Raw genomic sequence first — 57671 nt, 5'->3', positions numbered from 1 at the left:
ACCGCCACGACCTTGAGGGCCAGGCCCAGTTCGCTGGCGATGCGCCGCACTTCACGGGCCGCCGACACCGGGTTGGCCGCGCCCATATTGGTGATCACCCGCAAGCGCCGGCGACCTTCATGCTCGCCGACAAAGGGCAGCACCCGGCGCATGCGTTCACTCAGCAGCGGGTCATACCCGCCCTGCGGATCGCTGATGCGCGCCTGTTGCGCCAAGGCGATGGTGCGTTCGGCCAGGCATTCGAAGACCAGATAATCCAGGTCACCCTGTTCGGCCAGTTCCACGGCAGGTTCGATACGGTCGCCGGAGTAGCCGGCGCCGGAACCGATGCGCAAGGTTTTCATCTCAAAACACTCCCAAGAGCAACGCCGTCAGGGTCATCAACACCGACGCGGCGAACAGAAACGGAATGGTGAAGCGCTGGTGATCGGCCAGTTCGATCTTGCACAGGCCCACCAACAGGAAGGTCGCGGGGGTCAGCGGGCTGACCGGGAAACCAGTGGTGTGTACGCCGAGCAATGAGGCCTGGGCCACTTGCAGGGGGTCTACGCCCAGGGCCTTGCCGACTTCGGCGATCACCGGCATCACGCCGAAATAGTAGGAATCGGGGTCAAACAACATGCTCAGCGGCATGGAAATAAAGCCCACCACCGCCGGGATCAACTTGCCATGGCCGGCCGGAATCTGCGCCACCGCCACTTCGGCAATCGCCTTGAGCATGCCGGTGCCTTGCATGATGCCGGTGAAAACCCCGGCGGCGAGCAGGATACTGGCCATGGTCAGCGCCGTTTTTGCATGGGCGTCGATGCGTGCACGCTGGGCGTCGACATTCGGGTAGTTGATGCACAGCGCGACCACGGTACCGAGCATGAACATCACCACCGGGTCGACCCAGCCGGCAATCATCACCACCATGACCAGCACGGTCAGGAGCAGGTTGACCCAGAACAGCCGTGGGCGACGCAGCTTGATGTCGTCGTCGCTGAGCACCCGTTGCGGCATGGCGTCCACCGTCGAACCGGCGCCCAGGCCCAGGCGTTTTTCCTCACGATGACCAAGCCACCAGGCGCAGGCGAAGACGAAGATCAAGCCGACGATCTGCACCGGGATCAGCGGCTGGAACAGGTCCGCCACCGGCACATGCAGCGCGGCCGACGAGCGCAGTACCGGGCCGGTCCACGGTAGGAAGTTGACCCCGGCGGCCATCGCGCAGACGCAGGCGAGGATGCGTTTGTCGATGCCCAGCCGCGTATACAGCGGCAGCATCGCCGGCACCGTCACCAGAAACGTCACCGCGCCGGAGCCGTCCAAGTGAACCAGCAGGGCCAGGGTCGCGGTGCCAACGACAATGCGCGTAGGGCGCGTCCCTACTGTGCGCAGGATGCGATCGATGATGGGGTCCAGCATGCCGGCATCGGTCATGATCCCGAAAAACAGGATCGCGAACACAAACATGCCCACCACCGGGGCGACGTTCTTGATACCGGTAATGACGAAGGCACTGGTTTGCAGGCCGAACCCGCCGAGCAGCGCGGCGATGATCGGTAAGGCGATCAGCGCCACCAGGGGCGAGAGGCGTTTGCTCATGACGGCAGCGAGCAAGCAAAGGATGGTAATGACACCCAGGGTAGCGAGCATGGGTTACTCCAGAGCGGCCTTGGTGGCCGGTTATTGTTTTCCCTGGAGTATTGGAAGCGCGTTAGACTTTGTAAATTGGAATATTCACCGGTTAGTGTTCGGAAAAACAAAATGAAGAATTCAATCCAACACATCCAAGCCTTCCTCACCGTCGCGCGCGCCGGCAGCTTTACCAAGGCGGCCAACGAACTGCACCTGTCGCCGTCCGCGCTCACCGTGCAAGTTCAGCAACTGGAGGACTGGCTCGGCGTCGCCCTGCTCGACCGCAGCCCGCGGCATGTGAGCATCACCGCCGCCGGCCAGGAGGCGCGCGGGCCGATGGAAAAACTGCTGCTGGACCTGGACAACATCGTCACCGGCTCCCGCGACCTCGCCGCCCTGCGCCGGGGCGTGGTGACTATCGCCGCCCTGCCCTCGGTCTGCGCAGGCGCCCTGCCGCCCGCGCTGCGCCTGTTTCGCGAACACTTCGCCGGGATCGACGTGCGCCTGCATGACTTGGTGGCCCACCGCATTCATGCCCAGGTGCGCTCGGGCGAAGTGGACTTCGGCATCGGCGTGCGCGCACGACTGAGCCACGGACTGGCGTTTGTGCCGGTGCTCAATGATCGGTTATGCGCGTTTGTCCCGCTGAATCATCCGCTCGCCCGCCATCGGGCGTTGACCCTGGAGCAACTGGCGGATCAGCCGATCATCCTGACCGGGCGCGACAGCAGCGTGCGCGAGCACGTCGAGGCGTTATTTGATCAGACACGCCTGACGATGAACGCAGGCATGGAGGCCAATTACATGTCGACCGTACTGGCACTGGTGCGTCAGGGGCTGGGGATCAGTGTGCTGCCCGAATCAGCGGCGGACAGCCTGGAAGGGTTGAAGCGCATCGCCATCGACCATCCCGACGTGAACCGGGAGATCGGGCTGATCAGTCGCAGCGGGATGGGCCTGAGCCCAGCCGCACAGCGCTGTTTCGACTTACTGCATGAGCAATTATCCGACACACCGCTGAATTAAATGTGGGAGGGGGCTTGCTCCCGATAGCGGTGGTTCAGTCATGCATCAGGTGACTGACACGGCCCTATCGGGAGCAAGCCCCCTCCCACAGTTGACCGAGTGAGTCAGTCGAGCATGGCCACATGTTTGGGATGGCTGGCCACCCGCTTCAGCCACGCCTGCACAGCCGGGTAAGGCGTCAAGTCAAAACCGCCCTCATGCGCCACATGGGTGTAGGCATACAGCGCAATATCGGCAATCGAATACTGCTCGCCCACCAGGTACGGCGTGCTTTGCAACTGACGCTCCATCACCTTCAACGCCTTGTAGCCGCCCTTGTGACTGGTGGTGTATTCGTCGAGGCGATCCTGCGGCATGCCCAAATACAGCTGGATAAACCGCGCCACCGCAATATACGGCTCATGGCTGTACTGCTCGAAGAACTGCCACTGCAACACCTGGGTGCGCAGGCGCGGTTCGGTCGGCAGAAACTCGCTGCCATCGGCGAGGAAGTTGAGGATCGCGTTGGATTCCCACAGGCAGGTGCCGTCTTCAAGTTCCAGCACCGGGATCTTGCCGTTGGGGTTCTTGGCCAGGAACTCAGGGGTCTCGGTGCCGCCGTTGAGGATGTCGACATCCACCCATTGATACGGAATGCCCAACAGGTTGAGCATCAATTTGACCTTGTAGCAGTTGCCCGACTTGTGATCGCCATAAACCTTGTACATGGGGCTCCCCTTATGCCGCTTGCGCGTGCTGTGCTTGACGGACCACTGCGGCCAGGCGCTTGAGACCTTCGTCCAAACGGGACGGGTCGATATGGCTGAAATTGAGCCGCAGTGAGCCAAGGTGCTGGTCCGGCTCGGAAAAAAACGGTTCACCGGGCATGAACGCGACGTTCTGATCGAGCGCAGGTGCCAACAAGGTGCGGGTATCGAGCGGTTGTTTCAAGGTCAGCCAGAAGAATAATCCACCCTGGGGCACCTGCCAGTCCGCCAGGTCGTTGAAATGTCGCACCAATGCGGCCTGGAATGAGTCCCGGCGCTGGCGATAGAAACTGCGCAGTTCCACCAGGTGCTGTTGATACTTCTCGCTGCCGATCCACTGCATCGCCTGCCACTGGCCGATGCGATTGGTGTGCAGGTCGGCCGACTGCTTGAGCTTGAGCAGGTGCGGGAACAGGTCGGGGCTGGCGATCAGGTAGCCGACGCGCAAACCGGGCAACAATGTTTTGGACACGGTGCCGGTGTAGATCCAACTGGCCTTTTTCAGACGGCCGGCGATGGGCTGTGCACTGCCGCCGTCAAAGGTCAGTTCGCGGTAGGGTTCGTCTTCGATCAGGGTCACGCCGAACTCGTCGAGCAACGCCGCGACGGCTTCGCGCTTGGCCTCGCTGTAACGCACGGCCGACGGGTTCTGGAACGTCGGGATCAGGTAGATGAACGCCGGGCGGTGACGTTCGACACTGGAGCGCAGCGCGGCCAGGTCCGGGCCGTCGGCTTCCAGTTGCACGGTGAGACACTCGGCGCAGAACAGTTGGAAAATCTGCAGCGCGGCCAGGTAGGTCGGGCCTTCCAAGAGAATTTTCGTGCCCTTGTCGATATACAGCTTGGCCGCCAGGTCCAGGGTCTGCTGGGAGCCGCTGACCACCAGCACCTGGCTGGCCTGGCACGGCACGCCCAATGCGCGCGCCTCGGCGGCCAGCAATTCACGCAGCTGCGGCTCGCCTTCGCTCATGCCGTATTGGCCGATATTCAACGGCATGTCGTCCCAGTTCAACGCAGGCAACATCGCTTCGGCAGGCAGCCCGCCGGCGAACGACATCACTTCCGGGCGCTGTGCCGCCGCGAGGATTTCACGGATCAGGGAGCTTTTGAGGCGTGTAACACGTTCTGAGAAGGCCATAGAGTCACCGGTAGCAAAGCCTGTGGGAAATACGTCAAACTGGTTGACCGAAATTACGACGGCTTCAGTGGATACGTCAATATGCTTGACCTTAAAAACCAGACCAGCCAGCAAAAAGCTATGGAGGCGTTCTTCTTCGGCTACCAGGCGTTCACCGCCAAGGCCGACGAAATGCTGGAGCGCCGTGGCCTGAGCCGGGTGCATCAGCGCATCGTGTTTTTTATCGCGCGCTACCCCGGCCTGAACGTGAAAGAACTGCTGAAATTGCTCGGTGTGAGCAAGCAGGCGCTGAACATGCCGCTGCGCCAATTACAGGAAATGCACCTCGTCGAAAGCGTCGCGTCCGAGACCGACAAGCGCAAACGCCTGCTGGAATTGAGCACCGAAGGCCTGCGCTTCGAGCAATCGTTACGCCGTGAACAGGTGAAGCTGTTGCAGCGCGCCTTCAATGAGGCGGGGGAAGAAGCGGTGAACGGCTGGCTGGCGGTCAATCTGGCGCTGAGTGCGGTGAATTAGCCTTTCATCCCTTTTTGCGCAGGCAATCGAAAACATTATTTGCTTTATTTGTATACAAAAGCATAATTCGCTTCGTGCGAGTTCCTGACCTATTAGTCAACAAAACCCGCCAGTACCTCACAGCGCCTAAGCGCTGGCCATAACAATAAAATGCTTGAGGAGTACTCGCTGTGGATAGCCGCAAATCCGAAGCCCCGCTGGACCTCGCCCCGCCGGACCTCTCCCTCACGAACCCTGGCTGGCTGGAACGCCTGTTCAAACTGCGCTTGCATGGCACCACAGTGAAGACCGAATTGATCGCAGGTCTCACAACGTTCATCACCATGGCCTACATCATCTTCGTCAACCCGAACATCATGGCCGACGCCGGGATCGATCACGGTGCCGCGTTCGTCGCCACCTGCATCGCCGCCGCGCTGGGGTGCCTGCTGATGGGCTTGTACGCCAACTGGCCGGTGGGCCTGGCGCCGGGCATGGGTTTGAACGCGTTCTTTACCTACACCGTGGTCGGGACCATGGGCTACACCTGGGAGACGGCACTCGGTGCGGTGTTTATCTCCGGCGTGTTGTTCATGCTGCTTACGCTGTCGCGCATCCGTGAATGGCTGCTCAACAGCATTCCGGTGAGTCTGCGCCACGCGATGGGCGCCGGTGTGGGGTTGTTCCTCGGGGTGATCGGCCTGAAAACCGCCGGCATCATCGTCGACAGCCCGGCCACCCTGATCAAGCTCGGTTCGCTGCACGAACCGGCGCCGTTGCTGGCGGCCATCTGCTTTCTACTGATCGCGATCCTCAGCTACCACCGAGTGTTTGGCGCGATCCTCATCAGCATCATCGCCGTGACCCTCGCCGGCTGGGGCCTGGGCCTGGTTCACTACAACGGCATCCTCTCCTCCCCGCCGAGCCTGGCGCCGACCTGGCTGGCCATGGACGTGAAGGGTGTGTTCAATGTGAGCATGATCAGCGTGGTATTTGCCTTTCTGTTTGTACACATGTTCGACACCGCCGGGACCCTGATGGGCGTCGCGCAGCGCGCCGGTCTGGTGAACGCCGACGGCAAGATCCACAACCTGTCCCGTGCGTTGAAGGCTGACAGCGCCTCCAGTGTATTCGGCGCCATGGTCGGCGTGCCGCCGGTGACCAGCTATGTGGAAAGCGCCGCCGGTGTCGCCGCCGGCGGCCGTACCGGGCTGACCGCCGTGACCGTGGGCGTGCTGTTTGTGGCGGCGATGTTTTTCGCGCCGTTGGCCGGCATGATTCCGGCTTACGCCACCGCCGGCGCGCTGATTTATGTGGCGATGCTGATGATGGCGAGCATGGCCCATATCAACTGGGACGAAGCCACCGACAGCATTCCGGCTATCGTCACTGCGATCATGATGCCGCTGACCTTCTCGGTCGCCGACGGGATCGCCCTGGGCTTTATCACGTATGTGGCGCTCAAGGCCGGCACCGGCAAGTACCGCGAAATCTCCATCAGCCTATGGGTGTTGTGCGCGATTTTTATCGCGAAATTTATCTTCCTGTAGTTCGGGAACACGCGAAGAAACCGCCTCACCCTCGGGTGAGGCTTTGGCATCAAAGGAGCACTCTAAATGAACCTGGAAACCTGGCTGCTGTTCAGTGGCGCGGCGTTGATCGTGATCCTGATTCCCGGCCCGTTGTCGTTGCTGATGATCAGCAACAGCCTGAACTACGGCCTGCGCCGTTCGTACCCGGCGTTTCTCGGCGGCGTGTTTGCCTCGATCTGCCTGTTGAGTGCCTCGGCACTGGGGCTGGGCGCGCTGTTGTTGGCGTCCGAACAGCTGTTCAGCGCCTTGAAGATGGTCGGCGCGCTCTACCTGTTTTACCTCGCCTGGCAGAGCTGGCAGCAATCGCGCCAACCAGCCCAGGGCGCTGTGGTGCCCCTGGCCGTCGCCACGCCGCGTTTTCGCGCCTTGTTTGGCCGCGCGTTTGTGCTGGGCGCCAGCAACCCGAAGGACATCCTGTTCTTCGCCGCCTTCCTGCCGCAGTTCCTCAGCAGCGACCGGCCGTTTCTGCCGCAGTTGCTCGTCATGATCGCCACCTGGACCGTACTCGACCTGCTGTGCAAGCTCGCCTACGGTCTTGGCGCCCACGGTGCGGCGCGGTATTTGCGCAGCGGCAACGGCCAGAGCTGGTTCAACCGCACCAGTGCCGGGCTGTTCGGGGCCGCTGGCGTTGCGTCGCTGATCAACCACTAGGACGGGCTCACTTTGGCGAAATAGACGCTCGGAAGGGCCTCCCCTGCAGTAGGCCATTGGACGCCCGCTACGATTCGAAACAGGCGCTTGTCACGCATCGCACTCTTGACGGCAGCAAACGCCACCGACGTCGGATTATTGGTGATCGCAATATTGAACCAACGATCCGTCAGCCGACGTTCCAACTTGATAGACCCCAGCTCAAGCCAATGAACTGACACGTAGTACACCCGGTTTGAGCCGGAAAGAGGATGAGTCACGAATAATTCACGGGTGGTCTTGTTGCCGTGCCTTACCAGAAGCGCCTCGACGCTGAACCCCTGCTGTTCCAGCACACGCTTGATCGCCGCGCACTGTGCAATGTCTCGCTGAGGGCCCATCTCGCGGCCGCCGGATCGCAGCGCCGGGTCCAAGTCGGTCACCTTGAAATCGACGCGAGTGAAGCCCGGTGCCTTGCCGTCAAAACCGACGTGAAAGGTTCTTTTGCCCCTTTCGGTGGACCGCAGCATTCTCAGCAAATCATCCGTCTGACCCGCCCTCGCGGGGGCTGGAGGCGACCATTTGTCCAACGTCGCGCGGATATTGAGCAGATGCGTGGCCGTTGCCGGGCGGGATGGGCCTGCCAACTCAATCAACCTTGCGGCGGTAAACTGTCGACTTGAGAGCGTCATGCTGGGGAACACCGCGCCCACAGACTCCGGCAAAGGCTTATCGAACAGGGGCGCATGGACCAGCCATTCACCCGCAGGGCTACGTGTCACCGGGAAAGGCTGCTCCAGAATATCCACGCTGGTCCAGCGCTCAATGTCAAAACTGGCCAATGACACCATTGGCTCATTCCTGTGGATAAACACGATGCCGTCCAACGGCGCCTGATCACCCTGAGGGAGCATCCTGTAATAGCCGCTCATAGGGTCCATCACGCCGGTATTCGGCGGGGCCACCCGAAGGACATTGTGGGGAAACCCTCGGGTGTCCGACGTAATATGAAACACCTCGGGAACCGGAGACGTCGCATCCGGGCTCTGCAGTGAAGTCCGCCAATTCGACCAGTGGCTAGACGTCGCGGATGACTGGCGAATGGCGTCTTCGGGAGCAACGCGTGCAGTCGCGGGCCACCAGTCGGGCGGCGGTGGCGGCGCTGGCGCGCGCCATGGGTTGAGCACGCCGGAACTCGTGCCCGCCACCGGTTGCGGGGCGTCCGCGCCGAGTGACCATTCCTTGGGCTGATGGAGGTGCAAAATCAGTTCGTCTTGCCCCGGCACCTGCGTGTTTTTCAGGCGAAATACCGGTTCGTTCCCACGCCGGCAAAGGGGGTAATGGTGCGTATCATCCGCCACAAAGGGCTCACCATTTTTCACATAGACGCCCGACTCGTCCGGCCCTTTCAATGCAACGGCGCCCTCCGGCACCCCCTTGATTTTGAACCGTTCCAAGGCCTTCAACTGCGTCACGGGGGACGGTGCCGTGCGAGAAACCCCGCTGCGTACCGCCATCCGCAACCGCTGTATGCGCCCCAGCAACCCTCTCAGCACCGGCCGCGCAATACCTGCGCCGGCACGGCCCACCTTCTTCGGGCCGGGGATTAAGTTCAGCAGCAGGTCGATCGCCATAAAGGCGCTCATAAAACCCAGATCGACCGCATCGTGGGGGTCGCCGAAACGGTGATAACTGCGCGATACGCGCAGCAACTCATAGAAGTCATTGAACATCCCGTACAACGGCGAGAAAACCCCCACCACCGCCCGCGCGCGGGTGTCGCCCTGCTCACCCAGACGGCGGGTTCGATAGCTCGCCAACGCCTTGCCGGAATGGCTGGCAGCTTGAGTCCTCCGTTGCAAATCCAGCACGCTGGCGTGGTAGAGCAACGCCTCGGCGTTGCTGTGGGGCGTAGCCACAAGCGCCAGCCAGTCCTGCGGTTCACTGGCGATCTGCTCAAGGGTTTGGGCTTCGATCTCCTCAAGCACCGCCGCAGGCTCCAGGTGCTTGATGCTGAATGAACGAACAAACTCGATCCCCCGCCAAATCCCTTTCGCCATGAAAAAAGCCGGTATGGCTTTAAGCGTTTTGCCAGCCTGGACGTGTGCACCGCCGCCCTCCGCAGGCTGGGGGATCGCCTCGAATGCCCAGCCCGGTGCGACCTGCCGCGCCAGCGCCTTGACGTTATCCGGTAACGCGCCGATGCGGTTCAATTCAGCATGGGCCCGTTGCAGGCTGCCGTACTCGGTCAGGACCAGGGACGACGGCGCATCGGGCCAGTAAACCAGGCACAGTTCGGAGCGCCGGTCATGCACCACCACGATCCCTGCGACATAGCGATCATGCTGCATCGTGTGGCCCACCAGATGAACCACGTACAGCTGCAACTGGTGCTGGTTGTTCGACAGGTCTTGCGGTGTGCGCGCCGCCATCGCGGTCTTGAATACGCTTTGTGCCGTCGCCGTCAGCCCCTGCTGAGTCGCGCAGAACAGGTGATACTCAACGCCCGCGCGCAAGGCGCGATTCAACAGTTCGCGAATCCGCCCGTTGCTGAGCGCGCGGTCGGCTTCAATACGCGGATAAAAAACCCGGTTGATCGCGGTGTCGTACTGACCGCCGATATCCAGCGAAGACACCATACGGGTCAAGTAGTCGGCATTCAGGCGTTGCTTCCACTCAGGTTGCAGATAGCGCGCACGATTGAATCGCCAAGCGGTCCAGGGCGCCAGTGGGTCGAGGTTATGCAGCGTCAGTTGCAGCAGGCTGAAGGTCGTGCGCGCTGCGGTTGGGGTCAGCACGATGTTGCGATCACCCACCGTACAGCCGCTGGTCCATCCACAAAACGCACCGTGGACATCATCCGGCATATCAATCAACGGTTGGTCGATGTCCAACAGCGGGAAGAAACCATCCTGGCGCAAACGGGCGATCAACGCGCGCCGGGCGAATGTATCCAGGTCAGGCAGGCGTTGCCCAAGTCGGCCTTTAAACGCAAAAGCGCTGCCCAGGTACAGCCGCAGCAAACGCTTGAAGGTTCTACGCTGGGCCCGGGTTGCGTGCGCCAACCAAGTGGGCAGTTTCCTCGCTTCAGACGCCGCCGCGCGCAGCAGCTCGATGTTGGCCAGAGCCTGGCTCAGGGCAGTATTGAGCGGAATATTCAGCTGTTCTTCCAGCGCGACCATTAGCAGCGAGCGGCTCAGCTCGGCATCCGTCACTTCACTGAAAATACGCGTGATGTCTTCGCGGCTTCGTTTCAAGCGGTCATAGCAGCCCAGCAGTTTCTTGAGAGCCACCAGCGCAGGCTTGCCCTGGATCTCAACGTAGCGCACGCCGAGGGTTCCACGGGCCGCATGTGCGCGTAAGTCACGCCGCTTATCGTGCTCGACGCAGCCCCAGAGCACCGAGTCGTCAAGGCTGCTCAGGCTCGCCTGGAGGCTTTGGGTCAAGGCGTCCAGTCCGGCAAACGCCTTGACCCCGCCTTCGCTTCCAAAAGCGTATACCACCACCGGAAGCTGGCGCGCCGGGCGCCTTACCGCCGCTGCCGTGGTCACCACCCACACGTTATGGAGGGCGTAAAACGCGTCCGGTTCGCTGCCCACCGCGATCGACAGGACTTGGGTCTGACTGCCAAGGCGTTGGGTGGGCGACGGGTGCTCCACCACGTCGATCATCAGGTCGCGATGCGCCGTACTGATCAGCTTGAGCCGGTGTTGCAACTCAACCTCACAGCGCAGGGCCTCGGTTTGGGTGCGCATGAACAGCGACACGCGCCTGGGCGTCCCCGCGCCGTCGGGACGCTCGGCCCAAAAAGCCAAATCGAGCAACCGAGGCTGCCCATCCCGCATCAGTGTCTTCAACACCTCGGCATACGCCTTGAGTTGGCTCACCAGCGCCACGATTATCTGGTACGCAAGCGTGTCCGCGCTGGGATCGTCCGGGACCAGCAGCGCAACCAGGGCTTTTTCGTAGCGTTTGACCTGATGCTCAGCGGTGCGCAGAGCCAGGCCGGACGCCGTGCTTGCGAAGATGATTTCTGCGCCTCGTCGTTGTCGGTCCCAGTTGAGCAATTGATCGCCAATAACGCCGAGCCGAGCGCCACCGACCAGTTGCTGCCTCGCCCCCTCCACCTGTGCCAGAAAAGGTTCGGCGTCCAGCGGCTGAGGCCGAGGCCGTTGTTCAGAAAACACGTGCGCGTCATTGATCTTCACCGCACAAGCCAGCTCGTTGCTCCATTGCCCTGTCAGCAACGCCTGGGCGCACAGCGTCAGCGCGTCGTCCATCACCGGCAGGCCGCGAACAAAGCGGTGCGCCGGGGACAAGGCGGTTGGCCGGCATAAGTCATTGCGCCGACTCAGCGGCAAGCACTGCCAGAGCGCGTGGAACCGAGACCGGTCCAACACCAGCAGGCCGTCCTGCAGGGCCGCGTAGGACGGGTACTCGTAGAAGTTGCAGCCCTCTCCCGGCAGATAAACCACATGCGGTGCCTCGCTGGGGTCGCCTTCTCGATAAAGATGCAAGGCACCGGGAATCGCTACCGCAGGCGTACCCGGCCACAGCAACTGGCCCACTTGCAGCGTGGCCCAAGCCCCGCCCGCGCGCTGGCGAGCCTCGGCGGTGGGAGCCTCGATCAGGGCCTGAACCATGTCCAATGCCGCACTCGATAACGGCTCCAGTTGCCGCGCCATAAACGCCCGGTCGGCGAAAAGCGCCTTGTACAACTCGACCCAGCGCTCCCGGCGAGTGAGCCAGGAACCCTGCGCCAGGGCGTCCCAATAGACGCTGACCGCATGGGCCAGCCGCTCAAACAGCCTCAGCGCGATCACACGGCGCAGTGCTTCCAGCGGCGTATAAGGCAAGCGCCGGTTCGGCTCGTCTTTAACGCTCAGGGTGGTGAATTGATTGACGTTGATCACCACCGTCGGCAGGACCAGCAACGCCAGCGCCCGATCGGTCAGGCTGTCGACTTTGCGCGGCACGGCTGGCGGCTTGGGCTCGGTGAACAACAGGTGGTCCGGGTCCATCTCGAACGCGTTGCGCAGCTCGGCGCGAATGACCGTCAAGACTTTCGGCGAGCGTCCTATCAGGCGTGCCAGTGCCCGCGTCGAGGTGATGCAGCGCGCGTCGGCAAGACCGATCTGATTGATCAGGCGGCTGGGATGGGTATAGGCGTTGATCCGCCGTTTCAACTGCTCGCGAATCGCCTGCGCTTGCGCTTGGGCAGCGAGGTCCGGGTCGTCGTCAGTAACGGTATCGGCTGAACCGCTCGCGTGATCGGGGGACGAGGTCATGGTGTTTTCTTCTGTATGAGGAAAACACCCAGCCTAGACAGCGCCTCTGTGCAAAAGGCGCTAGATAGTTGCACGCGCAAGCGGCATGAAAAAAGCCCGCCGTGTGGGCGGGCGAAAAACCAACGAAGAGCTGTGGGGGCGCGCTCAGCTACCGCGGTAGGTGGAGTAACTGTAGGGCGAAATCAGCAGGGGCACATGGTAGTGATCCTGTTCAGCGCTGATGCCAAAGCGCAGCACCACCACGTCGAGGAAGGCCGGCTCTGGCAATTGCACGCCACGGGCACGGTAATAGTCGCCGGCGCTGAATTGCAGCTGGTAGACACCGCTGCGGTAGTCGTCGCCTTGGAGCAACGGTGCGTCGCAGCGGCCGTCGCTGTTGGTCACGGCGCTGGCGACCCGTTCCAGTTGCGCGCCGTCGACGCGGTACAGTTCAACCTTGATGGTGCTGCCGGGACAGCCGTGAGCGGCGTCCAAAACGTGTGTGGTCAAACGTCCCATGGCGTGTACGCGCCTCCCGAGGTCAGTAGAAGTGAATGCCGCACTTTTTCAGGGCAGCGAAAAAGCCGGCGCTGGTCGATTAAGACACTTTTTAAAAAAATTGTACACAATAAAAATTACAAACCCTAGGATCCTCCAGCCGACCTTGCTCGACCGGCCGATTCACGAGTAATCCTTGCTTTTAAACAACCTTTTGTCCATTAGCTGACCAGTCAGGCAAGTTTCTTGCTACACCCTTGAAGGTGAGCGTGGCGGAAAAAAGGCAGAAATCCAGGCTTACAAAGTGGGCAATAAGTTGTATACAATCACTCATCACTGTGACGCCACTCAGTCTTTCCACTGCCCGGCCGCCACACACACCGCTACCACGCACAAGAAGGAAGACTGCAGTGAGCGCTGACTACCCACGCGACCTGATCGGTTACGGCAGTAACCCTCCTCACCCCCACTGGCCGGGCAAGGCACGCATCGCGTTGTCTTTTGTACTCAACTACGAAGAAGGCGGCGAGCGCAATATTTTGCACGGTGACAAAGAGTCCGAAGCCTTCCTGTCGGAAATGGTCTCGGCCCAGCCGCTGCAGGGCGAGCGCAACATGAGCATGGAGTCGCTGTACGAATACGGCAGCCGTGCCGGCGTGTGGCGCGTCCTCAAATTGTTTAAAGCATTCGATATCCCGCTGACCCTCTTCGCCGTGGCCATGGCCGCCCAGCGCCATCCGGACGTGATCCGTGCAATGGTCGCCGCCGGCCATGAGATCTGCAGCCACGGCTATCGCTGGATCGACTACCAGTACATGGACGAGGCCCAGGAACGCGAGCATATGCTCGAAGCCATCCGCATCCTCACCGAACTGACCGGCGAACGCCCGCTGGGCTGGTACACCGGCCGCACCGGCCCGAACACGCGGCGCCTGGTGATGGAGGAAGGCGGCTTTCTCTATGACTGCGACACCTATGACGACGACCTACCCTACTGGGAACCCAACAACCCCACCGGCAAGCCGCACCTGGTGATCCCTTACACCCTGGACACCAACGACATGCGTTTCACCCAGGTGCAGGGCTTCAACAAGGGCGATGACTTTTTCGAATACCTCAAAGACGCGTTCGACGTGCTCTACGCCGAAGGGGCCGACGCGCCGAAGATGCTTTCCATCGGCCTGCACTGCCGCCTGATCGGCCGCCCGGCGCGCCTTGCGTCGTTGAAACGCTTTATCGAATACGCCAAGGGCCATGAACAGGTGTGGTTCACCCGCCGTGTCGACATTGCCCGTCACTGGCACGCCACGCACCCTTACAAGGGAGCGGCGCAATGACCGCGTTCCAGACCTTGAAACCGTCGAGCCTGAGCCGCGATGCATTCATCAGCGCCTTTGCCGACATCTACGAACATTCGCCATGGGTGGCTGAAAAGGCCTTCGACCTGGGCCAGGACGCTTCGATCGACGTGGTCGAAACCCTGCACCAACGCATGAGCGACATCCTCTTGAGCGCCGATCACACCCGGCAACTGGCGCTGATCAACGCTCACCCGGACCTGGCCGGCCGTGCGGCCATCCAGGGCCAACTGACCGAAGCCAGCACCCAGGAACAAGCGGGCGCCGGTATTCACCAATGCACGGCCGAAGAGTTCTCACGCTTCACCGAGCTGAACGAGGCCTACAAAGCCAAGTTCAAGTTTCCCTTCATCATGGCGGTAAAAGGCAGCAACCGGCATCAGATCATCAACGCGTTCGAATCGCGCATCCATAACCCGGTGGACACCGAGTTCAAGTGCGCGCTGGACGAGATCAACAAGATCGCGCTGTTCCGCTTACTGACCCTCTAAACGACCATCCCCAGCCACCCTATCCAAGGCAGACAAGAAGAATGAAAGCGCAACCCTTACCGTTCGAGAAGTTCGTCAACCTCGCCGACGCCCGCCTCGGCACCAAGATCATCTCGGTGACCGATGACTGGTTCGCCGACGCCAACCGCCTGTTCCAGCCGACCCCGGCCGTGTGGAAGGAGGGCGTTTTCGATGATAACGGCAAGTGGATGGACGGCTGGGAGTCACGCCGCAAACGCTTCGAAGGCTACGACAGCGCAGTGATCCGCCTGGGCGCAGCCGGCTCGATCAAGGGCGTGGACATCGACACTTCATTCTTCACCGGTAACTTCCCGCCGTCGGCCTCCCTGGAAGCCTGCTTCCTGACCTCGGGCGAGCCGGACGACAGCACCGAGTGGGTGGAAGTGCTGTCGGCCGTCGAACTGCAAGGCAACAGCCACCACTACCACGCAATCAACCACGACCAGGCGTTCAGCCACCTGCGCTTCAACATCTACCCGGATGGCGGCGTGGCCCGTCTGCGCGTGTACGGTGTACCGTTCCGCGACTGGTCGGCGGTGGGCGACAACGAACAGGTCGACCTGGCTGCCGCGCTGAACGGCGGCCGGGCCCTGGCCTGCTCCGACGAACACTTCGGCCGCATGGGCAACCTCCTCAATCCGGGCCGTGGCGTCAACATGGGCGATGGCTGGGAAACCGCCCGCCGTCGCACGCCAGGCAATGACTGGGTGATCGTCGCGCTGGGCCATGCGGGCGAGATCGAAAAGATCATCGTCGACACCCTGCACTTCAAGGGCAACTACCCGGACACTTGCTCGATCCAGGGCGCCTTCGTCAAGGGCGGCACCGACAGCCAGATCGAAACCCAATCGCTGTTCTGGCGCGAACTGCTGCCGGCGCAGAAGCTGGAAATGCACGCCGAACACACCTTCGCCGAGCAGATCAAGGCGCTGGGGCCGATTACCCACATCCGCCTGAATGTGTTCCCGGATGGTGGTGTGAGCCGCCTGCGCGTATTGGGCAAGGTCGCTAAATAGGCGTGAGCCCAATCGCGGGCAAGCCCGGCTCCCACAGGGGTACGCGGACAAATGTGGGAGCCGGGCTTGCCCGCGATTGCGGTAGATCAGACAACATCACATTCGAAAACTTAAGAAGACAGCCATGCGCACACTGATGATCGAACCCCTGACCAAAGAAGCCTTCGCCCCTTTCGGAGACGTTATCGAAACCGACGGCAGCGATCACTTCATGATCAACAACGGTTCGACCATGCGCTTCCACAAACTGGCGACGGTCGAAACCGCTACGCCTGAAGACCACGCCATCATCAGCATCTTCCGCGCCGACGCGCAGGACATGCCGCTGACCGTGTGCATGCTGGAGCGACACCCGCTGGGCAGCCAGGCGTTCATACCGCTGCTCGGCAACCCCTTTCTGATCGTGGTCGCGCCACTTGGCGATGCACCGGTATCAGGCTTGGTCCGCGCCTTCGTCACCAACGGCAGGCAGGGCATTAATTACCATCGCGGCGTCTGGCACCACCCGGTGCTGACGATCGAAAAGCGGGATGACTTCCTGGTGGTTGATCGCAGTGGCACCGGCAATAACTGCGATGAGCATTTTTTCAAAGAGGATGAGCGGTTGATCCTCGCCCCCCACCAATAAGAGAAGGCCTGATCACCCGACAACAAGGGCGACAAGCGAGAGGTAAAGACTGTGGAAGCACACCTGTTGGAATGGCTGAACCTTAGCGTGCGCTGGGTTCACATGATCACTGGCGTCGCCTGGATTGGCGCGTCGTTTTACTTTGTCTGGCTGGAAAACAACCTCAATCGCGTCAACCCCAAGGACGGCCTGGCCGGTGACTTGTGGGCGATTCACGGTGGCGGTATCTACCACCTGGAAAAATACAAACTGGCCCCGCCGACCATGCCGGACAACCTGCACTGGTTCAAATGGGAAGCCTATTTCACCTGGATGTCGGGCGTCGCGCTGCTGTGCGTGGTGTTCTACCTCAACCCTACGCTGTACCTGCTCGCCCCCGGCAGCAGCCTGAGCGGCACCGAAGGCGTGTTGCTGGGCATCGGCTCACTGTTCGCCGGCTGGTTCATCTACTCCTTTCTCTGCGACTCGGCCCTGGGCAAACGCCCGGCCCTGCTCGGCCTGACCTTGTTCGTGCTATTGATCGCGGCGGCGTATGGCTTCAGCAAAGTGTTCAGCGGCCGGGGCGCGTACCTGCATGTGGGGGCGATCATCGGCACCATCATGGTAGGCAACGTGTTCCGCATCATCATGCCGGCGCAACGCGCGCTGGTGGCGGCAATCGCGCAGAACCGCACGCCGGACCCGGCCCTGCCGGCCAAGGGCTTGCTGCGTTCACGGCACAACAACTACTTCACCTTGCCGGTGCTGTTCATCATGATCAGCAACCACTTCCCGAGCACTTACGGCAGCCAGTACAACTGGCTGATCCTCGCGGGGATTGCCGTGGCAGCGGTGTTGGTGCGGCATTACTTCAACACCCGGCATAGCAGCCAGAAATATGCCTGGACCTTGCCGGTGGGCGCGTTGGCGATGATTTGCCTGGCGTATGTCACCGGGCCCAAGCCAGTCACGGACGTAGCCAAGGCACCGGCAACCATCGAGTACCAACCGTTGCCGGAAACCGCGCTGGGCGGTGGCGTGAAATCCGCTGCGCCCGCCGCACCCGCTGCTGCAGCCGCACCTGCCCAGGCGACGATTGATTTCGACAAGGTGCATGGGGTGATCCAGGCACGTTGCGCCGTCTGCCATTCGGCCAAGCCCAGCAGCCCGTTGTTCAGCACTGCACCGGCGGGCGTGATGTTCGACACACCGACGCAGATCCAGCAACAGGCGGCGCGTATTCAGGCGCAGGCCGTGGCGAGCCAGATCATGCCATTGGGCAACATCACCCAGATGACCCAGCAGGAACGCGATCTGATCGGCACCTGGATCAATCAGGGGGCGCGCACGAATTAACGGATGAGCGCATGCCTAACCTGTGGGAGGGGGCTTGCTCCCGATGGCGGCGATTCAGTCACTGATACTTTGAATGACACACCGCAATCGGGAGCAAGCCCCCTCCCACATCGGGCCTGCGATGTTTTGAACACTGAGTGACACCCAGCCGTTGAATGCCTAACAACACACCAAAAAGATCCGAGGTGTTATGACCGGCGTGCGTTGTCGCTGAATGTACTGTTCAACATCCTCGGGGTTCTGAACGACACGCCATCGCCCACACGCATTGATTCCTTCGTTACAACAAAAACAATAACAAACAGGGAACGCCCACATGTACACCATTGACCTGGGGACGGCTACGAGCCGTGCCCCATTCTCGCCCCATACGCGCTCTAACAGCGCACTTGAGCCAAGGCTTTGGAGCCAGTATTCTCCGCGCCCGCTCGAATCGACTCAAAAAAAAACAGCGAATATAAAAGCTGACTATAAGGCCAACTTATCCCGGCCTGCGGTCTGCGGCCCAAGTGCGCAAAAGTCCCCTGAGTTCGACTGCATCCGTTGCCGCCGACGACAATTTTTTGGGTTTTTTAGCACCTTGGCGCAGCTCTTGCTAAAGCATAAAAGCTGACCGAACAGACGATTTTTTCAGCGAGCCAAAAGGCGCCACACCAGAGCGCCGACGTAGAAGAAAAACCATAAAACTTTAACTCGGGAGCAACCGAATGAAACCTATGTTCAAAGGCCTGATGCTGGCAGGAACCCTGCTGGCTGGTGGCCAAGCTGTGGCCGGTGACCTGTTGCAATGGCAGAACAACAGCCTGACGTACCTGTGGGGCAAAAACTTTACCGTCAACCCGCAGATCCAACAGACCGTCACGTTTGAACACGCCGATGCGTGGAAGTACGGCGACAACTTCTTCTTCCTCGACCGCATCTTTTACAACGGCAAGGAAGACGGCAACGTCGGCCCCAGTACTTACTACGGCGAGTTCAGTCCACGCCTGTCGTTCGGCAAGATTTTCGACAAAGACTTGTCCTTCGGCCCGATCAAAGATGTATTGCTGGCGTTCACTTACGAGTTCGGCGAAGGCGATAACGAATCGTACCTGTTGGGCCCGGGCTTCGACCTGAACATCCCCGGTTTCGACTACTTCCAGTTGAACTTCTATCAGCGCCAGACCGAAGGCAGTCGCGCAGGCGACGGCGTATGGCAGATCACTCCGGTGTGGTCGTACACGCTTCCCATGGGCAACTCCAACATCCTCATCGACGGCTATATGGATTGGGTGGTGGACAACGACAAGAACGCCCATGGCACGTATCACGCCAACCTGCACTTCAACCCACAGGTCAAATATGACCTGGGCAAGGCGATGAACTGGGGCGAGAAACAGCTGTATGTCGGTTTTGAATACGACTACTGGAAGAACAAGTACGGGATCGAAGATTCCGGCGCGTTCAAGACCACTCAGGATACGGCGAGCTTCCTGGTCAAGTACCACTTCTGATTGAACACCGCGGATTCATGTGGGAGGGGGCTTGCCCCCTCCCACCGTCAGATCGGTAACAGGCCCAGGAACCGCGTTATTTCCTCGCGCTTGGCCAGGGCATCACTGCGCCCCAACTCGATCAATTCGCTGCAATACCCCGCCTCGAACAGCAAATAACTGAGCACCCCCGCCCCGCTGGTCTTGGTCGCACCCGGCCCCCGCAGGAACAGACGCAACGCCGCCGGCAATTCCTGCCGATGCCGCGCCGCAATCTCATCGATCGGCTGACTCGGCGCAATCACCAGCACGTCCACCGGCGCCAGGCCCTGGGCCGCGCTGTCGACCGGCTGGAAATGGCTGAACTGGTTCAAGCGCTCCAGCAATTCGATATCACTTTCCAGGCTGTCAATAAACGTGCTGTTGAGCATGTGCCCGCCGATCTGCGCCAGGGTCGGCTGCTGGCCGGTGTAGGCGCGCTGCAACGGGTGTTCATGCTCGACGCCGCGCGGGTTGCCGCTGACGCCCACCACCAGCACGCGGTTGGCGCCCAGGTGCAAGGCCGGGCTGATAGGCGCCGATTGCCGCACGGCGCCATCGCCGAAATACTCATGCTCGAGTTTGACCGGGGCAAACAGCAAGGGAATCGCCGAACTGGCCAACAGGTGTTCAACCGTGAGTTGGGTGGGCACACCGATACGCCGGTGGCGCAACCATGCATCGATGGTGCCGCCGCCCTGGTAGAACGTCACCGCTTGCCCGGATTCGTAACCGAAGGCCGTGACCGCCACCGCCTTCAGGTGTTTGTCGCGGATGGCTTCGTCAATGCCGTCCAGGTCAAGTTTGTCGTGCAGCAAATCGCGCAGCGGCGAGCTGTTGAGCAGCGCCACCGGCACCTGGGCGCCCAGGCCGAGCAGGCTGTGGAAACAGAAGCGACCGGCCTGGTGAATCACCCCCGGCCAGTCGCTGCGTAGCACCAGGTGGCTGCGAAACCCCTGCCAGAACGCCGTCAGACGCTCGATCGCCGCAGTGAAGTCCATGGCGCCGCTGGCCAAGCTCACCGCGTTAATTGCGCCGGCCGATGTACCGACGATCACCGGAAACGGATTGGCCGCGCCAGGCGGCAGCAACTCGGCAATCGCCGCCAATACCCCCACCTGATACGCCGCTCGCGCCCCGCCGCCGGAAAGAATCAAGCCTGTGACCGGTTCAGCTTGGCGCATCGCATTACTCCATGGGGGGAAAAGCAGGTCTTATCGACGGCGTTTTTCGTACAATTTGGGCTCGCCCGGCGGCCGGCTCTTGAAGCGGCGATGGGTCCACAGGTATTGCTCGGGGCATTCGCGCACCGAGGTTTCGACCCACTGGTTGATCCGCAGGCAATCGATCTCATCGCTCTCGCCGGGAAAATCAGTCAACGGCGGGTGGACCACCAGGCGGTAACCGCTGCCGTCGGCCAGGCGTTCCTGGGTAAACGGCACCACCAGCGCCTTGCCCAGGCGGGCGAACTTACTGGTGGCGGTCACCGTGGCGGCCTGGATACCGAACAGCGGCACGAAGATACTTTGCTTGGCGCCGTAGTCCTGATCCGGTGCGTACCAGATGGCCCGGCCGGCGCGCAGCAGCTTGAGCATGCCGCGCACGTCTTCACGCTCCACGGCCAGGGAGTCAAGGTTGTGGCGCTCGCGGCCACGGCGCTGGATAAAGTCGAACAGCGGGTTGCCGTGCTCGCGGTACATGCCGTCGATGGTGTGCTTTTGCCCGAGCAGCGCCGCGCCGATTTCCAGGGTGGTGAAATGCAGGGCCATGAGGATCACGCCCTTGCCGTCCAACTGGGCCTGCTTGAGGTGCTCCAGGCCTTCAACATGGGCCAGCCGCGCCAGGCGCTGGCGCGACCACCACCAGCTCATGGCCATTTCAAAGAAGGCGATGCCGGTGGAGGCGAAGTTTTCCTTGAGCAAGTGTTTACGCGCTTGCGCGGACTTTTCCGGGAAGCACAGCTCCAGGTTGCGCGCGGCGATGCGGCGCCGTTCGCCGGCCACGCGGTACATGCCGGCACCCAGCAGGCGACCAATGGTCAGCAGCGCACGGTACGGCAATTGAGTGACCAGCCACAGCAGGCCGAGTCCCAGCCATAACAGCCAAAATCGTGGATGAAAAAATACAGCTCGAAAACGCGGGCGATCCATTACAGATTCCGGTAAAGACATGGGCCGCGCATTCTACAACGGTTCGACTCGGCTTGCGGCCAGTGGTTGTTCTCGTTATAAGTCTCGACACTTTTCGTGACAAGCCGCTTTTGCCGACCATGAGCCAAACCGAACCGCTAGACCAAGATCCCGTGTTCCAGCTAAAAGGCAGCATGCTCGCCATTACCGTGCTGGAATTGGCCCGCAATGACCTCGACGCGCTGGACCGCCAGCTCGCCGCCAAGGTCGCCCTGGCGCCGAATTTCTTCAACAACGCCCCACTGGTGCTGGCCCTGGACAAACTCCCGGCCGGCCAAGGCACGATCGACCTGCCAGGCCTGATGCGCGTTTGCCGCTCCCATGGCCTGCGCACCCTGGCGATTCGTGCCAGCCGTATCGAAGACATTGCCGCAGCCATCGCAATTGAATTGCCAGTACTGCCACCGTCGGGTGCCCGCGAGCGTCCGCTCGACCCATTGCCCGGTGAAGTGAAGAAAACACCGGAAAAACCACCGGAGCCTAAGGTCAAACCGACCAGGATCATCACCTCCCCCGTGCGCGGCGGGCAGCAGATTTACGCCCAGGGCGGCGACCTGGTGGTGATCGCGTCGGTCAGCCCGGGCGCGGAACTTCTGGCCGATGGCAACATCCATGTATACGGCCCCATGCGCGGGCGTGCCCTCGCCGGCATCAAGGGTGATACCAAGGCGCGTATTTTTTGTCAGCAGTTGACCGCTGAGCTGGTGTCGATCGCGGGCCAGTACAAGGTTTCAGAAGACTTGCGCCGTGATCCGCTGTGGGGCGCTGCGGTACAAGTCAGCCTGTCGGGTGATGTGTTGAACATCATCCGTCTTTAACGGATACTGCCGCATTTTCCAAGCATCTCTAGACTCTGATAGCACAGCGAAACCGGCAAGACTTGCGTAGGACTCATTTGAAGTTGGCGTTTCCCTGCGGAAACCACATCTTTTCCCTACAAAGGCTGTCCGCCTGCAGCGAGTTCCAAGAGATGTTTTTCAGGGACTGAAAGTCCTTTTTCCTTAGGGGTGAAACACCTTGGCCAAGATTCTCGTGGTTACATCCGGCAAGGGTGGTGTGGGTAAGACCACCACCAGCGCCGCTATCGGTACCGGCCTCGCTCTGCGCGGCCACAAGACAGTCATCGTCGACTTCGACGTCGGTTTGCGTAACCTCGACCTGATCATGGGCTGCGAACGCCGCGTGGTGTACGACTTCGTCAACGTGGTCAACGGCGAAGCCAACCTGCAACAGGCCCTGATCAAGGACAAGCGCCTTGAGAACCTGTACGTACTGGCCGCCAGCCAGACCCGCGACAAAGACGCGCTCACCAAGGAAGGCGTAGGCAAAGTCCTCGCTGAATTGAAGGAAAACTTCGAATACGTGGTGTGCGACTCCCCGGCCGGTATCGAAACCGGTGCTCACCTGGCGATGTACTTCGCCGATGAAGCCATCGTGGTGACCAACCCGGAAGTCTCCTCGGTACGTGACTCGGACCGCATGCTGGGTCTGTTGGCCAGCAAGTCCCAGCGCGCCGAAAAAGGCGAAGAACCGATCAAGGAGCACTTGCTGCTCACCCGTTACAACCCCGAGCGCGTCAGCAATGGCGAGATGCTCGGTGTTGAAGACGTCAAGGAAATCCTCGCAGTGACCCTGCTGGGTGTTATTCCCGAGTCCCAGGCCGTACTGAAGGCCTCCAACCAGGGCGTCCCGGTAATTCTGGACGACCAGAGCGACGCCGGCCAGGCGTACAGCGATGCAGTTGATCGCTTACTGGGCAAGACCGTGGAACATCGCTTCCTCGATGTAAAGAAGAAGGGATTCTTCGAGCGTATCTTTGGAGGCAACTAAACAATGAAATTTCTCGACTTCTTTCGCGCCAACAAAAAGCCAAGTACCGCGTCGGTAGCGAAAGAGCGTCTACAGATCATCGTGGCGCACGAACGCGGCCAACGCAGCACGCCAGACTACCTGCCAGCCTTGCAGAAGGAGCTGGTCGAGGTGATCCGCAAGTACGTCAATATCGGCAACGACGACGTGCATGTCGCCCTGGAAAACGACGGCAGTTGCTCGATTCTGGAACTCAATATCACCCTGCCTGATCGTTGATCGAAAGGGCGGTCGCCACGGCGGCTCCGTCACCTTGATCCCTTTGCGGGAGCCAGGTGGTCGAGCCGCCGTTGGCGTTTGTTACGAGGCTGTTTAATGCCGTTGTCCAACATCCATATCCTCTACCAGGACGACGCTGTCCTGGTGGTGAACAAGCCGACTTTGCTGCTCTCGGTGCCTGGCCGCGCCGACGACAACAAGGACTGCCTGATCACTCGCCTGCAGGAAAACGGCTACCCAGAGGCCAGAATCGTCCATCGACTGGATTGGGAAACCTCGGGGATCATCCTGCTCGCGCGGGACGCCGATACCCACCGCGAACTGTCCCGTCAGTTTCATGACCGCGAAACCGAAAAGGCCTACACCGCCCTGGCTTGGGGCCAACCGGAACTGGACAGCGGTAGCATCGACCTGCCCCTGCGCTACGATCCGCCGACCAAGCCACGCCATGTGGTCGACCACGAGTTCGGCAAGCACGCGCTGACCTTCTGGAAGGTGCTGGAACGTTGCGGTGACTGGTGCCGCGTCGAGCTGACGCCAATCACCGGGCGCTCGCACCAGTTGCGCGTGCATATGTTGTCGATCGGCCACCCGCTGCTCGGTGATGGCTTGTATGCCCATGAACACGCCCTGGCCGCCTGGCCGCGCCTGTGCCTGCACGCGAGCATGCTGAGCTTCACCCACCCGCAAAGCGGCGAGCGCTTGCGCTTCGAGTGTCCTGCCCCCTTCTAAAGCTGTAAACACTGTCAAATGTGGGAGGGGATTGCAGTGGGTCAGTGAACAAATACAGTGACTGACACTCCGCCATCGGGGGCAAGCCCCCTCCCACATTTGTGCTGTGCACTTCTCGCCATCGAACGGTAAACTCCGCGCATTGCTGTCTGGAGCTATTTATGCGCGAAGCGTTGAATCAAGGCCTGATCGACTTCCTCAAGGCCTCCCCTACTCCCTTTCATGCCACTGCTGCCCTGGCCCAGCGTCTCGAAGCGGCCGGTTACCAGCGTCTCGACGAGCGCGACACCTGGACCACCGAGGCCAACGGTCGCTATTACGTGACCCGCAACGACTCCGCGATCATCGCCTTCAAGCTCGGTCGCCACTCGCCGCTGCAGGGCGGCATCCGCCTGGTCGGCGCCCACACCGACAGCCCGTGCCTGCGGGTCAAGCCCCAGCCCGAGCTGCAACGCCAGGGCTTCTGGCAGTTGGGCGTCGAAGTCTATGGCGGCGCATTGCTGGCACCGTGGTTCGACCGCGACCTGTCCCTGGCCGGCCGCGTGACCTTCCGTCGCGACGGCAAGGTCGAAAGCCAACTGATCGACTTCAAACTGCCGATTGCCATCATCCCCAACCTGGCCATCCACCTGAACCGTGAAGCCAACCAGGGCTGGGCGATCAATGCCCAGACCGAACTGCCGCCGATCCTCGCGCAGTTTGCCGGTGACGAGCGCGTGGACTTCCGCGCCGTGCTCACCGAGCAGTTGGCCCGCGAACACGGGCTGAACGCCGACGTGGTGCTCGACTACGAGCTGAGCTTCTACGACACCCAAAGCGCCGCCGTGATCGGCCTCAATGGCGACTTCATCGCCGGTGCCCGTCTGGACAACCTGCTGTCGTGCTACGCCGGCCTGCAAGCCTTGCTCACCAGCGAGACCGATGAAACCTGCGTGCTGGTGTGCAACGACCACGAAGAAGTCGGCTCCTGCTCGGCCTGCGGTGCCGACGGCCCGATGCTGGAACAGACCCTGCGGCGCCTGTTGCCCGAAGGTGACGAATTTGTACGCACCATTCAGAAATCGCTGCTGGTCTCGGCCGACAATGCCCACGGCATCCACCCGAACTATGCCGACAAGCATGACGCCAACCACGGCCCGAAACTCAACGCCGGCCCAGTGATCAAGGTCAACAGCAACCAGCGCTACGCCACCAACAGCGAAACCGCCGGCTTCTTCCGCCACCTGTGCATGGCCGAGGAAGTGCCAGTGCAGAGCTTTGTGGTGCGCAGCGACATGGGCTGCGGCTCGACCATCGGCCCGATCACCGCCAGCCACCTGGGTGTGCGCACCGTCGACATCGGCTTGCCGACGTTCGCCATGCACTCCATTCGCGAGCTGTGCGGCAGCCATGACCTGGCGCATCTGGTGAAAGTCCTCGGTGCGTTCTACGCAAGCCGCGATCTGCCCTGAGCCAAAGGCTGAATGCAGCTAAACAGGTGGGAGGGGCAAGTCGAATCGTCGCACCGCCCCTCCCACATTTGGCTTCGCGTACACCTGATCTATATCACCTACATTTCCCGCAATCCCACCTAGACTTGTCATTATTCCCACTCTGACAGGGCCGTCGCCTCATGATCACCATGTCCTCATTCCACACCATGCTCATTCCTATCCTCATCGGCATGATCATGCTCGCGGTCGGCTTCAATTTTCGTGACAAGCCTCTCGGTGTGTTTGGCATGTGGATCGGCATGCTGTTGATCCTGGGCACCGTGGTTTACAAGATCCTCGCCAAACTCGCTGAATAACAAATGCACTCGCATTGGGCATAGGGGCCTCGTACACTCGGTCAATTCGTCGTTTTCAAGGTTGACCGCCTCGTGCTTTCCCGTCTGTTTGCCCTGCCCTGCTACTTGCTGATCGCCCTGCTCACCCTGCTCCCGCTCGCTCCGGCCCAGGCCGTTGGCTTGCCTGGGCTGCTGGGTGGCACCAGCAAGCCTCAACCCCAGGCCGACCTGCCGCTGGGGCAATCGCTGGACGAGGTGATCAAGACCCTGGAAAACGACCAGCAACGTACCCAGTTGCTGAGCGACCTGAAAAAGCTGCGCCAGGCCACGCAAAAGGCCCAGCCGGCCGCCGAACAAGGCGTGCTCGGGCTGATCGGCAGCACGCTGTCTGGCCTTGAGCAGCAATTCTCCGGTGTCGACAGCCCGCTGGGACGCTGGTCCGATGAAGTGGACATGGCCAAGGATGAACTCAAGGCCTTGATGCTGCCGGCCAGCGAATGGCTGCCGATCATCTTCGGTTTTGCCCTGATCCTCGCCGTGTGGAGCCTGCTGGCCGCCGCGCTGATCTGGCTCAGCCACCGCGTGCGCGAGCGCTTCGGCCTGCCCGAAGAACTGCCGCAACACCCGCGCACCTGGGACATGCTGCGCTTCGCCCTACGCAAACTGGGGCCGTGGCTGATCGCGCTGGTGATCACCGTGTACCTGAGTTACGCGCTGCCCTCGTCCCTGGGCAAATCCCTGGCGATGGTGCTGGCGTATGCGCTGGTGGTCGGCACCTGCTTCTCGGCAATCTGCGTGATCGCATTCTCCGTGCTGGACGGCCCGCATCGCCGTCACGCGTTGTATATCCTGCGGCGAAAGGCGTTCCGGCCCTTGTGGTTGATCGGCAGTTTTGCCGCCTTTGGCGAAGCCTTGGGCGACCCCAGGCTGGTCGTTGCGCTTGGCCAGCACCTGGCGCACACGGCGGCAACCGTCGCCAATGTAATGGCCGCGCTGTCCACCGGTGTGTTTATCCTGCGCTTCCGCCGGCCGATTGCGCACCTGATCCGCAACCAGCCGCTGTCCCGTCGCCTGACCCGCCGCGCCCTCAGCGATACGATCGAAATCATCGGCACCTTCTGGTACATCCCGGCCCTGCTGCTGGTCTGCATCTCGCTGTTCGCCACCTTCGTTTCCGCCGGCGACACCAGCACCGCCTTGCGTCAGTCATTGCTATGCACGGTGTTGCTGGTGCTGTGCATGGTAATCAACGGCCTGGTACGCCGCCATGCCCTCAAGCCGCACCGCGGGCACAAACGCCATGCGCTGTACTCCGAACGCCTGAAGAGCTTCGTCTACACCCTCGCCCACCTGGCGGTGTGGCTGACGTTTATCGAGCTGGGGCTGCGGGTCTGGGGCCTGTCATTGATCCGTTTCACCGAAGGCGACGGTCATGAAATCAGCGTCAAGCTGTTCGGCCTCGGCGGCACGCTGCTGTTTGCCTGGCTGATCTGGATTCTCAGCGACACCGCGATCCATCACGCCCTCACCCGCTCGCGCAAAGGCCTGGCCAACGCGCGCGCGCAGACCATGATGCCGCTGATCCGCAACGTGCTGTTCGTGACCATCTTCATCATCGCGGCCATCGTCGCCCTGGCCAACATGGGCATGAACGTCACGCCGTTGCTGGCCGGTGCCGGTGTAATCGGCCTGGCCATCGGCTTTGGCGCGCAGTCGCTGGTGGCGGACTTGATCACCGGCCTGTTCATCATCATCGAAGACTCCCTGGCCATCGATGACTACGTGGACGTCGGCGGGCACCTCGGCACAGTCGAAGGCCTGACCATCCGTACCGTGCGCCTGCGCGACATCGATGGCATCGTGCATACCATCCCGTTCAGCGAGATCAAGAGCATCAAGAACTACTCCCGAGAGTTCGGCTACGCGATCTTTCGGGTGGCGATCCCGTACAACATGGACATCGACGATGCGATCAAGTTGATACGCGACGTCGGCCAGCAGATGCGCAACGATCCGCTACAACGCCGCAATATCTGGTCACCGCTGGAGATTCAGGGCGTGGAAAGTTTCGAGTCGGGCAGCGCGATTCTGCGCGCGCGCTTCAAGACTGCGCCGATCAAGCAATGGGAAGTGTCGCGGGCGTTCAACCTGTCACTCAAACGCCATCTGGACGAGGCCGGGCTGGACCTGGCTACACCGCGCCTGAGTGTGCAGGTGGTGACCGGCGCGTCGGGCGGGCTGGAGAAAGAGAAGAACGCCTGAGCCTTCAGGCGCAATGTGGGCGCTGCCGAGCCCCACATTGGAGCTTCGCTGATTTCAGTGTGGTGGGCTCAGGTCAGCGCCGCGCCGTCCATCTTCTGGCGCAGGCTCAACGGACGCATATCGGTCCAGACCTCTTCGATATAGTCCAGGCACTCTTTCTTCAGGCCGCTCTTGCCCACGGTACGCCAGCCTTCCGGCACGGCCTTGTAGTCGGGCCAGATGGAATACTGTTCTTCATGGTTGACCACTACCTGAAACAGGATGTCGTCGCGGTCAAATACTGAGGTCATTGCTGTTCTCCATCACTCAAAGGCTGGCTGCGCACCACGCGCAGCGCTGATATCTGTAGGAACGTACCAGGCGGCCGAAAAATTAGAGGCTGGCGACCGCTGCAGCCAAGGCACGCCCGAAGATCTCGGCGACCTGATCGATCTGGGCGGCGCTGATCACCAACGGTGGCAGGAAGCGCACCACGCCGCCATGACGCCCACCCAGCTCCAGAATCAGGCCGCGCTTGAGGCATTCACGCTGCACCAGCGGTGCCAGGTGGCGGTGGACCGGCGGGTGGCCCTGGATATCGAGCGCGCCGTTCGGGTCTACCAGTTCCACGCCGAGCATCAGCCCGCGACCGCGAATATCGCCCAATTGCGGGAAATCGCGCTGCAGGAGGTGCAGGTGCTCCGCCAGGCGCTCGCCCATCGCCGCCGCATGGCCGGCCAGGTCGTGATCCTTGAGGTAGCGCATCACCGCCGACCCGGCCGCCATTGCCATCTGATTGCCACGGAAGGTCCCGGCATGGGCGCCCGGCAACCAAGTGTCGAGCCAGTCGCGGTACACCACCACCGCCAACGGCAGGCTGCCGCCGATGGCCTTGGACATCACCACCACATCCGGAATGATGCCTGCGTGTTCGAAGGCAAACATCTTGCCGGTACGCCCGAAACCGCTCTGGATTTCATCGATGATCAACGCCACGCCCGCCTGCTCGGTAATCCGCCGCAGGCCGCGCAGCCAGTCAAGGTCCGCAGGGATCACGCCGCCCTCGCCCTGCACCACTTCGACAATCACCGCCGCCGGCAACAACACCCCGGCTTCCGGGTCGTTGAGCAGGTTTTCCAGGTAATGCAGATTGACCCGCACACCTTGCGCGCCGCCCAGGCCGAACGGGCAACGGTAGTCATAAGGGAACGGTAGGAATTGCACACCATTGCCGAGCAGGGCGCCCAACGGTTTCTTCGGCCCCAGGCTGCCCATCAGGCTTAACGCGCCCTGGCTCATGCCGTGATAACCGCCCTGGAACGACAACACCGTGCTGCGCCCCGTGGCGGTGCGTACCAGCTTCAACGCAGCTTCCACTGCGTCAGTGCCGGTGGGGCCGCAGAACTGGATTTTGGCTTCCTGCGCCAACGCGGCCGGCAACAGACCGAACAGATCCTGCACGAACTGATCCTTGACCGGTGTGGTCAGGTCGAGGGTGTGCAACGGCAGTTCGTCGCTCAGCACTTGCTGGATCGCGTCGATCACCACCGGGTGGTTATGCCCCAGCGCCAAGGTGCCCGCGCCGGCCAGGCAGTCGATGAAGCTGCGGCCTTCCACGTCTTCCACGTAGATACCCTTCGCGCGTTTGAGTGCCAGAGGGATGCGCCGTGGGTAGCTGCGGGCGTTGGACTCCTGCTGGCGTTGGCGCGCCAGCAGCGGGCTTTCGTCGAACTGGTAGAGCGTTTCCACGGGTGCAGGGCTGACCGGCACCTGAGCGTCTGCGATACGGCTGCTAGCGACTGACATCTCTCGATCCCTCAATACGCTGATGATGGTGACCCAACTGCCGATCCGTTGGCGTCTGGCCCAAGGGCATGCGCACGGATTTCCTGTTGTGGAAACGCACCAGCGTCGAAAGGATTTAGGGGCTGTGGTAGTTACGGATGGATGAAGCGCCAAATGAGACAGCGCTTGACGTCAAAGCCCCCGGTACTTGTCGTTCAGCGCATACAAAATCGCACACGTCTCAGCATCCAGGCACCCACAATAATCCCTGGCCCGAAAGTGCATTTGAAACGCGCGGGTTCGCAGCTCGAACGCCTGGCGATTCTGCGCCGGTTTATACCCGTAGCGCTGAAAGGCACGCTCCACTTCCACCTCGGGCGGTAACCCGACACAAAATCGGCGCTGGTACATCGCCCGCGTCGCCTCATCGAACCAGGCCCCCACGCCGGCCTCGAACAGGCAACGCCAAGGCAAGTGCGGCCCCGGATCACTCTTGCGCCAATACGCCACATCCGAATGCCCGAGGATCTCGGTCGGACCGATGTGCGGGTAACGCGCAAGGATGTCGCGCAGCAATTCGATCAATACATCCACCTGCTCCCGAGGGTACGCAGGAAAGGTAAACACGCCGTCCTCATCGCGCGCCTGGTTGACGATCTCGATGCCGATCGCGCGGCTATTGAGGTTATCCCGCCCGCCCCAGTGGCTCACCCCGGCATGCCAGGCACGCTGCGCCTCATCCACCAGGCGGAACACGCGCAACTCGTCATAACCGGCGGCGCGGTAGCCGGGCTCGGCCGGATCAGGCAGCAGATAGTGCGCACTGACACCGTGCCGCGTCAGGGTCTGCAGGGATGACGTAAAGGGCGCGGCGGTGTAATGCAGGACCACTTGCCCCAAGGGCTCGCCGTTGCGTTCGTTGAAGTCCTTGGCGGGGAAACTGGTATCGATGACCAACATAAGAATCGTCCTTTTCGGTACAGGCCGAGTCATTCGGCCCGTTCAAGCGCAAAACAATGACCGCCATCCTGAAGGGTTGAACGTCAGGCGGGCGGTAACTATTTGGCACGCGAAAGAACGGTGATCAGCGACGCAGCGGCATGCCCAAATCGACCCGCAGGCCATCTGGCTGGCTATCGAACGTCAACGAGCAGGAGCAGCGCTGGACAATCGCCTGCACAATCGCCAGGCCCAGGCCACAGCCCTCGCTGTTGCCGTTGCGCCAGAAGCGCTGGGTCAGGTATTGCAGGTCTTCGCTGGCGATCTGTTTGCCATGGTCACGCACGCGGAACACCACCTGATCGCCGGCCATCAACACACTGAGTTCCACCCGGGTATCGCCCGGAGTATGGCGCAGGGCGTTGTCCAGCAGGTTGCGCAGGGCGGCGACGGCCAGGCCCACCGGCATGTCCACCGGGGTGTCGCTGAGGTCGTCCGGCAGGATCAGGTCGATACGCTGGTTGTCGCCGGCGTTGGCGTCCTGGATCGCCAACCGCGCGACTTGCTCGGCACTGGACTGCAAGCCGTCGTCGAACGACAGGCTGCCCTCCACCCGCGCCAGCAAGAGCAATTGCTCGAGGGTGCGATGCAGGCGGTCGGCGCCCTCCTCGGCATGGGCCAGGGACTGATCGCGGGCCGCGCCTTCGGTCATGCGCGCCACTTGCAGGTGGGTCTTGATCGCAGTCAGCGGGCTGCGCAGTTCGTGGGCGGCGTCGCCGGTGAGGCGCCGTTCGCGTTCGATGGTCTTGGCGATGCGCTGCAACAGTTGGTTCTGGGTGTCGAGCAGCGGTTTCAACTCGCTGGGCAGCGGGTGGATCTGCAGCGGTTCGAGGGAATCGGCACTGCGCCGCATCAATGCGTCACGCATACGGTTGAGCGGCAGCAGGCTTTGCCCGATCCCCAGCCACAGCAGGCACAGGCAGCCCAACAACGCCACGCCGACCGGCACCGAGGCCGCCAGCAGAATCGACAGGTTCAACGCCTCGCGCTCGACCTGGCGGTCGGCGGTGGTAATGAACAGATCGCCACGGCTCAGGGTAAAGCTGCGCCACGCCGCGCCGTCGATGATCTGGTCGCGAAAACCGCTGCGATGGGATTCCAGCCCCTGGTCCGGAGTGGTGTGGCTGCGCGCCAACACTTCGCCGCGCAAGGAACTGACCTGACAGGCCATGCCGCCCGGCACATTCAGTTGCTCGGCGCTGAAGTGCTTGCCCTCGGCGCTGCTTGCCAGGCCCGGCATCTGCTCCGTCAAACCGGCGACCATGCGCGCCGACGCGACCAGGCGCTGGTCGAGGGAGAACATCATCTGGTTGCGCAGATCGTTGAGCATCCAGGCAGCCGCCAGCGCCCAGATCAACACAAAAGCGGCGCCGAGCTTGAAGGTCAGGCGCAGACGCAGGCTCATCACGGGGGGCTATCTCCACCATCCGCCGGGCCCAGGCGGTAACCCAGGCCACGTACTGTTTCGACGATGCCGTTGCCCAATTTGCGCCGCAAATGGTGGATATGCACGTTGAGGGCGTTGCTTTCCAGTTCGTCGTTGAAGCCGTAGACGCTGTCTTTGAGCTGTTCGCTGGAGAGCACGCGGCCCTTGTTGTGCAGCAGCGCCTGCAACAGCGCTTGTTCGCGGCGGGAAAGGTCCACGGATTGCCCGGCCAGCAGGGTTTCGCGGCTGCTCGGGTCGTAAGTGAGACGGCCGTGCTCGATCAGGTTGACGCTGCGCCCCGCCACGCGGCGCAGCAAGGTTTGCAGGCGCGCGGCGAGCTCGCGCAGGTCGAAGGGCTTGAGCAGGTAATCGTCGGCACCGGCTTGCAGGCCGTCGACGCGGTTGGTCACCGAATCCCGCGCGGTGAGGATCAGCACCGGAATTTCCAGGCCCTGGCTGCGCTGCTGTTGCAGCAACTTGAGGCCGTCTTCGTCGGGCAGCCCGAGGTCGAGCACCATGATGTCGAATTCGGCAGCCTTGAGCATTGCCCGCGCGGCAGCAGCGGTGGCGACGCGCTCGACGGTAAAGCCCTGGGCGCCGAGGCCGGCCACGATGCCGCTGGCGATCAGTTCGTCGTCTTCACAGACCAGTACGTGCATGCTGAACCCTTCATGAAAGATGGGGGAATTAGAAGACAGATCGATTAAGCGCGCATTATGCCGCCAAAGTTCGCAACATCAGATATTCCCTACACTCTAGAATAGCGTCCGGTTAATCATCGGTTAATCAACGCCACACATTGTGTGCCTCACTTGCATCGAACTAAGGCTTGACCATGCGGCATCTATTTACCTTACTGCTGATGTTGTTCGCGGGATTCGCCCAGGCCGCGCCGGGTAACCCGTTCGAGACCAAACCCGATTTTCTCCCGGTAGCCAAGGCCTTCACCTTTACCTCCGAACGCCTGGAGTCCGGCGAAACCCAGCTGTATTGGCAGATTGCCGATGGTTATTACCTGTACCAGCAGCGCATGAAGTTCGACGGCCTCGCCGAAAAGCCGGCGCTGCCCGAGGGTGAAGCCCATAGCGATGAGTTCTTCGGCGAGCAGCAAGTGTACCGCCAAGGCCTGGAAGTGAAGATTCCTGCGGGGGTGACCGGCCAGGTCAAACTGGGCTGGCAGGGCTGTGCCGATGCCGGCCTGTGCTACCCGCCGCAGTCGATCAGCGTGGACCTGGGCGGCAATCCGGCCGTCGCCGCCACCGCACAAGCCCAGGACCAGAGCCTGGCCAGCGGCCTGCAACAGCGCAGCCTGGGGTGGAGCCTGCTGGTGTTCTTCGGCTTGGGCCTGTTGCTGGCGTTTGCCCCGTGTTCGTTGCCGATGTTGCCCATCCTCGCCGGCCTGGTGGTCGGCAGCGGCGCCAGCCCGCGTCGCGGTTTTGCGTTGGCCGGCAGCTACGTGATGTGCATGGCGCTGGTGTATGCCGCGCTGGGCGTAGTGGCCGCGTCGCTCGGCAGCAACCTTGCCGCACTGCTGCAAACCCCGTGGATACTCGGCAGCTTCGCCGCCTTGTTTGTAATCCTGGCCCTGCCGATGTTCGGCTTCTTTGAACTGCAACTGCCGGTGGCCGTGCGTGATCGTCTGGACAACGTCAGCCGCAACCAGCGTGGCGGCAGCCTGATCGGCGCCGGGGTGCTCGGCGCGCTGTCCGGCCTGTTGGTCGGCCCCTGCATGACCGCGCCCCTGGCCGGTGCCCTGCTCTATATCGCCCAGAGCGGTAACGCCCTGCACGGCGGGCTGATCCTGTTCGCCATGGGCATCGGCATCGGCATTCCACTGTTGCTGCTGGTGACCGTGGGCAACCGCTTCCTGCCCAAGCCAGGCACCTGGATGAATGTGCTCAAGGGCGTGTTCGGCTTCCTGTTCCTGGCCACCGCCGTGCTGATGATTCGCCCGGTGGTCGGGGAAAACCTGTGGCTCGGCCTGTGGGGCGCGCTGGCCATCGCCATGGCCTATTGCGGCTGGCGCCTGGCCCAGGATTTCGGGCGTGTCGCCATGCTGTCCGGCGCGGTTTCCGTGGTGCTCGGGTTGTGGGGCGGCCTGCTGATGGTCGGCGCGGCGGGTGGCAGCGATGATGTGTGGCAACCGTTGAAGGTCTACAGCGGCTCGCGGATCACCAGCGCGCCGACCGCCCACGACGCGTTTATGACCATCAACGACCCGGCCGTGCTGCAAAGCCAGCTCGACAGCGCCAAGGCCCAGGGCCAATGGGTACTGGTCGATTACTACGCCGACTGGTGCGTGTCGTGCAAGATCATGGAAAAACAGGTGTTCGGTAAACCCCACGTGATGGACGCCCTGAAAGACGTGCGCCTGCTGCGCCTCGACGTCACCGCCGACAACGCCGCCAGCCGCGCCCTGCTGGGCCGCTACAAAGTGCCGGGGCCTCCGAGCTTCGTATGGATCGGCCCGGACGGTGAAGAACGCCGCGCCCGGCGCATCACCGGCGAAGTCGATGCCGATACGTTCCTGCAACGCTGGACCCAGACGCGGGACGCCCGCTGATGCTGACCCTGACCATCGGCACCTTCGCCATCGCCCTGAATCACATCCTGCTGATCAGCGCGCTGATTCTCGCCACCCTGGTGGGGTGGCGCGTGGCCAAGCGTGGCGGGGAAAACCCGGAGTCGGTGCTGTTCTACCTGTTCCTGCTGGGCATGTTGGCAGCCCGCATCAGCTTTGTGCTGATGTACTGGAGTTATTACCGCAACGACCCGTTGCAGATCGTCGACCTGCGCGACGGCGGCTTTCTCGCCTGGCCCGGCGTCATTGCACTGATCCTCGGCGCGCTGCTGTACGGCTGGCGCCGCCCGGCCCTGCGCAAACCGTTGAGTGCCGGGGTGATCACCGGCCTGCTGTTCTGGGGCATGACCAGCCTGTCGCTGAGCCTGTATGACAAAGGCTCGCGCGTGCCGGACATCACCCTGCGCAACGCGAATGGCGAAGTGGTGCAACTGGCGGACTACCAAGGCGGCCCGCTGGTGATCAACCTGTGGGCCACCTGGTGCCCGCCGTGCCGCCGGGAAATGCCGGTCCTGGAACGCGCCCAACGCCAACGCCCCGACGTGACCTTCCTGTTCGTCAACCAGGCCGAAAGCATGCAAAGCGTCAGCACCTACCTGGCCACCCAGGGCCTGACCCTGGACAACGTATTGTTCGACGCCAGCGGCCGCCTCGGCCAGGCCGTGGGCTCCATGGCCTTGCCGACCACGCTGTTCTACCAAGCCGATGGACGCCTGATCAACAGCCACCTCGGTGAACTGTCCCAGGCCAGCCTGGCCCGTGCCATGGAACCCTTCGACATCGCCACTGAAAGGAAACCGACATGCCTCGCCTCCGCCACTTGCTGACCCTGCTGCCACTCACGCTGGCCGCCACCCTGGCCCAGGCCGAAGACTGGCCGGCACCGATCAAACAGATCGAAGCCAAGGGCGCCAAGATCCTCGGCAAGTTCGACGCCCCCAGCGGCCTCACCGGCTACGCCGCGCAGTACCAGAACCGGGGCATGGCGCTGTACCTGACCGCCGACGGCAAAAGCGTGCTCGCCGGCAACCTGTACGACGCCCAGGGCAATGACCTGAGCAGCGCGCCCCTGGAAAAACTGGTGTACGCACCGATGGCCAAAGAAGTCTGGGCCAAGATGGAAAAAAGCAGCTGGATCCAGGACGGCGACACCAACGCGCCGCGCACGGTCTACCTGTTCAGCGACCCCAACTGCCCGTACTGCAACATGTTCTGGGAACAGGCCCGGCCATGGGTGAAGGCCGGCAAGGTGCAGTTGCGCCACATCATGGTCGGTATCATCCGCGAAGACAGCCCAGGCAAATCCGCCGCCCTGCTGGCCAGCCAAGACCCGCAAAAAGCCCTGCAAGAACACGAAGCCGCTGGCAAGGGCAGCAAGTTACAGGCGCTGGATAAAATCCCTGCCAATATTGAAGCCAAGCTCGATGCCAATATGAAGTTGATGGAAGAGCTGGAGTTGTCGGCGACGCCGGCGATTTTCTATCTGGATGACAAGGGCGGGTTGCAGCAACAGCAAGGGGCGCCGTCGCCGGATAAGTTGGTGAAGATCCTTGGGCCGAAATAGGCGGCGCCTGGGCTGATGCTATCGGGGGCAAGCCCCCTCCCACACTCGACCGGGTTCATGCGTTCAAATGTGGGAGGGGGCTTGCCCCCGATAGCGTCAGTCCAGGCAACGAAAACTACAAGCCTTCCAACTCCGCCATCAAATCACTCAACCGATCCACCTTCTCGGCACTGATCGCAGTCGCCGCCAGCCCATCGATGTACTCGGCCAACTGCGCCACCGTGCTGCATTCGAACATCGCCCGCAACGGCACATCCCTTTGCAAGGTTTTCTGCACGCGCGAGGCGATCTGCGTGGCCAGCAACGAGTGCCCGCCCAGTTCGAAGAAGTTGTCCTGCACCCCCACCCGGTCGACGTTGAGCACCTCGGCCCAGATCGCGGCCAACGTACCTTCCAGTGCATTGCGCGGCGCCAGGTAGGCCTGGTCGTGCAACTGGCCGATCTCCAGGGCCGGCAAGGCGTTACGGTCGAGTTTGCCGTTGGCATTGAGCGGCAGGCGCTCGAGCCAGAGCCAGTGCAGCGGCACCATGTATTCCGGCAGTTCGGCGCGCAGGCGTTGTTTGATGCGATCGAGGCGCTCGCTGGGGTTGAGACTGGCGTCGTCAGCTACCAGGTAACCGACCAGGTGTTTGCCGTTGACGCCGTCTTGCACGCCAACCGCCGCGTCGCGCACTTCCGCTTGTTCATGCAGGCGCGCTTCGATTTCACCCAGTTCGATGCGGTAGCCGCGGATTTTCACCTGATGGTCGATACGCCCGACGTACTCCAGCACGCCATCGCTGCGCCGCCGTGCGAGGTCGCCGCTGCGGTACAGACGCTCGCCCGCAGCGCCAAACGGGTTGGGCACGAACACCTGGGCGGTGCGCAGCGGGTCGCTGACGTAACCGCGACCAACGCCGGTGCCGGCCACGCACAACTCGCCCACCACGCCCTGCGGCACCAACGCCAGCGCAGCGTCCAGCACGTACAAGCGGTTGTTGTCGGTCGGCGTACCAATCGGTAGGTAAGTGCCACGGGTCGAGGCCAGGTCGACACGGAAGAACGCCACGTCATCCGAACATTCCGCCGGACCATAAGCGTTAACCAAGCCGATCTCGGGGTAGCGCAGCAACCACTGCTGCGCGAGTTCCGGCGGCAGCGCTTCACCCGTCGGCAACATCCAGCGCAGGCCGTCCAGGCCGATGCGTTCCTCGGCCAGCATGCCCTGGATCAGCGACGGCACGCTTTCCAATACGGTGATGCCCTGGGCCTGCACATGCGCCAGCAAGCCTTGCGGATCGTGGGCGACTGCGTTCGGCACAATATCCACCCGCGCGCCGAACAGCGGCGCGGCGAGGAACTGCCACACGGAGATATCGAAACTTTGCGAGGCGGTTTGCGCAATCACGTCCACCGGGCTCAGGTCCAGGTACGGCACCTTGCTCAACTGGTTGTTGAGCATGCCGCGCTGTTCGACCATCACGCCTTTGGGCAGGCCGGTGGAGCCCGAGGTATAGATCACATACGCAAGGTTGTCCGGGCCACTGTAGATCCCGGGGTTTGCCCCACTGCCAGGCACGTCCTCCCACACCAGCAACTGGCATTCGACACCTTGCAGCAACTCGATGGCCTGCTCGCGACACGCCTCGGTACACACCAACAACGGGGTGCGGCTCAGCTCGATGATCCGCCTCAGACGCTGACTCGGCAGCCCCGGGTCGAGCGGCAGGTAACCGGCCCCGGCTTTGAAGCTACCGATGATCATGCCGAGCACATCGAGATTACGCTCCGCCAGCAATGCCACCGGCTGATCCAGGCCGACACCCGCCGCGATCAACGCATGGCCGAGGCCGTTACTGCGCCGGTTCAACTCGGCGTAAGTCCAGTGTTGGTCGAGGTAGGTGGCGGCGATGCGCTCCGGATGCTGCGCCACCTGTGTTTCGAACAGCTCGATATAGCTGCGCTCCAGTGGATAGGCGTGCGCACTCTGGTTGCAGCCGTGTACCAGCAATTCACGCTCCTGCGCGCTTATCAGCGGCAGGTCGGCCATGTCGCCATGAAAACCCTGCACCAGCGCCAGCAGCAGGCGTTTGAACTCGCCCAGCATGCCTTGCACGGTGCTTTCATCGAAATAGCGCTGGTCATAGGACAGGTGCAAACCGAGCTCATCGCCCGGATAGCACACCGCCGTCAGCGGGAAGTTCGTGTGGGTGCGACCGGAGTCCGACGTGGCATTCAGGCTTTGCGCACGGTCGAGCACCGAGACTTCCACCGGAGCGTTTTCGAACACGAACAGGCTGTCGAACAGCGGCTGGCCCTTGGGCAGTTCGCTGAGTTCCTGGATCGTCACCAGCGGCAAGTATTCGTACTCGCGCAGTTGCATATTGCTGTCGAGCAGGCCACTCAACCATTGGCGCACGCTGCAACGCTGGCCATCCTCGGGCAGCTTCACGCGCAGCGCGATGCTGTTGATGAACAAGCCGACGGTACGTTGCATGTCCGGCATGTCCACCGGACGCCCGGCCACGGTGACGCCGAACAGCACGTCACGCTCGCCGCTCAAGCGCCGCAGCACCAGGGCCCAGGCGGCCTGGGCGAAGGTGTTGACGGTCAGTTGATGGGCCTGGGCCAGTTCGCGCAGTTGCACACCCTCGCGGGCATCGAGGCGGGTGTAGCAATCGCCCACCACCATGCCGCCGCTGCCACCGGCGTGTTCACGCAGGAACGGCCGGTCGTTGGGGATCGGCGTGGTGCGCTCGAAGCCCAGCAGGTTGTGCTGCCACCACTGGCGCGCCTGACTCAGGTTTTGGCGTTGCAGCCAGGCAATGTAGTCGCGATAACGCGGCGGCGTGGCCAGTTGCGCATCGCGGCCTGCGCCGAGGGCCGTGTAGAGGTCGAAGAAGTCATTCATCAACAACGAACGGCACCAGGCATCGATCAGGATGTGGTGGTTGCTCATCATGAACCAGTAGCGCGCTTCACCGACGCAAATCAGGCGCAGGTGGAACGGCGCCTGGTTGAGCAGATCGAAACCGGCTTCGCGTTCGGCCTTGAGCAGGGCTTGCAGACGCGGTTCCTGTTCGGCCTCTGCAACGGCGCTCCAGTCCAGGTACTCGATCGGCGTACTGCCGGGTTTGTGGATCACTTGCAGCATGTCCTCGCCGACGTTCCAGCAGAACGAGGCGCGCAAGGCTTCGTGACGGGCGATCACCGCTTGCCAGGCCTGGGCGAAACGCTCGGGGTCCAGGGCACTGTTGATGCGGTAGCGGTCCTGCATGTAGTAGAGGCCGGTGCCCGGTTCAAGCAGGGTATGCAGGAGCAGGCCTTCCTGCATCGGGGTCAGCGGGTACACGTCTTCGATGGCGCTGGCGGGCACCGGCAAGGCGTCCAACTGCGTCTGGGTCAGGCGCGCCAGGGGGAAGTCGGAGGGCGTCAGGCCGCCGGCATCGGCCTCGAGACAATGGTCGATCAGGCTGTGCAGTTCGGCCAGGTAGGCGGCGGCCAAGTCGCCAATCGTCTGGTGATCGTGACGTGCGCGGCTGAAGGTCCAGCGCAGCACCAGTTCGCCGCCGTACACCTGGCTGTCGACACTCAGTTCGCTGGGCAGCGGCGCATCCGGGTCATGGGCGAGGCCGGCGGATTCGTCCAGCGGGTGGAACAGTGCATCGGCGCCAAAGCTCTGGTCGAACTGGCCGAGGTAGTTGAAGCTGACGTCGGCACTCGGCAGTGCGGCCAGGGTCTGCTGGCACAGGTCGTCCGCCAGGTAGCGCAGCACGCCATAGCCCAGGCCCTTGTGCGGCACGCCGCGCAATTGCTCCTTGATGGCTTTTATCGATGCGCCCTGCTCCGCCAGCGGCGTCAGGCGCACCGGATAGGCGCTGGTGAACCAGCCGACGCTACGGGTCAGGTCGATCTCATCGAACAGGGTTTCGCGGCCGTGGCCTTCCAACTGGATCAGCGCCGAAGCGTGACCGCTGCAGCGGCACAGCACGCGGGCCAGGGCGGTCAGCAGCAGGTCGTTGACCTGGGTGCGGTAAGCGCTGGGGGCCTGTTGCAGCAACTGCCGGGTGTGTTCGGCATCCAGGCGCACGCTGAGCGTCTCGGCATCGCGATGGCGCAACCCACCGTGCGGGCGCGCTACCGGCAAGGCCGGCACCGCGCCGGCCAACTGGTCCTGCCACAGCGTCAACTCTTCGCGCAGGGATTCGCTGCCGGCATAAGCCTGCAAACGGGCCGCCCAATCGCGCAAGGCACTGGTCTTGGCCGGCAGGCTGACAGAGTGGCCATCGCTCAATTGGCGATAGACGTTTTGCAGGTCCTCGAGCAACACACGCCACGACACACCATCCACCACCAAGTGATGGATCACGATCAGCAGGCGCTGCTGGCCGTGCGGGCCGTCCACCAGCAATGCGCGCAACAGTGGGCCGTGCGCCAGGTCGAGGCTGCGTTGGGTGTCGCTGAACAACGCCGAGCACTGCTGCAAATCGCGCACGTGCGCCTGCATCAGCACGCCGCCCTGCGGCACGGCCAGGTGCTCGGCGTGCCATTGCGCGTCGCGTCGGGTGAAACTCAGGCGCAGCGCGTCATGGTGTTCCAGCACCGCCAGCAGGGCTTGCTCCAGGCGATGGGGATCGAGCAGTAGCAGCGGTTTGAGCACCAAGGCCTGGTTCCAGTGCTGACGCGCCGGGATCTCGCTGTCGAAAAACCACTGCTGGATCGGCGTTAGCCCTGAACGGCCGGTCAGCACACCTTGCTCGGCAGTGACCTGCTCGGCGCGCGTGGCGACGGCAGCCAGGCTCTGGACGGTCTGGTGCTGGAACACATCGCGGGGGCTGAAGTGAATCCCGGCCTGGCGCGCACGGCTGACCACCTGGATCGACAGGATCGAATCACCGCCCAGTTCAAAGAAGTTATCGTCGAGGCCGACCTGCTGCACGTTCAACACCGCACACCAGATCGCCGCCAACGTCTGCTCCAGCGCGTTGCGCGGCGCCACGTAGTGTTGGCGATTCGCCTCGGGATCGGGCGCGGGTAAGGCGCGGCGGTCGAGCTTGCCGTTGGCGGTCAGCGGCATGCTGTCCAACACGAGCACATGGGCGGGCACCATGTATTCCGGCAGTTGCGCCTTGAGGTGGGTCTTCAAGGCATCGCGCAACGGGCCGTGCTCGGCGTCGCTGACCAGATACGCCACCAACTGTTTGCCGCTCGGCGAATCCAGCGCCAGCACCACCGCTTCACGCACGGCGGGATGTTCGAGCAGGCGCGTTTCGATCTCGCCGAGTTCGATGCGGAAACCGCGAATCTTCACCTGATGGTCGATCCGCCCCAGGTACTCCACCTGCCCGTCTGCACGTTGGCGCACCAGGTCGCCGGTACGGTACAGGCGGCCGCCATGGGCCGCGAACGGGTCCGCGACAAAACGCTCCGCCGTCATCCCCGGCTGCTGGTGATAACCCTGTGCCAGACCTGCCCCGCCGACGTACAACTCGCCGCTCGCGCCTTGCGGCACCAAGGCCAGGTCGGCGTCGAGAATGTAGGCCACGCGGGCGCCGATGAGGCTGCCGATTGGCACGCTGCCGGCGCCCTCTTCCGGGTGCTGCGGCGCGAGGCCGGCCAGCGGCATCACCACGGTTTCAGTCGGGCCGTAGGCGTTGAAAAACACCTGCGGCTGGAACGCGGCGCGGATGCGCTGCAAGTGTTCGCCGGTCAGCGCCTCGCCGCCGGTGATGCACATGCGCACCGGCAAGGTCTGCTGCTGGGTCGCCAGCCATTGCGCCAACTGGCTGCCGTAGCTCGGGGTGAAGCCGAGGATGTTGATGCGATGGGTGCGAATCAGCCCACAGATTTCCTCGGCATCCCACTGGCCCTGGGCGCGCAATACCACCTGCGCACCGCTGAGCAACGGCACCAGCAAACGTTCGGTGGCGGCGTCGAAGTTGATTGAGTAAAAGTGCAGTTCGCAGTCGTCCGGGCGCATGCCGAAGCGCTCGATCACCGCCTGGCAGTGCATGGCGATTTCGCCGTGGCACACCACCACGCCTTTCGGCTTACCGGTGGAACCGGAGGTGTAGATCAGGTACGCCGGGTGTTGCGCCAGGCTGAGCAACGGCAGCTCGCTGGCCGGGTAGTTCGCCAGCACCGGCAGGTCGTCTTCCAGGCACCAGCACGCCAGCGTCGCCGGCAGTTCACCGAGGGCGGCGAACATCGCCGCATCACTGAGCAGCAGGCCGATGCCGCTGTCTTCGATCATGTAATGCAGGCGGTCCAGCGGGTACTCCGGGTCCAACGGCACATAGGCGCCGCCGGCCTTGAGAATCGCCAGCAGGCCGATGACCATTTCCAGGGAGCGCGGCAACGCCAGGCCGACAAGCACCTGCGGGCCGACGCCACGCTCGCGCAGCATCCAGGCCAGGCGGTTGGCGCGGGCGTTCAGTTCACGGTAGCTGAGGGTCTCGCCGGCAAACGTCAGCGCCGGCGCGTCGGCACGGGCCAGCGCCTGCTGGCTGAACAGTGAGTGAAGGCACTGGTCGAGGCGCTGCTCAGCCGCGTCGGTCCCCAGGCTGCGCTGCAACGCGTGCTGCTCGTCGGCACTGAGCATCGGCAATTCGCTGAGGCGCTGCTGCGGATCGGCGATCAGCGCTTCGAGCAGGTTGCGCCAATGCTCGGCCATGCGCGCAATGCGCGGCTCGTCGAACAAATCGGTGCTGTAGGTCAGGCAGCATCCCAGGCGATGGTCGAGGTCGGTGACTTCCAGGTTGAGGTCAAACTTGGTCGCACGCGCATCGTTGGCCAGGTACTCGACGGTCATGCCGGCCAGTTGGCGGCGTTGCTGGAATTCCCAGCGCTGCACGTTGCACATCACTTGGAACAGCGGGTTGTACGCCGCGCTGCGCGGCGGTTGCAGCGCGTCCACCAGATGGTCGAACGGCAGGTCCTGATGGGACTGACCCTCGATCACGGTGTGGCGCACATGCTCGAACAACTCAGCGACGTTCATCTGCCCATTGAGCTGGCACCGCAGCACCTGGGTGTTGAGGAAGGCACCGATCAACCCTTCGCTTTCCGGGCGAATCCGGTTGGCCACCGGGGCGCCGATGCGCAAGTCGGTCTGGCCGCTGTAGCGGTAGAGCACCACCGCCAGGGTAGCGGTCATGGTCATGAACAGGGTGAGACCGCGCTCGGCATTGAAAGCCCGAACACGTGCCGCCAGTTCGTCGCTCAAGTCAAAACGGTACAGCTCGCCCCGGTGGCTTTGCACCGGCGGACGCGGGCGGTCGCCGGGCAGTTCCAGCAGCGGGTGCTCATGGCCCAACTGCGCGATCCAATAATCGAGCTGGCGCTGGCGCTCGCCGGACTCCAGCCACTGGCGCTGCCACACGCTGTAGTCGAGGTACTGCACCGGCAGCGGCGCCAGCGGCGAGTCGCACTCGTCGATAAACGCCTCGTACAGCACGCTGAGTTCACGGGCAAAGATGTCCATCGCCCAGCCTTCGGTGACGATATGGTGCAAGGTCAGCACCAGGTAATGTTCCTGCGCGCCGGCCTTGACCAGGCACACGCGCAACAGCGGCCCGGTTTCCAGGTTGAACGGCGTGTGCGCCTCGACATCGGCCAACTGCTGCAAGCGTTGCTCGCGCTCGATGGGGTTCAGCGCCGAGAAATCCTGCCAGCCCATGCGCAGGCCGGTCTGCGCCGACACCTGTTGATGGGCCACGCCATCGACGCTCGGGAAGGTGGTGCGCAGGGTTTCGTGACGCAGGATCAAGGCCTGCAACGCCGCCTCGAAACGCCCCACGTCGAGCACCCCGCGCAAACGCGCCATGCCACCGACGTTGTACGCCGGGCTGTGCGGTTCCAACTGCCAGAGGAACCACATGCGCTGCTGGGAATAGGACAGCGGCACCGGCCGGCTGCGGTCGACCTTGGTGATTGCCGTCTGTTGATTACGTTGGCCTGCGGCCTGGATCAGCCCGACTCGCTCGGCAAACGCGCCCAGCTCGCTGGCTTCGAACAGGGTGCGCAACGGCAGCTCGACGTCACACGCCTGGCGGGTGCGCGAGATGATTTGCGTGGCCAGCAATGAATGGCCGCCGAGGGCGAAGAAGTCATCGCACAGGCCGATCCGTGGCAGGCCCAGCACTTCGCGCCAGATCGCCGCAATCTGCTGCTGCAACGGGGTTTGCGGTTCAACGTGTTCGCGGGTTTGCCACACCGGTTCCGGCAGAGCACGACGGTCCAGCTTGCCGCTCGGGCTCAGGGGCATGGCGGCCAGGCGCATCAGGTGCGCGGGCACCATGTACTCCGGCAACTCGGCGGCCAGGGCGGCTTTGACGGCCTGTGCGTCCAACGCCGCAGTCGCGGTGTAGTAGCCGATCAGTTGATCATCACGTACCAGCACCACGGCCTGGGCGATACCGTCGAGGGCCAGCAGGCGCGCTTCGATTTCTTGCGGTTCCACGCGAAAGCCGCGCAACTTGACCTGCTGATCGAGACGCCCGAGGTAGTCGAGCACGCCGTCTACGCTCCAGCGTGCGCGGTCACCGCTGCGATACAGGCGCGTGCCCGGCGCGCCCAGCGGGTCGGCGACAAAGCGTTCGGCGGTGAGCCCGGGACGGCCGAGATAACCGCGTGCCAGGCCGATGCCGCCGATGCACAGTTCGCCCGGCACACCGGCCGGCAACGGGTTGAGCTGCTCGTCGAGCACGCGGCAGATCACATTGCCCAGCGGCCGGCCAATCGGCGAGCGCTCGCCATCCTCGGCCTGGCAATGCCAGTGGGTGACGTTGATCGCGGTTTCGGTCGGACCATAACGGTTGTGCAATTGCACCGCCGGCAACCGCGCAAGCACGCGATTGCGCAACTCTGCAGACAAGGCTTCGCCGCCGCAGAACAGACGGCGCAGGCTGGTGCATTCGGCCGCCAACGGCTCGTCGATAAACAACTGCAACAGCGGCGGCACAAAGTGCAGCGTGGTCACGCCATGTGCCTGCACCAATTGGGCAATGCGCTGCGGATCGCGCTGCTCGCCCGGCCCCGCCAGCACCAGGCGGCAGCCGGTGATCAGCGGCCAGAAGCATTCCCACACCGACACGTCAAAACTGATCGGCGCTTTTTGCAGCAGCACGTCGGTTTCATTCAGCGCGTAGGTAGCCTGCATCCACTGCAAGCGCTCGGCCAGGGCCGCATGGGTGTTAGCCACGCCCTTGGGTTGGCCGGTGGAGCCGGAGGTGTAGATCACATAGGCAAGGTGGTCGCCTTCCAGATACAGCCCCGGCGGCTGGGTCGGCCAACTGTCGAGGTGCAGGCTGTCCATGGCGATGACGCAGACACCTTCGGCCGTGGGTAATTGCTCCAGCAACGCGGTCTGGGTCAGCAGCAGGTGTACGCCGCTGTCCTTGAGCATGTAGGCCAGGCGCTCGGCAGGGTAATCCGGGTCCAGCGGCACGTAGGCGCCACCGGCCTTGATGATCGCCAGCAGGCCGATCAGCAACTGCGGCGAACGCTCGGCGGCGATGGCCACGCACACGTCAGGGCCGACGCCTTTGTCGCGCAGGTAATGGGCCAGGCGGTTGGCCTGCGTGTGCAGTTGGGCGAAGCTCAGGCTGCCGCCCTGCCAGACCAGCGCAGTGCTGTCCGAAGTTTGCCTGTTGAGCCGTTCGGGTAACCATTGCTGGGCCGCCGCGCAAGGCGCTTCGCTCCAGGGCCGCTGCTCGTCGTGGTGCATCAGCGTGAGGTCGCCGAGGGCGAGCTGCGGTTGCTCGCACACGGCGTGCAGCAGGTGGATGAAGTGCTCGGCCAGACGTTGGATAGTGGTGGTTTCGAACAATTCATCGGCGTAGTCGAACGACAGACTCAGGCGCCCGTTGCGGTCTTCTTCGCTGTGCAGTTGCAGGTCGAACTTGGCTTCGCGGCTGTGCCAAGGCAGCTCCTCGGCGAGCAGGCCCGGCAGGCGATGCAAGGCGCTGAGGTCGCGTTGCTGATGGTTCAACATCACTTGGAACAGGCCCTGTTCGCGGGCGCGGGGGAATGCTTCGAGCAGTTGTTCGAAGGGCAAATCTTGATGGGCCTGGGCGCCCAATGCTGCCTGGCGAGTAGCCGCCAACAACTGATTGAACGGCAGACGCCCATCCAGTTCGGCGCGCAGCACCAGGGTGTTGATAAAGAAACCGATCAGGCCCTGGGTTTCCTGGCGCGGGCGGTTGGCGTTGGGCACGCCGATGCGGATGTCGCGCTGGCCGCTGTAGCGATAGAGCAAGGTCTGGAACGCCGCGAGCAACAGCATGAACGGCGTCGATTCATTAGCCTGGGCGGTCTGGCGAATCGCCGCGCTGAGGCTGGCGCCCAGGCGCACGCTGTGGCGCGAAGCAGTGTGGCGTTGCTGCGCCGCACGCGGGTGATCGGTGGCCATGCTCAACGCCGGGTGTTCATCCCCCAACTGAGCCTTCCAGTACGCCAGTTGCCGCTGGCCTTCGCCCTCGGCCAACCACTGGCGCTGCCAGTTGCCGTAGTCGGCGTATTGCACCGCCAGTGGCGGCAGTTGCAGCAGGGGCTGGCCCTGAGACGCCGCAGCGTACAGGCGCGAGAACTCATCGATGAGAATGTTCAGCGACCAACCGTCGGCGATGATGTGATGCAGCGTCACCAACAACTGATGATCTTCGTCGTCCAGACGCACCAGGCTCACCCACAGCAGCGGGCCGTTTTCCAGGTCGAACGCGCTGCGCGCCTGGTCCTCGCGGATCTGTTGCGCACGGGCTTCGCGTTCGGCGGCGGGCAGGTCGCTGAGGTCGATGACACGCAGGTTGAATTCGCTGCTGGCCAGCACCCGCTGGAAGGCTTGCCCATCCCGTTCGTAGAAGCGCGTGCGCAGGGCTTCGTGGCGCTGGATCAGCTGCTCGAAGCTGGCGCGCACCGCGTCTTCATCCAGCTCACCGCGCAAGCGCAGAGCACCGGGGATGGTGTACGCGCTGCTCCGTGGGTCGAGTTGCCAGGTGATCCACAGACGGTTTTGCGCGAGGGATTGCGGCAACTCGGCCTGGCGCGACAAGCGCTGGATCGCACCTTGGGCGACGCCACCCGCCTGTTGCAACTGTGCCACGTTGGCGGCGAAGTTCGCCAAGGTCGGCGCTTCGAACAACAGGCGCAGGTTCAGTTCCAGGCCCAGGCTTTCGCGCAGGCGCGCAACCACCTGGGTCGCGGTAATGGAGTTGCCGCCGAGCAGGAAGAAGTGGTCGTCCGCCGCCACCACCGGCACCTGCAACTGCTCGCACCAGATCGCCGCGATCTGGGTTTGCAAGGCAGACTCCAGCGCGACATCACTCGCCGGCGCTTGCAGACCGGGGAACTGCGCATAGCTGTCGAGGCTGCCCTCGGCGTGACGCAACGCGCACGCCGAGCGCTGCAGCTTGCCGCTGGAGGTCTTCGGCAGTGCGCCGGGGTTGAGCAACACCACCACGCACGGCGCCTGTTGATAGGCGTCGGCCACGGCTTGGCGGAGCGCTTTGATCAGCACGTCTGGCGCGAGGATTTTCTGCACGCTGCGGCTGATCTCAGCGGCGATACCGATGCCTTCCAGGCCCTGGTCATTCACCGCAAACGCCGCGACCCGGCCTTTGCGCACCCCCTCCACGTCGCGCTCGAGGGTCTGCTCGATGTCCTGCGGGTAGAGGTTGTGGCCGCGCACGATCAGCAGGTCTTTCAAGCGCCCGGTGATGTACACCTCGCCCTCGCAGATAAAACCCAGGTCGCCGCTGCGCAGCCAGGTGCGGCCGGCGTGCTGGACGAAGGTCTTGGCGCTGGCTTCGGGGTTGCGCCAGTAGCCGTGGGCGATGCTCGGGCCGCTGGCCCAGAGTTCGCCGACGTGGTTGTCAGGCAGTTCGGACAACGTGTGTGGGTCGGCAATCAGCACCGCATGGTCCGGCTGAGACGTGCCGCAACTCATGATCGCCGCGCCCTGCCCCGGCTCGGCGCGGTTGGCGGCCAGTGCCTGCGCATCCAGGCGCAGGGCCGGGATGCCGTGGCCACGTCTGCCGCCGGCGACAAACAGGGTCGCTTCGGCCAGGCCGTAGGAGGCGAAGAAACTGTTCGGGGTGAAACCGCACGGGGCGAACTGCTCGGCGAAGCGTTCCAGGGTGTCGAGGCGGATTGGCTCGGAGCCGGAATAGGCCACGCGCCAGCGCCTCAAATCCAGGCGTGCCAGGGCCGCCTCGCTGACCCGTTCGCTGCACAAACGGTAGGCGAAATCCGGGCCGCCGCTGATGGTGCCGCCGTATTCGCTGATCGCTTCCAGCCAGCGCAGCGGCCGGCCGAGGAAGTACGCCGGCGCCATCAACACGCAGGGCACGCCGCTGAAGATCGGTTGCAGCAGGCCGCCGATCAGGCCCATGTCGTGGTACAGCGGCAGCCAACTGACGATCACGTCATCCGGGTTCAGGTCGATGCCGAAACCGCGCCGGATCAGCACTTCGTTGGCGACCAGATTGCCGTGGCTGACCTGCACGCCCTTGGGCAAGGCGGTGGAGCCCGAGGTGTATTGCAGGAAAGCGATGTCGTCGGGCTGCACATCTGCGGCAACCCAGCGCTCGGCAAGCGCGCTGTCGAGGGTATCGACCGTCAACACCGGCGGCGCGTTTTCGATCTGCGCCAAGCCATCGCCGAGGCTGGCGATGGTCAGCAACAGGCGCGGTTCGGCGTCGGTAATGATCGACAGCAAGCGCGCCTGGTGATGACGCCGACTGGACTCCGGCGGGTAGGCCGGCACCGCGATCACCCCGGCGTACAGGCAACCGAAGAACGCCGCCACATAGTCCGCCCCGCTGGGGAACAACAGCACCGCACGGTCGCCCAGGTCGGCGTTGGCCTGCAGGGCGGCGGCGACGGTACGGGCGCGCAGGTCGAGGTCGCGGTAGCTGAGTACCTCGCTGTGTTCGGCGGACTCGGCCAGGAAACGCAGAGCGATCTGGTCCGGGGTCTGCGCGGCGCGACGTTGAAGGGACTGGGCCAGGGTGCGGGGAAGTTCGAAGGCATCGATCATGGGGGTTCCTGCCTGAAATCGGCTTGCGGGAAATTCGGCTTACGGGAAATCGGGAAGCGTTCAGCCAGCGGCCAGTTGCCGCGCCGCGCCATTGCGCCAGCGCGCCAGGTGTTCCTCGGCGTAGCGCCGCATGCAGCGCAGCACCGCGCTTTCGTGCTGCACGAGGAAGAAGTGGTGGCCGTCGAACAGGTCCAGGGAAAAGCCGCTGGCGGCGTCTGCCTGCCAATCGAGTAACTGGTCGGCGCGCACGCTGTCCTGTTTGCCGCCGAACACATGGATCGGCATGCCCAGCGGCTCGCGTCGGCCGTAGGTGAAGCTGCCGCACAGGAGGAAATCGGCGCGCAGGATCGGCAGCATCAGTTGCATCAATTCGCGGTTGGCCAGGGCCTCTTCGGCGGTGCCTTGCAGTTCGCGCAGGCGGGCGATCAGTTGCTCATCGGTCTTTTCGAGGGCGTATTCGCTGACATCGCGCCGCGCCGGGCCGGCAGTGCCGGAGGCAAACAGTGCCAGCGGCGCGGGCACGTTGCGCGCTTTCAGCGCATGCGCCAGCTCGAACGCCAGGAGGCCGCCAAGGCTGTGGCCGAACAGCGCGTAGGGGCCGTCCAGGTCACGGCTGATTTCATCCGCCAACTGCGCAGCCAAGGCGCCGATGTCACGCTGCAAGGGCTCATCCATGCGCATGCCGCGCCCCGGCAACTCCAGTGGGCACACCTGCAACCAGTCCGGCAGAACGCGGCGCCAACGCACGTACACCATGGCGCTGGCCCCCGAATAAGGCAGGCAGAACAGGCGCAGTCGAGTGGGCGCGCTCATCGCTCGGCAACCCCAACCTGAAACGCGCTGTACGCACGATAGAAACCCATCTCGCCCTCCTGCAGGTGCTGATCCTTGGCCGTTTTACTAACGGACCTGTCACCCAGAAGAACGCACGGCACTGGCAAATAATTAGTCGCAGAGGACGAGCGAGACGTCGGTCACACCTTTCGCGTCAATATATGATTAGTTCGTCTTCTCATTTGACAATAATTATCATTCATCATAATTTGTTGCCCGATGTGTAGGAGGCCTCAGCAAGGACGCCCTCCCCCAACCTCTTTGCGACAAGGTGATTTCCATGACGGAACAAGTATCCACAGGCAGGTGCGACTCACCGCTTCTCCAGGCATTCGTCGATAATCGGCTGATTCTGGTGAAGATCGCGGCACGCATTACCGGATGCCGCTCCCGGGCCGAAGACGTCGTGCAGGACGCCTACTTCCGGCTGCAAGCGGCGCCGACGATCACCTCATCGTTCAAGGCCCAATTGAGTTATCTGTTTCAGATCGTGCGCAACCTGGCGATCGATCACTATCGCAAGCAGGCTCTGGAGCTCAGATATTCGGGGACCGAAGAGGAAGGCTTGAATGTGGTTATTCACGGCGCTTCACCGGAAGCCTCGCACATCAATTTCAACACCCTGGATAACATCGCCGACGCCCTGACGGAGCTGCCCCAGCGCACCCGCTATGCGTTCGAGATGTACCGCCTGCACGGCGTGCCGCAAAAGGACATCGCCAAGGAACTCGGCGTTTCACCGACCCTGGTCAACTTCATGATTCGCGATGCGCTGGTGCATTGCCGCAAGGTGTCGGGCAGTCACAGCGATACGTTTGCGCGGCGGGTCTGAAGCGCGCCCTCGCCCATGTTGATCGCCTGCAACCTCAGGGCACGGCCGTCACATCGATGCGGTAGGGCTCGAATATTTTCAGCAGCTCGCCGTCGTCGCGCAAACGTTTGATCAGTTCGGCAAACGCTGGCCCGCTGATCGGTGCATTGGGCCGTAGCAAGGCGTAATGGTGGTACACCTGGTCGACGCGCTGCGAGATCAGGAACTGTGCAGCCATATCGGCGTTGCGCGCCAGAAAATCACTCAGGTACGAGCGGGTCACCAGGGCGATATCGGCGCGGCCGCGAGCGACCATCAACAGGTTGCTGTCATGGGAGTAGGTCAACGTCGCGTTGAAGTGCTCGGCCATGAACTTGGGGTCGGGATTGAAGTTGGCGAAGGCGTAGTGATAACCGCTGAATACCGCCAGGCGCTTGCCGCCAAGGCTGGCGAAATAGTTCTGGTCGCGACCGGGCTCACGCTGGGCGACGAAGATTTCGGCATCTTCCAGGCCCATGTCGACCGTGGTGTGGGGAATTTTCTGCCAGCCCCAGTCAGGGTTTTCGAAAATCGCCACGTCGACCCGGCCCTGCTCAAAATCGCGAAAGCGCCGCGGGATCGAGGTCGGCACCAGCACGAACTGATAGTCGGTTTGCGAGGCGTTCAGGGCTACGACCAACTGCGGCAGCAATCCGGTGTCGGCGCCTTGCTCGGGGCGCACGGTGTAGGGCGGAAAATGCGCAGCGCCGATCCTCACCAATTGCGCAGCCGAAGCCGGCATCCACGCCGCCGTGCCCAGTGCCCATAAAGTAAGTCCTACAGCCAATCGCAATGGCGAAAACATTAAGGCACACACCGTTTAACATGCTGATGGCAGTAAGCTAGGCGTTTTTGTCTGGCGAGACAACTTTCCACCGCCGAATTAACAGCTTGCACCTCAATCAGCCTTCAAAACCATCAACAACGCCTCTTCGGCTAACTGTTCAAGAGTCAGACTGCCCTCGGCGCGGAACCAAGTGGTGGTCCAGGACAAGGCGCCGGTGAGGAAGCGCCGGGTGATAAACACGTCCCCCTTGATGTAGCCGGCGACCTTGGCCTCGCCCAGCACCTGCAGCCAGATCGTCTCATACACATCACGCAAGGCGAGCACCTGGGCCTGGCCTTCGGCCGACAGCGAACGCCACTCGTACACCAGCACCGCCATGGCTTCGCCGCTGCCGCCCATGATCGACTGCAATTCGCAGCGAATCAGCGCCAGCACCCGTTCGCGCACGGTGTTCGCTTCTTCCAGCGAAGCGCGCATCAGCGCGGTGTTGTAGTGGATGGTTTCTTCCATGACCGCACGCAGGATCTCGTCCTTGCTCTTGAAGTGATGAAAGATGCTGCCGGACTGGATACCTACGGCGCCGGCCAAGTCGCGCACGGTGGTGCGTTCGAAGCCCTTGTTGCGAAACAGGTGAGCCGCGGTTTGCAGCAACTTGCCCCGGGCACTCTCGGGGTCGGTCAATTGGCCGCCGTCGACCATGGTGCGCATCACCCGCAGGGCTTTTTGCTCATCCATGCTGCTCTCCTCTACTTCTACTGACGTCTTGGGCGGCAATTTAGGCCGTGCCTGCCAGCCAAGCAAGCGCTTGGCCGAAAACTGTGTCCGGAGTTTACAAACCAAGCGCTTGCTTGGTAGTCTCGTCAGCAGCCATTCGAGGAAGGATTTCTCATGAGCAAGACGGTTCGTATCGGCTGCGCCAGCGCCTTCTGGGGCGACACCTGCACCGCCGCCGCCCAGTTGGTACACGGCGGCAAGCTGGATTACCTGGTATTCGACTATCTGGCGGAAGTCACGATGTCGATCCTCGCTGGCGCGCGGATGAAAGATCCTCAGGCCGGCTACGCCACAGACTTTGTCGATGTGCTGACACCGCTGCTGGCCGAGATCCAACGCCAAGGCATCCGCGTGATCAGCAACGCGGGGGGCATCCACCCCCAGGCCTGCGCCGCTGCCCTGCAAGCGGCCTGCGATGCTGCGCAACTGCCGCTGAAAATCGCCGTGCTGCTGGGCGATGACCTGCAACCCCAACTCAAACACCTGCGCAGCAGCGTCGACATGTTCAACGGCGCGCCGCTGCCGCCGCTGTGCGTATCCGCCAATGCCTACCTCGGCGCGCCGGGCATTGTCCGCGCCCTTGAGCTGGGCGCAGATATCGTCATCACCGGGCGCGTGGTCGACAGCGCGGTGGTCAGCGCCGCGTTGGTGCATGAATTCAACTGGTCGTGGCAGGACTACGACCGCCTCGCCCAGGCGGCCCTGGCCGGGCATATCATCGAATGCGGCGCGCAGTGTACCGGCGGCAACTTCACCGATTGGCGCGACGTACCGGACTACGAGCACATCGGGTTTCCCATCGTCGACGTCAGCGCCGACGGCCAGTTCAGCGTGAATAAAGTCGCGGGCAGCGGCGGGTTGATCAGCGAGCTGAGCGTGGCCGAACAACTGCTCTACGAAATCGGCGACCCGCGTGCCTACTTGCTGCCCGATGTGATCTGCGATTTCAGCCAGGTCAAATTGCAGCAGCAAGGCAAACACAGTGTGCGTCTGCACGGTGCCAAGGGTTTGCCGCCGACCGACCACTACAAGGTCAGTGCCACCTACCCGGATGGCTTTCGCTGCACTGCCAGTTGCCTGATTGCCGGGATCGATGCGGTGGCCAAGGCCGAGCGGGTCAGCCAGGCGATTATCAACAAGACCTCGGAACTGTTCAGCCTACACGGCTGGGCGCCCTATACCGAAGTGAATATCGAACAGCTCGGCAGCGAAGCCACCTACGGTGCCCATGCCCAACGCCAGGACTGCCGCGAGGTGGTGGTGAAGCTGGCGGTGCGCCACCCGAGCAAGCAGGCGCTGCTGCTGTTCGCCCGCGAAATCGCCCAGGCCGCGACCGGCATGGCGCCGGGGCTGACCGGTATCGTCGGCGGGCGGCCGACGGTGTACCCGCTAATTCGGCTGTTTTCGTTTCTGATCGATAAATCGTCTTGTGAGCTGGCGATTGATTTCCAGGGTGAGCGTCACCCTTGCGCCCTCCCGGCCACCCAGCCACTGGGCACGCTGGCTGCCGCCATCGACCCGCCCAAACCCCAAGGCCGCGCCGACGCCAGCGTGCCGCTGGTGAAACTCGCGGTGGCCCGCTCCGGCGACAAGGGCAACCACAGCAATATCGGGGTGATTGCCCGCGACCCGGCATACCTGCCGTGGATCGCCGAAGCCCTGACCCCTGAAGTGGTCGTCGACTGGATGCGCCACGTGCTCGATCCGATCCACGGTCGCGTCGAGCGCTGGTACCTGCCCGGTAGCCACAGCCTCAACTTGCTGCTGGAAAACGCCCTGGGCGGTGGCGGCATCGCCAGCCTGCGCATCGACCCGCAAGGCAAGGCCTTCGCCCAGCAGTTGCTGGAGATCCCTATCGCCGTGCCGCAACACATCGCCGATCAACTCACCTAAAGGAGCGTTGCCGTGGCCTTCGACTCGATCTTCAAAGCCGACCTGTTCCAGGGCCAAACCGTGATCGTCACCGGCGGCGGCAGCGGGATTGGCCGCTGCACCGCGCATGAACTGGCGGCCCTCGGCGCCCACGTGATCCTGGTGGGGCGCACGCCGCAAAAGCTGCAGAAGGTCGCGCAAGAAATCACCGAAGACGGCGGCAGTGCCCATTGGCAGGCCTGCGATATCCGCGATGAAGCGGCGGTGAAGGCGCTGGTCGCGCAGATTATCCACGACCATGGCCCGGTCCACGGCCTGGTCAACAACGCTGGCGGCCAATACCCGTCGCCACTCGCCTCGATCAACCAGAAAGGCTTCGAAACCGTGTTGCGCACCAACCTGGTCGGCGGCTTCCTGATGGCGCGGGAAGTATTCAACCAGTCGATGAGCAAGCACGGCGGCGCCATCGTCAACATGCTCGCCGACATGTGGGGTGGCATGCCCGGCATGGGCCACTCGGGCGCGGCGCGGTCGGGCATGGACAACTTCACCAAGACCGCTGCCTTCGAATGGGGGTACGCCGGGGTGCGGGTCAACGCGGTGGCGCCGGGCTGGATCGCGTCCAGCGGCATGGACACCTACGAGGGCGCGTTCAAGGCGGTGATCCCGACCCTGCGCGAGCACGTGCCACTCAAGCGCATCGGCACCGAATCGGAAGTCAGTGCGGCCATCGTGTTTCTGCTCAGCCCCGCCGCCGCCTTCGTCAGCGGCAGCACCCTGCGCATCGACGGTGCCGCCAGCCTGGGCAATCGCGCCTGGCCGCTGCCCAAGGCGCACACGCCGAGCGCAGCGTTCAACGGCTTCCACCGCGCGTACCTGCCGGATGTCCTCAAGGGAGAGCCATAAACCATGCCGATGATCGAAACACTGATCGACGCCCATAGCCCGGACTTCGCCCGCAACCGCGACGCGATGCTGGCGAGCCTGCAGCACCTGCGCCTGTTGGAACAGAACCTGTTGAGCAAGGCGCAGCAAGCCAAGCCCAAGTTCGACAAACGCGGGCAATTGCTGCCGCGCGAGCGCCTCAACCTGCTGCTGGACCCTGGCGCGCCGTTCCTGGAACTGGCCAGCCTGGCCGGCTACAAACTGCATGACGACAAGGACGGCAGCGCCGCCGGCGGCGGGTTGATCGCCGGCATCGGTTACGTCAGTGGCGTGCGCGTGCTGGTGGTGGCGAATAACAGCGCGATCAAGGGCGGCACGATCTCCCCCACGGGCCTGAAGAAATCCTTGCGCCTGCAACAGATCGCCATGGAAAACCACCTGCCGGTGGTGACCCTCGCCGAAAGCGGCGGCGCCAACCTCAACTACGCGGCGGAGATTTTCGTCGAAGGCGCGCGCAGCTTTGCCAACCAGGCGCGCATGTCGGCCATGGGCTTGCCGCAGATCACCGTGGTCCACGGTTCGGCCACGGCGGGCGGCGCGTATCAGCCGGGGCTGTCGGATTACGTGGTGGTGGTGCGCGGCAAAGCCAAGCTGTTCCTGGCCGGCCCGCCGCTGCTCAAGGCCGCGACCGGCGAAGTCGCCACCGATGAAGCACTGGGCGGCGCCGAGATGCACGCGCAAACCGCCGGCACCGCCGAATACCTGGCGGAAAACGATGCCGACGGAGTGCGCATCGTGCGCGAGATCGTCAGCCTGCTGCCGTGGAACGAGCGCCTGCCGCTCATCCCGAAACGCACGTATGCCGAGCCGCTGTACCCCATCGACGAACTGCTCGGGCTGATCCCCGACGACCCGAAAAAGCCCTACGACGTCCGCGAAATCCTCGCGCGCCTGGCAGACGGTTCGAACTTCCTCGAGTTCAAGGGCGAGTTCGACGCGCATACCGTCTGCGGCCACCTGCACATCCAGGGCCGGGCGCTCGGCGTGATCGGCAATAACGGCCCAATCACGCCCAAGGGCGCCAGCAAGGCCGCGCAATTCATCCAACTGTGCGACCAGAGCCGCACGCCGTTGCTGTTCCTGCACAACACCACCGGCTTTATGGTCGGCACCGAGGCGGAACAGCAAGGCGTGATCAAGCACGGCGCGAAGATGATCCAGGCGGTGGCCAATGCCCGCGTGCCTAAACTCACCGTGGTGGTCGGCGGCTCCTACGGCGCCGGCAACTACGCCATGTGCGGCCGCGGCCTCGACCCGCGCTTCATCTTCGCCTGGCCCAACAGCCGCACCGCCGTGATGGGCGGCGCCCAGGCCGGCAAGGTGCTGCGCATCGTCACCGAAGCCAAACAACTGAAAGACGGCCTGGTGCCCGACCCCAAGATGCTGGACATGCTGGAACAAGTCACCGCACAGAAACTCGACAGCCAATCCACCGCGCTGTACGGCAGCGCGAACCTATGGGATGACGGCCTCATCGACCCACGGGATACCCGCACGTTGTTGGGGTTCCTGCTGGATATTTGCCATGAAGCCGACATGCGAGCGTTGCAGCCGAACAGCTTTGGCGTAGCGCGGTTCTAAAGTAAACAAGACAACGAAACGCTGCTGTTGCTCTGCTTTTGATTTTGATCTTAGGCGCCCCGTAAAACCACGCTGGCCGAACGCAGGCTTGAATCCGTGGGCAACCCGGAAGGACGCCGGGTTAGCCGTCCTGGGCCAGGGATGGCCCATGACGGCGGCCCACGGATTCAAGCCTGCGTTCGGGCACACCGAGCCTAGGCGAGGTGCCGAGTGGTGGGGCAAGAGCCCTTTTGGTTACTTTTGGGGCTCTTTTCCAAAAGTGACCCGC

General features: G+C 62.9%; 41 protein-coding genes (1 of these 41 running past the window's edge). 24 read left to right on the top strand and 17 right to left on the bottom strand.

Annotated features, from left to right (window positions below; translation table 11 throughout):
- A protein-coding gene (locus ACP7CJ_RS26055) for an acyclic terpene utilization AtuA family protein (protein WP_426100015.1) crosses the window boundary here: on the bottom strand, nt 1–344 show its start. Its footprint begins 982 nt before the window's first position; the window shows 344 of its 1326 coding nt (coding positions 1–344); the start codon lies at nt 342–344; its stop codon lies beyond the left edge, outside the window.
- 1 nt (nt 345) lies between these two features.
- The gene (locus ACP7CJ_RS26050) at nt 346–1638 is read right to left on the bottom strand and encodes a CitMHS family transporter (protein WP_198717280.1); all 1293 of its coding nucleotides are present in this window, start codon (nt 1636–1638) and stop codon (nt 346–348) included.
- A gap of 111 nt (nt 1639–1749) precedes the next feature.
- Here ACP7CJ_RS26050 and ACP7CJ_RS26045 point away from each other — a divergent pair, with 111 nt between their 5' ends.
- Nucleotides 1750–2646 carry a LysR family transcriptional regulator gene (locus ACP7CJ_RS26045; protein ID WP_426100016.1) on the top strand — a complete coding sequence of 299 codons (897 nt, stop codon included), beginning with the start codon at nt 1750–1752 and terminating at the stop codon, nt 2644–2646.
- A 104-nt stretch (nt 2647–2750) separates the two neighbouring features.
- Here ACP7CJ_RS26045 and ACP7CJ_RS26040 read toward each other — a convergent pair whose 3' ends face one another.
- Both ACP7CJ_RS26040 and ACP7CJ_RS26035 read right to left on the bottom strand, forming a co-directional pair.
- The gene (locus ACP7CJ_RS26040) at nt 2751–3353 is read right to left on the bottom strand and encodes a glutathione S-transferase family protein (protein ID WP_426100017.1); all 603 of its coding nucleotides are present in this window, start codon (nt 3351–3353) and stop codon (nt 2751–2753) included.
- 10 nt (nt 3354–3363) lie between these two features.
- Entirely contained in the window at nt 3364–4530 is a 1167-nt protein-coding gene (locus tag ACP7CJ_RS26035) for a PLP-dependent aminotransferase family protein (RefSeq protein WP_426100018.1), read from the bottom strand.
- A gap of 81 nt (nt 4531–4611) precedes the next feature.
- Between ACP7CJ_RS26035 and ACP7CJ_RS26030 the strand changes: the two genes are divergently transcribed.
- The 3 genes from ACP7CJ_RS26030 (at nt 4612) to ACP7CJ_RS26020 (ending at nt 7268) form a co-directional block, all read left to right on the top strand.
- Nucleotides 4612–5046: a MarR family winged helix-turn-helix transcriptional regulator gene (locus ACP7CJ_RS26030; protein ID WP_426100019.1), complete on the top strand. Its 435-nt coding sequence runs from the start codon at nt 4612–4614 to the stop codon at nt 5044–5046.
- A gap of 197 nt (nt 5047–5243) precedes the next feature.
- Nucleotides 5244–6575, top strand: a complete 1332-nt coding sequence (locus ACP7CJ_RS26025) for an NCS2 family permease (RefSeq protein ID WP_276197972.1) — start codon at nt 5244–5246, stop codon at nt 6573–6575.
- Between the two features lie 66 nt (nt 6576–6641).
- A complete protein-coding gene (locus ACP7CJ_RS26020; RefSeq protein ID WP_276194153.1) occupies nt 6642–7268 on the top strand; it encodes a LysE family translocator in 627 nt (208 codons plus the stop codon).
- On the opposite strand, the gene ACP7CJ_RS26015 is transcribed toward ACP7CJ_RS26020, so the two are convergent.
- Complete coding sequence (locus ACP7CJ_RS26015; RefSeq protein ID WP_426100020.1) at nt 7265–12535, bottom strand: dermonecrotic toxin domain-containing protein; 5271 nt, start codon at nt 12533–12535, stop codon at nt 7265–7267. The genes ACP7CJ_RS26020 and ACP7CJ_RS26015 overlap by 4 nt on opposite strands.
- A 144-nt stretch (nt 12536–12679) precedes the next feature.
- Nucleotides 12680–13033, bottom strand: a complete 354-nt coding sequence (gene uraH / locus ACP7CJ_RS26010; protein ID WP_276194155.1) for a hydroxyisourate hydrolase — start codon at nt 13031–13033, stop codon at nt 12680–12682.
- A 389-nt stretch (nt 13034–13422) separates the two neighbouring features.
- On the opposite strand from uraH, the gene puuE reads away from it, so the two are divergent.
- From puuE to ACP7CJ_RS25980, 6 genes are all read left to right on the top strand, one after another.
- Nucleotides 13423–14349: an allantoinase PuuE gene (gene puuE, locus ACP7CJ_RS26005; RefSeq protein ID WP_426100021.1), complete on the top strand. Its 927-nt coding sequence runs from the start codon at nt 13423–13425 to the stop codon at nt 14347–14349.
- Nucleotides 14346–14861 (top strand): 2-oxo-4-hydroxy-4-carboxy-5-ureidoimidazoline decarboxylase, encoded by a 516-nt coding sequence (gene uraD / locus ACP7CJ_RS26000; protein WP_426100022.1) that lies wholly within the window; start codon nt 14346–14348, stop codon nt 14859–14861. The genes puuE and uraD overlap by 4 nt, the downstream gene beginning before the upstream one ends.
- Before the next feature lie 41 nt (nt 14862–14902).
- Complete coding sequence (alc, locus tag ACP7CJ_RS25995; RefSeq protein WP_276194157.1) at nt 14903–15898, top strand: allantoicase; 996 nt, start codon at nt 14903–14905, stop codon at nt 15896–15898.
- A gap of 124 nt (nt 15899–16022) precedes the next feature.
- Complete coding sequence (locus ACP7CJ_RS25990; protein ID WP_084381579.1) at nt 16023–16526, top strand: ureidoglycolate lyase; 504 nt, start codon at nt 16023–16025, stop codon at nt 16524–16526.
- A gap of 51 nt (nt 16527–16577) precedes the next feature.
- Nucleotides 16578–17861 carry a urate hydroxylase PuuD gene (locus ACP7CJ_RS25985; RefSeq protein WP_426100023.1) on the top strand — a complete coding sequence of 428 codons (1284 nt, stop codon included), beginning with the start codon at nt 16578–16580 and terminating at the stop codon, nt 17859–17861.
- 707 nt (nt 17862–18568) lie between these two features.
- Complete coding sequence (locus ACP7CJ_RS25980; protein ID WP_276194159.1) at nt 18569–19354, top strand: outer membrane protein OmpK; 786 nt, start codon at nt 18569–18571, stop codon at nt 19352–19354.
- A gap of 47 nt (nt 19355–19401) precedes the next feature.
- Here ACP7CJ_RS25980 and ACP7CJ_RS25975 read toward each other — a convergent pair whose 3' ends face one another.
- The gene (locus ACP7CJ_RS25975; RefSeq protein WP_276194160.1) at nt 19402–20556 is read right to left on the bottom strand and encodes a patatin-like phospholipase family protein; all 1155 of its coding nucleotides are present in this window, start codon (nt 20554–20556) and stop codon (nt 19402–19404) included.
- Between the two features lie 30 nt (nt 20557–20586).
- Nucleotides 20587–21522, bottom strand: coding sequence for a lipid A biosynthesis lauroyl acyltransferase (locus tag ACP7CJ_RS25970; protein ID WP_276194161.1), 936 nt, complete (start codon nt 21520–21522; stop codon nt 20587–20589).
- Nucleotides 21523–21641: 119 nt separating this feature from the next.
- Between ACP7CJ_RS25970 and minC the strand changes: the two genes are divergently transcribed.
- From minC to ACP7CJ_RS25935, 7 genes are all read left to right on the top strand, one after another.
- Complete coding sequence (gene minC / locus ACP7CJ_RS25965) at nt 21642–22379, top strand: septum site-determining protein MinC (protein WP_426100024.1); 738 nt, start codon at nt 21642–21644, stop codon at nt 22377–22379.
- 199 nt (nt 22380–22578) lie between these two features.
- Nucleotides 22579–23391 carry a septum site-determining protein MinD gene (minD, locus tag ACP7CJ_RS25960; RefSeq protein WP_276194163.1) on the top strand — a complete coding sequence of 271 codons (813 nt, stop codon included), beginning with the start codon at nt 22579–22581 and terminating at the stop codon, nt 23389–23391.
- A 3-nt stretch (nt 23392–23394) separates the two neighbouring features.
- Entirely contained in the window at nt 23395–23649 is a 255-nt protein-coding gene (minE, locus tag ACP7CJ_RS25955; protein WP_003175252.1) for a cell division topological specificity factor MinE, read from the top strand.
- 96 nt (nt 23650–23745) lie between these two features.
- The gene (locus ACP7CJ_RS25950; protein WP_276194164.1) at nt 23746–24381 is read left to right on the top strand and encodes an RluA family pseudouridine synthase; all 636 of its coding nucleotides are present in this window, start codon (nt 23746–23748) and stop codon (nt 24379–24381) included.
- 161 nt (nt 24382–24542) lie between these two features.
- Nucleotides 24543–25832, top strand: a complete 1290-nt coding sequence (locus ACP7CJ_RS25945; protein WP_198717262.1) for a M18 family aminopeptidase — start codon at nt 24543–24545, stop codon at nt 25830–25832.
- Nucleotides 25833–26002: 170 nt separating this feature from the next.
- Complete coding sequence (locus ACP7CJ_RS25940; RefSeq protein ID WP_426120548.1) at nt 26003–26170, top strand: hypothetical protein; 168 nt, start codon at nt 26003–26005, stop codon at nt 26168–26170.
- A 72-nt stretch (nt 26171–26242) separates the two neighbouring features.
- The gene (locus ACP7CJ_RS25935) at nt 26243–28411 is read left to right on the top strand and encodes a mechanosensitive ion channel family protein (RefSeq protein ID WP_426100025.1); all 2169 of its coding nucleotides are present in this window, start codon (nt 26243–26245) and stop codon (nt 28409–28411) included.
- A gap of 68 nt (nt 28412–28479) precedes the next feature.
- Here the strand turns inward: ACP7CJ_RS25935 and ACP7CJ_RS25930 are convergent, their stop codons facing one another.
- The 5 genes from ACP7CJ_RS25930 to ACP7CJ_RS25910 all read right to left on the bottom strand — a co-directional run bounded on the left by ACP7CJ_RS25930 (nt 28480) and on the right by ACP7CJ_RS25910 (nt 33259).
- Nucleotides 28480–28701 carry an MbtH family protein gene (locus ACP7CJ_RS25930; protein ID WP_276194167.1) on the bottom strand — a complete coding sequence of 74 codons (222 nt, stop codon included), beginning with the start codon at nt 28699–28701 and terminating at the stop codon, nt 28480–28482.
- Between the two features lie 82 nt (nt 28702–28783).
- Nucleotides 28784–30196 (bottom strand): aspartate aminotransferase family protein, encoded by a 1413-nt coding sequence (locus ACP7CJ_RS25925; protein ID WP_276194168.1) that lies wholly within the window; start codon nt 30194–30196, stop codon nt 28784–28786.
- A gap of 171 nt (nt 30197–30367) precedes the next feature.
- On the bottom strand, nt 30368–31135 hold the full coding sequence (locus ACP7CJ_RS25920) for an N-acetylmuramoyl-L-alanine amidase (RefSeq protein WP_426100026.1): 768 nt from the start codon (nt 31133–31135) through the stop codon (nt 30368–30370).
- Between the two features lie 124 nt (nt 31136–31259).
- The gene (locus ACP7CJ_RS25915; RefSeq protein ID WP_276194170.1) at nt 31260–32579 is read right to left on the bottom strand and encodes an ATP-binding protein; all 1320 of its coding nucleotides are present in this window, start codon (nt 32577–32579) and stop codon (nt 31260–31262) included.
- Nucleotides 32579–33259, bottom strand: a complete 681-nt coding sequence (locus ACP7CJ_RS25910) for a response regulator (protein ID WP_276194171.1) — start codon at nt 33257–33259, stop codon at nt 32579–32581. Before ACP7CJ_RS25910 ends, ACP7CJ_RS25915 begins: the two co-directional genes overlap by 1 nt.
- A 176-nt stretch (nt 33260–33435) precedes the next feature.
- Here ACP7CJ_RS25910 and dsbD point away from each other — a divergent pair, with 176 nt between their 5' ends.
- Genes dsbD through dsbG form a run of 3 tightly spaced genes read left to right on the top strand, consistent with a single transcriptional unit; the run spans nt 33436 to nt 36745 of the window.
- Nucleotides 33436–35163 (top strand): protein-disulfide reductase DsbD, encoded by a 1728-nt coding sequence (gene dsbD / locus ACP7CJ_RS25905; RefSeq protein WP_276194172.1) that lies wholly within the window; start codon nt 33436–33438, stop codon nt 35161–35163.
- On the top strand, nt 35163–36008 hold the full coding sequence (locus ACP7CJ_RS25900) for a TlpA disulfide reductase family protein (RefSeq protein WP_276194173.1): 846 nt from the start codon (nt 35163–35165) through the stop codon (nt 36006–36008). The genes dsbD and ACP7CJ_RS25900 overlap by 1 nt, the downstream gene beginning before the upstream one ends.
- Nucleotides 35984–36745 (top strand): thiol:disulfide interchange protein DsbG, encoded by a 762-nt coding sequence (gene dsbG / locus ACP7CJ_RS25895; RefSeq protein ID WP_276194174.1) that lies wholly within the window; start codon nt 35984–35986, stop codon nt 36743–36745. The genes ACP7CJ_RS25900 and dsbG overlap by 25 nt, the downstream gene beginning before the upstream one ends.
- A gap of 115 nt (nt 36746–36860) precedes the next feature.
- Here dsbG and ACP7CJ_RS25890 read toward each other — a convergent pair whose 3' ends face one another.
- Nucleotides 36861–49760 carry a non-ribosomal peptide synthetase gene (locus ACP7CJ_RS25890; protein WP_426100027.1) on the bottom strand — a complete coding sequence of 4300 codons (12900 nt, stop codon included), beginning with the start codon at nt 49758–49760 and terminating at the stop codon, nt 36861–36863.
- Nucleotides 49761–49820: 60 nt separating this feature from the next.
- Nucleotides 49821–50573, bottom strand: a complete 753-nt coding sequence (locus ACP7CJ_RS25885; protein ID WP_276194176.1) for a thioesterase II family protein — start codon at nt 50571–50573, stop codon at nt 49821–49823.
- Between the two features lie 301 nt (nt 50574–50874).
- On the opposite strand from ACP7CJ_RS25885, the gene ACP7CJ_RS25880 reads away from it, so the two are divergent.
- The gene (locus ACP7CJ_RS25880) at nt 50875–51426 is read left to right on the top strand and encodes an RNA polymerase factor sigma-70 (protein WP_426100028.1); all 552 of its coding nucleotides are present in this window, start codon (nt 50875–50877) and stop codon (nt 51424–51426) included.
- 34 nt (nt 51427–51460) lie between these two features.
- Here ACP7CJ_RS25880 and ACP7CJ_RS25875 read toward each other — a convergent pair whose 3' ends face one another.
- Complete coding sequence (locus tag ACP7CJ_RS25875; RefSeq protein ID WP_276194178.1) at nt 51461–52249, bottom strand: substrate-binding periplasmic protein; 789 nt, start codon at nt 52247–52249, stop codon at nt 51461–51463.
- Nucleotides 52250–52342: 93 nt separating this feature from the next.
- Entirely contained in the window at nt 52343–52966 is a 624-nt protein-coding gene (locus ACP7CJ_RS25870) for a TetR/AcrR family transcriptional regulator (protein WP_276194179.1), read from the bottom strand.
- Between the two features lie 153 nt (nt 52967–53119).
- On the opposite strand from ACP7CJ_RS25870, the gene ACP7CJ_RS25865 reads away from it, so the two are divergent.
- From ACP7CJ_RS25865 to atuC, 3 genes are read left to right on the top strand one after another with little or no spacing between them, the layout of a single operon-like run.
- Nucleotides 53120–54898, top strand: coding sequence for an acyclic terpene utilization AtuA family protein (locus ACP7CJ_RS25865; RefSeq protein WP_426100029.1), 1779 nt, complete (start codon nt 53120–53122; stop codon nt 54896–54898).
- 12 nt (nt 54899–54910) lie between these two features.
- Nucleotides 54911–55783: an SDR family oxidoreductase gene (locus ACP7CJ_RS25860; protein WP_426100030.1), complete on the top strand. Its 873-nt coding sequence runs from the start codon at nt 54911–54913 to the stop codon at nt 55781–55783.
- Nucleotides 55784–55786: 3 nt separating this feature from the next.
- Complete coding sequence (gene atuC / locus ACP7CJ_RS25855; RefSeq protein ID WP_426100031.1) at nt 55787–57403, top strand: geranyl-CoA carboxylase subunit beta; 1617 nt, start codon at nt 55787–55789, stop codon at nt 57401–57403.
- Nucleotides 57404–57671 lie beyond the last annotated feature (268 nt).

This window comes from Pseudomonas sp. PSPC3-2 (assembly GCF_049897085.1).
Classification (GTDB): Bacteria; Pseudomonadota; Gammaproteobacteria; order Pseudomonadales; family Pseudomonadaceae; genus Aquipseudomonas; species Aquipseudomonas paraveronii.
Note: the sequence above shows the minus strand (reverse complement) of the source record. Positions and strands in the feature narration are given on the sequence as shown.

Bases quoted from the DNA above. Each gene is read 5' to 3' on its own strand.
- alc (WP_276194157.1), top strand. From the start codon at position 14,903: ATGAAAGCGCAACCCTTACCGTTCGAGAAGTTCGTCAACCTCGCCGAC.
- ACP7CJ_RS25975 (WP_276194160.1), bottom strand. From the start codon at position 20,556: ATGCGCCAAGCTGAACCGGTCACAGGCTTGATTCTTTCCGGCGGCGGG.
- ACP7CJ_RS26015 (WP_426100020.1), bottom strand. From the start codon at position 12,535: ATGACCTCGTCCCCCGATCACGCGAGCGGTTCAGCCGATACCGTTACT.
- ACP7CJ_RS25950 (WP_276194164.1), top strand. From the start codon at position 23,746: ATGCCGTTGTCCAACATCCATATCCTCTACCAGGACGACGCTGTCCTG.
- atuC (WP_426100031.1), top strand. From the start codon at position 55,787: ATGCCGATGATCGAAACACTGATCGACGCCCATAGCCCGGACTTCGCC.
- ACP7CJ_RS25925 (WP_276194168.1), bottom strand. From the start codon at position 30,196: ATGTCAGTCGCTAGCAGCCGTATCGCAGACGCTCAGGTGCCGGTCAGC.
- uraH (WP_276194155.1), bottom strand. From the start codon at position 13,033: ATGGGACGTTTGACCACACACGTTTTGGACGCCGCTCACGGCTGTCCC.
- ACP7CJ_RS25870 (WP_276194179.1), bottom strand. From the start codon at position 52,966: ATGGATGAGCAAAAAGCCCTGCGGGTGATGCGCACCATGGTCGACGGC.
- uraD (WP_426100022.1), top strand. From the start codon at position 14,346: ATGACCGCGTTCCAGACCTTGAAACCGTCGAGCCTGAGCCGCGATGCA.
- ACP7CJ_RS26050 (WP_198717280.1), bottom strand. From the start codon at position 1,638: ATGCTCGCTACCCTGGGTGTCATTACCATCCTTTGCTTGCTCGCTGCC.
- ACP7CJ_RS25865 (WP_426100029.1), top strand. From the start codon at position 53,120: ATGAGCAAGACGGTTCGTATCGGCTGCGCCAGCGCCTTCTGGGGCGAC.
- ACP7CJ_RS25940 (WP_426120548.1), top strand. From the start codon at position 26,003: ATGTCCTCATTCCACACCATGCTCATTCCTATCCTCATCGGCATGATC.
- minC (WP_426100024.1), top strand. From the start codon at position 21,642: ATGAGCCAAACCGAACCGCTAGACCAAGATCCCGTGTTCCAGCTAAAA.
- ACP7CJ_RS25900 (WP_276194173.1), top strand. From the start codon at position 35,163: ATGCTGACCCTGACCATCGGCACCTTCGCCATCGCCCTGAATCACATC.
- ACP7CJ_RS26035 (WP_426100018.1), bottom strand. From the start codon at position 4,530: ATGGCCTTCTCAGAACGTGTTACACGCCTCAAAAGCTCCCTGATCCGT.
- ACP7CJ_RS25915 (WP_276194170.1), bottom strand. From the start codon at position 32,579: ATGAGCCTGCGTCTGCGCCTGACCTTCAAGCTCGGCGCCGCTTTTGTG.
- ACP7CJ_RS25875 (WP_276194178.1), bottom strand. From the start codon at position 52,249: ATGTTTTCGCCATTGCGATTGGCTGTAGGACTTACTTTATGGGCACTG.
- ACP7CJ_RS25885 (WP_276194176.1), bottom strand. From the start codon at position 50,573: ATGAGCGCGCCCACTCGACTGCGCCTGTTCTGCCTGCCTTATTCGGGG.
- ACP7CJ_RS25990 (WP_084381579.1), top strand. From the start codon at position 16,023: ATGCGCACACTGATGATCGAACCCCTGACCAAAGAAGCCTTCGCCCCT.
- ACP7CJ_RS26040 (WP_426100017.1), bottom strand. From the start codon at position 3,353: ATGTACAAGGTTTATGGCGATCACAAGTCGGGCAACTGCTACAAGGTC.
- ACP7CJ_RS26045 (WP_426100016.1), top strand. From the start codon at position 1,750: ATGAAGAATTCAATCCAACACATCCAAGCCTTCCTCACCGTCGCGCGC.
- minE (WP_003175252.1), top strand. From the start codon at position 23,395: ATGAAATTTCTCGACTTCTTTCGCGCCAACAAAAAGCCAAGTACCGCG.
- ACP7CJ_RS25945 (WP_198717262.1), top strand. From the start codon at position 24,543: ATGCGCGAAGCGTTGAATCAAGGCCTGATCGACTTCCTCAAGGCCTCC.
- dsbD (WP_276194172.1), top strand. From the start codon at position 33,436: ATGCGGCATCTATTTACCTTACTGCTGATGTTGTTCGCGGGATTCGCC.
- ACP7CJ_RS25910 (WP_276194171.1), bottom strand. From the start codon at position 33,259: ATGCACGTACTGGTCTGTGAAGACGACGAACTGATCGCCAGCGGCATC.
- ACP7CJ_RS25880 (WP_426100028.1), top strand. From the start codon at position 50,875: ATGACGGAACAAGTATCCACAGGCAGGTGCGACTCACCGCTTCTCCAG.
- ACP7CJ_RS25980 (WP_276194159.1), top strand. From the start codon at position 18,569: ATGAAACCTATGTTCAAAGGCCTGATGCTGGCAGGAACCCTGCTGGCT.
- ACP7CJ_RS25930 (WP_276194167.1), bottom strand. From the start codon at position 28,701: ATGACCTCAGTATTTGACCGCGACGACATCCTGTTTCAGGTAGTGGTC.
- ACP7CJ_RS25890 (WP_426100027.1), bottom strand. From the start codon at position 49,760: ATGATCGATGCCTTCGAACTTCCCCGCACCCTGGCCCAGTCCCTTCAA.
- ACP7CJ_RS26030 (WP_426100019.1), top strand. From the start codon at position 4,612: ATGCTTGACCTTAAAAACCAGACCAGCCAGCAAAAAGCTATGGAGGCG.
- ACP7CJ_RS25970 (WP_276194161.1), bottom strand. From the start codon at position 21,522: ATGGATCGCCCGCGTTTTCGAGCTGTATTTTTTCATCCACGATTTTGG.
- ACP7CJ_RS25920 (WP_426100026.1), bottom strand. From the start codon at position 31,135: ATGTTGGTCATCGATACCAGTTTCCCCGCCAAGGACTTCAACGAACGC.
- ACP7CJ_RS26020 (WP_276194153.1), top strand. From the start codon at position 6,642: ATGAACCTGGAAACCTGGCTGCTGTTCAGTGGCGCGGCGTTGATCGTG.
- dsbG (WP_276194174.1), top strand. From the start codon at position 35,984: ATGCCTCGCCTCCGCCACTTGCTGACCCTGCTGCCACTCACGCTGGCC.